Genomic DNA, 55,621 nt, shown 5'->3' with positions numbered 1-55,621 from the left:
TCGGCACACTCGTCGCCAATCTCGGCTACGACAAGGTGACGATGCCGAAGCCGGTCTTCATCGGCGATACGCTGCGGGTGGAAACCGAGGTGACGGAGCTGCGCCGTTCGAATTCCCGCCCCGATGCCGGCATCGTCACCTTCCGGCACGTCACGCTGAACCAGCGTGACGAGATCGTCTGCCAGTGCCTGCGCACGGCAATGCTGAAGGTCAAACCGTCATGAGGCTGCGCTCGCTGCTCTTCGTGCCCGGCGATCGGCCGGAGCGTTTCGACAAGGCGCTCGCCTCCGGCGCCGATGCCGTCATCCTTGATCTGGAAGATTCGGTCGCGCCCACAAACAAGCCTCGCGCCCGGGAGAGCGTCCACGAATTCGTCCTCCGCCATACCGGCGAAACCCATCTGCTGATCCGCATCAACCCCCTCGCCTCGACCGAATCCGAAGACGACCTTGCCGCTCTGAACGGCCTTCATCCTTTCGCGATCATGCTGCCGAAAGCCGAGGGGGCAGCTTCCGTGTGGAAACTCTCGGGCTCTCTTGCATCTGAAATTCCAATCCTGCCGATCGCGACCGAAACGCCATCCGCGATCTTCGAGATCGGCAGCTACCGGGAGGTCGCCGCGAGCCTCTGCGGCCTGACATGGGGTGCCGAGGATCTGCCCGCCGCGATTGGTGCCACGACTTCGCGCAGGACGGATGGTCGTTACACGCCGCCTTACGAGCTTGCCCGCTCGCTCACGCTGTTCGGGGCACACGCCGCCGCCGTTCCTGCCATCGACACCGTCTATCCGGATTTCCGCGATCTCAACGGTCTCAATGCCTATGTCGGCCGCGCCCGGCGCGACGGCTTTTCCGGCATGATGGCCATCCATCCGAGCCAAGTCGAAACGATCAACCATGCCTTCACGCCGGACGCTTCCGAGATCGCCTGGGCGGAGAAAGTCGCCGCCGCCTTCGCCGCCAGGCCGGACGCCGGCGTCATCCAGCTTGACGGGCGCATGCTGGATTTGCCGCATCTGAAGCTTGCGCTGCGCATCCTGGAGATATCGGGACGATAGCGCAAACCGCCCCGAAGGGACCTGTTTTAGCGGCCGTGCCTGGCGCGCCAGGCCGCGAATTCCTCGAGGCTGTGCGGCTGCGTCGCCGGATAGAGGCCGATGATCGATTGGCCGGCCAGCACCCGTTCGGTGACGAAATCCTCGTAGGCCGTCATCTCCACGGCCTCGTCGGCAATTTCGTCGGCGAGTTCGGCCGGAATGACAATCACAGCCTCGTCGTCGCCCACCATGATATCGCCGGGCCATACCGCCACATCGCCGCAACCGATCGGCAGGTTGATGTCGAGCGCCTGGTGCAGCGTCAGATTGGTCGGCGCCGAGGGGCGGTTGTGATAGGCGGGGATCGCCAGCCCGGCAATTTCCGGGCTGTCGCGAAATCCACCATCGGTGACGACACCCGCCACACCGCGCACCATCAGGCGCGTCACCAGGATCGAGCCGGCGGAGGCGGCGCGCGGATTCTTGCGGCTGTCCATGACAAGCACGGCGCCAGCCGGGCAGCTTTCGACGCAGGCGCGCTGAGGGTGCTCCGGATTGCGGAAAACCTCGAGCTTGTTCAGATCTTCGCGCGCCGGAATGTAGCGCAGCGTATAGGCCGGGCCGACCATGTTGCGGCCCTTGCGAGCGACCGGCTGCACATCCTGGATTGTCTGGTTGCGCAAGCCACGCTTGAACAGCGCCGTGCTGATCGTGGCAACGCTGACCCGCATGAGTTTATCGCGCGTGCTCTCCGAAAGTATGGTCATGCCTGCATGTCCTCCTAGAAAATATCCGGTTCCCCTGCCGCCGGGCCGAATTCCGGCAGCAGGTAGTCGAAATCGCAGCCCTTGTCGGCCTGGCTGACATGGGCGGCGTACATCCAGCCGTAGCCGCGGCCGAAACGATCAGCGGGCTTCACCCAGGCGGCGCGGCGCCGGGCGAGTTCCGCCTCGTCGACCAGCATGTCGAGACGGCGGTTGGGAATATCGATCCTGACGATATCCCCGTTGCGCAGCAAGCCGAGCGGGCCGCCGACATGGGCTTCGGGCGCGACATGAAGCACGCAGGCGCCGTAGCTGGTGCCGCTCATGCGCGCATCCGAAAGCCGCAACATGTCGCGATAGCCTTGCTTCAACAGTGCCTTCGGCATTGGCAGCATGCCCCATTCCGGCATGCCGGGGCCGCCGAGCGGCCCGGCATTGCGCAGCACCATCACATGATCGGGCGTCACCTCAAGCGTCTCGTCGTCGATTGCCGCCTTCATTTGCGGGTAGCTGTCGAAAACCAGAGCGGGGCCCTGGTGGACATGGAAGCGCGGGTCGCAGGCCGCAGGCTTGATCACCGCACCATCCGGCGCCAGATTGCCCTTGAGCACGGCCAGCGATCCCTCCGGATAGATCGGGTTGGAAAGCGGCCGGATCACATCGTCATTGTAGACTTTCGCCTCCGTCAGCGCCGCTCCCAGGGTTTCGCCCGAAACCGTCATGGCGCTGAGATCCAGCCGTTCGCGAATCTGCGACATCAGCCCCAGCAGACCGCCGGCATAGTAGAAGTCCTCCATCAGATAGGTATTGCCGGAAGGGCGGATATTGGCGACGACAGGCGTGGTGCGGCCAAGCGCGTCGAGATCGTCGAGCGTCAGCGCGACCCCTGCCCTGCGCGCCATCGCCAGAAGATGGATAACTGCGTTGGTCGAACAGCCGGTCGCCATGGCGACCGTCGCCGCATTGCGGACGGAGGCAGGCGTGACGATCCGATCCGGCGTCAGATCTTCCCAGACCATGTCCACGATCCGCCGCCCCGAATGGGCCGACATGCGGATGTGGTTGGCATCGGGGGCGGGAATGGACGAGACCCCGGTCAGCGTCAGACCCATCGCATCGGCGATCGCGGTCATCGTGGAGGCGGTGCCCATCGTCATGCAATGGCCGTAGGAGCGCGCGATGCCGGCCTCGATGCCGGCCCACTGCTTGTCCGATATCGCTCCGGCGCGCCGCTCGTCCCAATATTTCCAGGCATCCGATCCCGATCCGAGCTGCTGGCCGGCATAATTGCCGCGCAGCATCGGGCCTGCCGGCAGGAAGATCATCGGCACTCCGGCGCTGAGCGCCCCCATGATGAGGCCCGGCGTGGTCTTGTCGCATCCGCCCATCAGCACCACGCCATCGACCGGGTGGGCGCGGATCTGTTCCTCCGTCTCCATCGCCAGGAGGTTGCGATAGAGCATGGTGGTCGGCTTCATGAAGTTTTCCGACAGTGCCAGCGCCGGCATTTCCACCGGAAAGCCGCCGGCCTGCAGCACGCCGCGCTTCACGTCCTCGACGCGATGCTTGAAATGGGCGTGGCAGGGGTTGAGATCCGACCAGGTGGAGAGGATGCCGATCAACGGCCTGCCGGCCCAATCGCCGGCGTCATAGCCCATCTGCATCAGGCGCGAGCGATGGCCGAAGCCGCGCAGATCTTCTGATGCGAACCAGCGCGCCGACCGCAGCTCGCTTGGTGTCTTGACTGATTTCACAGACATGCCGACATGCCTCCATTCCCGTACTGCGAAGCGTCCGAAGCCGGAAAGATAAAGACGCCCGTCAATTCCTCAAGTCTGCCCCGGCGGCCGCAGAAACCGAAGTGTCCGATGCGCTTTTTTCGCTTTGCCGCTCTCGCCCCATGCCGACCGCGGTTGGACATCATGACAGCGGCTCCATCGCTTCGAAATCGGGCAAGGCGCCGCTCGCATAGCCGACGGCCCCGAGCGAGCCGATGGCGATCCGGCCGTCGCGGATCGACAGGCGCGGGCCGTCCGGGCCCCGCTCGTAGAGCCCAGGATGGGCCTCGGCAAAGCGCGTCTTTTCCGCCTCCGGCGCGCCCTGCATGCCTGCCACATAGTGGTGACCGTTGCGCTCGACATGGGAAAGGCCGAGCAAGGACACCAGCGCCAGATCCTGCTGCACGGCAAGCCCGGCCTGGCAGGTCAGGTCCTCGCCGGAGAGGAACGGTCCCGGCACGGTTGCCGTCCTGATGCGGATCGCCTTCAACAGCGAGCGGTAGATGCCCTTGCAGGTTTTCGAGGAGACGCCGGTGTAGCCGAGCCCTCGGGCGCGGGCGAAGGCGCCGTCGCCATCGTCGCTCTCATCGATCAGGAAGGGCAGTTGAGCGGCGAGACCGCCGAGTGGCGTTTCCATGGTGATTGCGCGCGAGAACGGCTGTTCGATGAAGGCGATGGCGGCGCGCAGCCTGGCGAGGCGCGGCATGGCCTCGATCTGCGCTAACAAGGCGCCAAGTTGTTCAGCGGCGGCGAACTGTTCATTGCCGTCGACCGTCACTTGGTAATCCGGCAGACGGTCCAGCACGGTGGCAATCCGCGTCAGGCGGTCGAGATCGGCATCGATCGCGCCCGAGAGCTTGATCTTGAACCAGCGATTGCCATAGCGCGCTATTACCGCCTCGAGGTTTTCCGGCAGGCCGTCGTCGACGGGCCGGACAATATCGCCCTCGGTGATCGGGTCGAGAAGCCCGATCGTATGCCGGGCCGAGATCGAGCTTTCAGGGCGAAGGCTGGCAAGGACAGCCGACGCGGCATTCGCATCGATGTCGCCGGGCAGCATATGGCCGCCGATGCCAATGAGATTGCGGCAAACCGCGTCGAAGAAGGAAATGCCCGCCAGACGGCAAAAGGCATCGAGCGCCGCGCGGGCGATGAGCGAAGGGCCAAAACCGGCCGCCAATGGATTACCAGGCAGGCGGCGCACCGTTTCCATCTCGTTGACGCGGGCGGCGGCAAACAAAGTCGTCGGGCGAGATGCTTCGAGCGACGCGGCCGCCGCGGTCCGGATCGAGGCGCGCAACTGATCGACATTCTGCGCCGGCGTCAGCGCCGTATCCTTGTCGAACCATTTCGGCACCATCATTTCTGCAGCACCACCAATGGCGGTTTTCCCCTGCTCATCCTCGACGCGAACTCTGAGGAAGGCTTGCGGCGCCTTTTCGAGGGTGGCCGCGCCGAAGCGGAACGGCAGGCGCAGGGTGATATCGCGCTCGAAGGCGTCGATCGCGATGATTTTGATACTTGGCGCCGCCACGGAACCTCCGATGACTTTATCCATGCTCATGCCATCCGCTCGAGCATGGCGCGGGTCACTTCGTGATGGAGCGGCTCCCGGCGAAGCAGCCGACCGATTTCGTCGACCATAGCCTGGCCCTGAGCGAAATGTGCCTCTTCGGTGTGACCGGCGGCATGCGGTGAAATGGTCACATTGGCGAGCGCAGGGTCGCGGAACGGGCTATCGGGAGGCAACGGCTCGTCTTCGAAGACGTCGAGTGCGGCCTCGATACGGCCGGAGCCGATCTCGGCGAGCAATGCGACCTCATCAACCAGCTGCGGGCGTGCCGTATTGATGAACAGCGCGCCGGGACGCAGTAGCGCCAGTTCGCGGACGCCGATCATGTGACGCGTTTCGGGCAGGACAGGCGCATGCAGGGAAACCACGTCGGCCTGCACCAGCATATCGTCTAGTCCGGTCTTGCAGACGCCGAGTGCTGCGGCCTCGCTTTCGTCGAGGAAGGGATCAACGACGAGAACGCGGCAGCCGAAGGGAACGAGCAGGCGCATGACCGCCCGGCCGACATAGCCGGCGCCGACGATGCCGACAGTTCTCGCGCCAAGCAATCTCTGCGGTACGGCTGCGCGGACATCGAGCCATTCACCGCCGTTTCGCAATTGATGATGCAGCCGATGGATGCCGCGCATCGCAAGCAGCGCTTCGGCGACGACGAATTCGGCAACCGAGGCGGCAATTTTCGAGGCGGCATGGCTGACGCGAAGCCCCTCGTCGAAGAGGCGGGCGGGAACGAGCGTGCGGACGCTGCCGGCGGAATGAGCGACGAGGGCGAGTTGCGGATGGCGCTGACGTGCGGCGGGATCGAAGGGAGGCGTGCCCCATCCGGTGAGGCAGGCGGTGGCGCCTTGCAGCAGCTGATCGACTTCGGCCGCGTCGATCGTAGAAGCAGCCGGCCAGCGCACGTCGCCAAGAGCGTTCAACTGCGTGATCGCCGCATCGTCCAGCATCATGCGGCGGGTCTTTTCGGTCAGAAGGACGGCGATGACGGACGCCTGTTCGTTCATGGTTCTACTCTTTCGCTGCGGCGACCAGGCGCCTGAGATAGGCAAGATCGGCGCGGACCTTGTCGAGCGCCTGTTCCCGGGGGACCCGGTATTGGGAATGCACCGAGAGCACACCGGCAAATCTGGTGGCGACCAGATGCGGAATGATTTCGTTCCAGGGCACCATGCCCTCGTCGAGCCCGTACCAATCCGAATGCCATACCCGCTGGCCGCCGGCGCGTTCAGCGCCGGGAAACCAGCCGCCGTTCTTGACGCCCATGCAGCAGAACCACGGGTCGAGCAGGTCGAGGGTTACGCGCCAATCCTCGCCTCCCTCGCGAACGATCTGATTGGCCGGATCGGGATAGGCGCCGATCCTCCCCGGATCGCGGCCGGTGAGCAATTGCCTCGCGAGCGCGCCGGAGCTGTGCAGGGTGCCGCCATGCAGCTGGATGGTCAGCTTGATGCCGAACCGTTCGGCGAGCGCTTCGAAACCGTCGAGATCACGCCACGCTTCATCGACCTGCACCGTCCAGCGCCGCGACGGATCATAACGCCAGAAGCCGAGCCTGATCTGCCCGATACCGGCCTCGCCGCAGCAGCCGATAAGCCGTGACGTCGAGTCGTCAGGCCGCGTGGAATCGATCGTCGCCATCGGAGTGCGCACCCCCGCCGCGGCAAAGAGCTTTGCGGCCTCGACGATTTCCTCGGGCCTGTCAGGGGAGACGGCGTGACCCTCGCGGACGAGAAGATCGGCGCAGTCGAAGCCCAAAGCGGCGGTGATCTCTGCCGCTCTTTCGAGCGGCAACCCCTCCAGCGTCTTGGTAAAATAGGCGATATCCATGGCTCAGATCCGGAAGCGGCTGCTCATGCGGGCGAGACGCAAAGCTCGCTGCGGCGGCCGAATGCGTCGCGGGCGCGGACCGCATAACGCTCCCCTGGTGGTGGCGACATGTGCAGGAATGCCGTCGAGAGCAGTGGGACGGGACTGACCTTTTCAAAAGTTCCACCGTCGGTGCTGGTCAGAACATCGTAGAAGATGGCAGGACTGGCATCACCGGCAGCCCAGAACAGCATACGCTCTTCCCGGCCGCCGAGACCGAGGTAGCGTTCGACGACGAGGCCGGTCGGTGCAGCCGGAGCCGTGCCGATATCGGGAACGACAAGCACCTGCGTCAGCGACGGCAACGGTATATCCATATCGACGCTGATCCGTCCCTCGTCGCATTCGACAGTGCTGATCGGATGCAACAAGGCGGGTTCCTGCGCGCGGCGCAGCTCGGCAAACTGCGCTTCATTAGGTTCGGGCGGCGCGCCGACTGGCTCAAAAGGCCCTCTCGGATTGCGTTCGTCACGCTGGGCCTCCCAGACCTCCATTGGATTGGTGAATTCCTCGTCGATGCGCAGCAGGCAAAGCGCGTGGCGGCCAGGAACCAAGCCGCTCACTTCGAGACGAACGGCGGTCCGGCCCGAACGGTTGATGGCATCGACGCTGTGGATGAGACTGATGGAAACGCCGCCACCCGGCAGCCGCGTTGGCAGGATCGCCAGACCGTCCTGGTCGGGCGTAAGCGGCGGTTCGGCCGTCACCTTGCAGACGGTATCGCCGAGCGTTGCCAGCATTTCCATCGATGTGAGGCCGGGCTTCTTGACGATGTCGAAGGGCGGCGCCCGATCGACATCCGTGACCAACGTCTCGAGATCGGTTTTGTGCTCCCACTGCGCCTTGGTGAAATTGCGCGGGCCGAAATAGGCAAAGATCGTGCGCTGGCTCCAGCCACCGATAAAGGCGTTGTCATTGCTGAGGAAGGCGAAATCCGCCGCCTTCGGGGCGATGATGCGCCGGTCGTGCTGTTCGATGATGCGGGCGATGATGCCGGCGTAATAGGCCTTGCCGTGCCAGCTGTGATGATCGCTCCAGCCGAGCTGCGGATCACATTCGTCGTTGACGATGGGCAGGCCCGCAAGGCGCGGATGGTGTTCCTTGAGATAGTCGACGACGAGAAGCGTGCGGTCGACGATGGCGTTGGTTTTCGGCGTCAGGTCGTCCTTGCTGCCGTTGACGCCCTTTTCGTGGATCGAAATGTAATCGAGGCGCGGCGGGCCATTCCCGATCAGGCAGCTCGCGCCGTTGTCGCAATGGGCCATGAGGGCACGAAAGATCGGCGAGAGCGTACGGGCGGTGCCCGGCCCGCCCATCGGCAGGCCCGGATCGACGGCATCGAGCCCGGCGACGCAGGCGTCGTAATAGTTGGTGTAGCCCTTGATCCCGTAGGTCCACCAGCCGGAATCGGCCTCGTTGGTCGTTTCGAAATACCATGTGCGCAATTCGTCCATGCCGTAACGCGCGCCGTAACGATCCGCCGTCGCTGTGACGAGATCGCGCCAGCGCTTGACCTGATCCATGTCCTCGTAATCGGTGAACAGGCCCGACGGGTTGCCCATAAGCTCGAAGAACGGCTTCAGCCGGTGTTCGATCATCACGTCGAGCGCACGGTCGAGCAGAGACCAGTCATAGCCGGCTCCGCCGGTCGAGCGCAGCAGATTGTAGAGGTAGTGCACGCGCAAATACCGGATGCCCTCGTTCGGCAGAGCGCCGATATAGGCGAGCATCTGGCGCATCTCGGGTTCGAGCAACAGCTCGGCCGGTGAAAAGCCGGTGCCGCGCCAAAACCGGTTGAAGGGGCGCACTGCTTCGCCGGCATCGACGCTTATTCGCGTACGTTCACGCATGGATCATTTCTCCTTGAACGGAAAGGCGGCAGCAAAGGCCAAGGCCGGATTATTTGAACTTGTCGCGCATCGCATCGATGCCGGGGATGGTCTTTGTCAGATGCTGATGGGCGGGATCGAAACGCTGGATCAGCCCGCGGCGGTGCTTGCCGACGAGGATGGTGAAGATATAGCCGCGATGCCCCGGGGAGGTGACCGTCGGGTGGTAGCCCCGGTCGAGCAGGAAGGTGTCGCCGTGGCGGGTCATCAGGATCTTGACCGGGCCGTCCTCGTCATAGGTAATCTGGCTGCCGAAGCCGGTCTCGGGCTGGAAGCGGTAGTGATAGAGTTCCTCATGCAAGGTCTCGGCATCGCCGTCTTCGGTGTCGTGCTTATGGGGAGGATAGCCCGACCAGCAGCCCTCGCCGGCGTAGAGTTCGCTGACCAGGAGATTGCCGCAGCGTCCATTCTGCCGTTGGCCGAGCAGGTGGACGATCCGTCGCTGGCTGTGCGTGTCGGACGATCCGACATTGACCGCATCGACCTCATCGGGTGTCACCCGAAAGGGGGCGTAGCGCATGTCGCAGAGGCCGCCGGCGATGGCGACCTCGGCCGGTCCGCCGTGAGCCGATATCCGGACATTGGCGCCGACCGGCGCGTAAACCGAGTCCGCATCGCCTCCCCAGATATCGGCTCGCCGGCCCACCGCTTCGAACATGATGTCATCCACTTCGATATCCACCCGACCCGACAGCACGACGCAGAGGCTTTCGTGCGCAGGCAGCCGCCGGGTGTCCTGCTCGTTGGAGGCGAGCGTGACGAGATCGAAGTAGATGAGATCGAGCGTCTTGGAGGAGGTATCCACAATAGGACGCTGCTCGGAGCGTGGAATGAAATCGGGCATCAGTTGAACTCCGGAACGGTACGGTCGGCAAAGGGATTGAGGTTCAAGGCTTCGGCGTGATGGCAGGCGACGGCGTGCCCATCATCAGTGACGGTGCGCAGAGCCGGCGCCTCCTGCCTGCAAAGCGCAGTGGCGTAGCGGCAGCGCGGATGAAATGCGCAACCGGGCGGCGGATGGGCGGGATCGGCAACCTCGCCCGCCAGCCGGATGCGCTGGCCATGACGGCGCAGCCGCGGATCGGCGATCGGCACAGCCGAGAGCAGCGCTTCGGTGTAGGGGTGGAGCGGGCGCGAAAAGATCTGCTCGGTCGGCGCCTTTTCGACGACATGGCCGACATACATGACGGCAATATTGTCCGAGATGTGCCTGACGACCGAGAGGTCGTGGGCGACGAAAAGATAGGTCAGGCCGAACTGTTCCTGCAGATCCTGCAGCAGGTTGATGGTTTGCGCCTGCACACTGACATCGAGCGCCGAGACGGCTTCGTCGGCAATCACCAGGCGCGGATTGGACGCCAGCGCCCGGGCGATGCCGATGCGCTGGCGTTCGCCACCCGAGAAAGCATGGGGATAGCGGCGCATATATTCGGGGCGCAAACCGACGCTCCGCATCAGATCGGCGACGCGGTGCTCGAGTTCCCGGCCCTTGACGATGCCGTTGACGCTCAATACCTCGCCGATGATGTCGATCACGGGAAGGCGCGGGTTGAGCGAGGATTGCGGGTCCTGGAACACCATGCGCAGGTCGCGGTGGATGTCCTTGAGGGCGGGGCCCGACAGCGCCGCGAGGTCCACGGTGCCGCCACGGCGGTCGCGATAGCGGATTTCTCCGCCTGTCGGCCGATAGATGCGCAGGACGGTGCGCGCAAGCGTCGACTTGCCGCAGCCGGATTCGCCGACGATTCCGAGCGTCTCGCCGTCTTCGACGCGAAGCGAAACGCCGTCGACCGCCTTGACATGCCCGACCACCTGCCGGAACGCGCCCTTGCGGATGGGGAAATGCATCTTGAGATCGTCGAGTTCGAGCAGCGGGCTGCGTGGCGTCGCCGAACCGGTCATCACAGTCCTCCCTCGTAAAGCAGACAGCTGGCGACATGCCCCTCGCCGATGACGACGGATTGGGGATCGCTTCGGTCGCAGAGGCCGCCCCTCGCCTGCTTGCATCGCGGATGAAAGCTGCAGCCCTCTGGCCGGGCAAAACGCGAGGGCACCATGCCTTCGATGACCGCGAGCCGTTCGCTCGGCTGGCCGTGCATAGGCGGCACGGATTGCAGCAGCGCCTTGGTGTAGGGATGAGCTGGTGCGTGGAAGATGGTATCAACGTCGCCCGCCTCCACGACCCGGCCGACATACATGACGACGACCTCGTCGGCGATCTCGGCCACGACGCCGAGATCATGGGTGACGAACAGCACGGAGAGCCCGAATTCGGCCTGCAGCGAGGCGAGCAGATCGAGGATATTGGCCTGGGTGGTGACATCAAGGGCGGTGGTCGGCTCGTCGGCGATCAGGAGCTTGGGACGGCAGGCGAGCGCCAGCGCGATGCAGACGCGCTGACGCATGCCGCCGGAAAACTGGAATGCGTAACTTTCCATGCGTTCGGCCGGACGGGGAATCCCCACCAGCGCCAAGGTCTCGATCGCATGTTCGCGCGCCTCCTTCTTTCCCATCTTCAAATGCAGGCGGATCACCTCCACCATCTGGTTGCCGATCGTATGGACGGGGGAAAGCGCTGCCATCGGCTCCTGACTGATCAGGCCGATCTGGGCGCCACGGATCGCCCGCATGTCGCGGCCGCGCGGGTCGAGCCTCGCCAGATCGATGGCCGGCGCCGCCGGATCGGGCCGGTAGCGGATCGCACCCGAGACGATCCGCCCGCCGCGCGGAACCTGATTGAGGATCGAGCGGCCGGTAATGCTCTTGCCCGAGCCGGATTCACCGACGACGCAGACGGTCTTGCCGCGCGGGATCGAAAAGGAGACGCCGTCGACCGCCCGGATCGTGCCCGCACCGCCGAAGAAATGGGTCCTGAGATCATCGACTTCGATTAGCGGATCGCGATCGGCGCGGCGCTCGCCAGCTGCAGCGAAGTTGGAGTCAGTATTCATAGGGATCTGCAGCATCGCGTAATCCATCACCAAGGAAATTGAGGGCGAGCACCGTGACGATCACCGCGATGCCCGGAAGAAACAGCCAGGGCGCGCTCGATACCGCGAGGATGTTCTGCGCTTCCTGGAGCAGCACGCCCCAGCTGACGACAGGTGGGCGCAGGCCGATGCCCAGGAAGGAGAGCGCGGTTTCAGCGAGGATCATCGTCGGGATGGCGAGCGTCACCGAAGCGATGATGTGGCTCATGAAGGAGGGAACCATGTGCCGCCAGATGATGCGCATTCGCGAACAGCCGTCGAGGCCGGCGGCGATCACGAAATCCTCGGTCTTCAGCGACAGGAAACGGCCGCGCACCACTCGCGCGAGGTCGGTCCAGCCGATCAGCGACAGGATGACCGTGATCCAGAGATAGACCAGGATCGGATCGGCGCTGATTGGAACGGCAGCCGCAAGGCCCATCCACAGCGGAATGGTCGGGATCGAGTTGATGAGTTCGATAGAGCGCTGGATCACATCGTCCACCCAGCCGCCATAGAGGCCGGAGATCCCGCCCAGGACGATACCGAGAACAAGACTGATCGCCACCCCGATCAGGCCTACCGACATCGAAACACGGGTGCCGTGCACCGTCCGGCTGAAGACGTCGCGGCCGAGACGGTCGGCGCCGAACAGATAGAATGGCTTGCCGGTCTCGGTCGGGCCGATAAGGTGGCGGTCCAGATCGATGAGCCCCCAGAGTCGATAGGGTTCGCCCTTCACGAAGAAGCCGACGGGAATGACGACGGCCGGATCGGGCACGTAGGTGCGGCTGAGCGCGATCGGATCGACTTTCATCGAATAACCGTTGACATAGAGCGGATGAAATCCGCCCGCCGCATCATAGCCGGCGAACCTCAGCTGCTGGGGTGGCGCGTAGGTGTAGCGGGAATCGTAGGTCTGCGACGAAACGGGAGCGAGAACCTCGGCAAACAGGGCGACGAGGTAGATCAGGAAGATGACGACGCCTGCCGCGAGCGCGAGCCGATGACGGCAGAAGCGCCACCAGATGAGCTTCCACTGCCCGGCCATGGCGTCGGCGTGGCGTACGGGTTCGGGTGACAGCGCGAGGGCTTGATCGGTCATTTTTCTGTCCTTCAGCCGTTGCGGATGCGGGGATCGAGCCAGGCGAGCAGCAGGTCCGAGATCAGCGTGCCGATCAGGGTCAGCATGCTCATCAACAAGATGAAGGTGCCGGCCAGATACATGTCCTGGGCAAACAGCGCATTGAGCAGCAGCGGCCCCGTGATCGGCAGGCTGAGGACGATCGAGACCACCACCGAGCCCGAGACGAGGTGCGGCAGCACCCAGCCGACTGTGGAAACGAAAGGGTTGAGCGCCACCCGCACCGGATATTTGAGCAGCAGCCGGATTTCGCTGAGGCCCCGGGCACGCGCCATGTCGACATAGGGCTTGTTGAGTTCGTCGAGCAGGTTGGCGCGCATGATGCGGATCAACGCCGCCGTGGCGCCGGTGCCGAGCACGACGACCGGAATCCACATGTGAGAGATGAGATCGCCGAGTTTGGCCCAGCTCCAGGCGGCATTGATATAGTTGGGTGAAAACAGCCCGCCGACGCTTTGGCCGAAATATTGCGCCGAGACGAACATCAGCACGAGCGCCAGCAGGAAGTTCGGAATGGCGAGGCCGAGAAAACCGAAGAAGGTGGCGACGTAGTCTCCCACCGAATATTGCCGCACCGCCGAATAGATGCCGATCGGAAAAGCCACGGCCCAAACGAAGAGCAGCGTGGTGACCGAGACCACCATCGTCAGGCCCATGCGCGCCCAGATCAGCTCGCTGACCGGCTTGTTCCAATCGAGTGACTGGCCGAAATCGCCGCGCAGCAGGATGCCGCTGATCCATTTCCAATATTGAACCGCCCATGGCTGATCGAGGCCGTAGCGCTCGCGCAGGCCGGCGATAACGCTTGGATCGATCGTTTCGTTCTGCGAGGCCAGACGCGCGGTCATCGCGGTCAGGAAGTCGCCCGGCGGCAGCTGGATGATGATGAAGGTGACGACCGAGATCGCGAACATCATCGGGATCATGTAAAGCAGACGTCTGATGATGAAGCCGGCCATGTTCAAGCTCCTTCGACCGGCGGTCGCCGATCGGATTGGTGATTGGGCGGGGCTGGTAGCGGAATGGCGCCGGCGGGCGCCATTCCGGCGATCACGTGTCTTATTGCTGGTAGTAGAAGGTTTCAGGCTTTGCCGGTCCCGGCGTCATGTAAAACGACGTGCTGGGGATGACCTTCGGCACATTGTGCATATTGGTCTTGACGATGCCGACACGGTCCGGCTCCAGGTTCGTGCCGATGACGTAGAACTCGTCGCGGGTGATCGCCAGCAGCTCCTTCATGGCGGCGAGCTGCTTTTCCAGCGTCGGGGCTTCCTGCACCTGCCGGTAGAGATCCATCTGCTTCTTGGCGGCCGGGCTCGGTTCCTCAGCATTCGGATCCTTGGGGTTCTGGTAATAGAGACCCCATGCCGTCGCGAAGCTCGATTCATATTCGTGCGGGAAGTACCATTTGGGATCGAGCAGACCGAGGAAGTCGTAGCCGCCGCCGCCGACCCACCCCAGACCGTCATTCTCGTTGTTCTGCAGCCGGGAGAAGATCAGCGACCGTTCGGCCGGGCGCGGCTGCATGTCGATGCCGACGGCCCGCCAGTAGCGCTGGATCATCTCAAGCGCGTCAACCTGGATCGGGCTTCCGGTTAGCGCATCGATCGCAAAGGTGATCCGCTTGCCGTCCTGGCCGAGGCGAAAGCCTTCCGCGTCACGTTTGCTAGTGCCGGCCTTGTCGAGATACCGATTGGCGAGGTCGACGTTATATTCCAGATACTGCGTCGCCATCTTCTCGTCGTAGAGCGCGGTGCCTTCGCGGGGTGCCGCCTGATAGGGCTTGGCCTGCCCGGCATAGATCAGCTGGTTGAGCTCCTCTCGGTTGATGGCGTAGCTGAGGCCAATGCGGAAATCCTTGTTGGAGAAGACGGCCCGCAGCGCCGGATTCTTGTGGGTCTGGTTGAGCGTGATCAGCAGCGCATTCGACCATGCCGGCCGCGCGATGAAGAGGCCGTAGCCGCCCTTCTGCTGGTTCTGCACAATCACGGTGCGGGCATCGGTCGTCTCGATGAAGCGGTTCTGCATGTCGATTTCACCGCTGATCGCCTTCAGGATGATTGCCTGGGTATCCTGCATCACGTCGATGGTGACGCGATCGAAATAGGGCAGCTGGTTTCCTGCGGTATCCACCTTGGCGTAGTACGGATTGCGCTCGGCCACGACCTGGGTCGTGCCGTTGTAGGGCGCGGTCAGCACCCAGGCGTCGAGCGTCGGGCGGCCGAGATCGCGCCAGCGGCCGGGAAAGCCGATCTTGTTGTTGAAGAGCTGGACCCAGTCGGTCGCGCCTGCTGCCTTCACCAGGGCGTCGATGCCGTCGGGATTGAAATCCTTGTGGAACTGCTTGAGGTAATGCGCCGGCGCGGCTGCCAGAATGTCTGAGCCGCGCACGGTCGCCATGTTCATCAGGAACAGGCCGTTCGGCGCTGCAAACTTGAAGACGACCTTGTCGTCGGCGAGCTTTTCGACCTTGACGGTCTGCCCGCCGGCGGTCAGCCAATCCGGTGCGGCAGGCGTGATCTTGGTGTTGCGCAGCACGTTCTCGTTCCACCACACCAGATCGTCGGCGGTAAAGGGTTCACCGTCCGACCAGCGTGTGCCTTCACGCAGGGTGAAGGTATATTCGGTCGCATTGTCATTGACCTCGACGCTCTTGGCGATGTCGGGGATCACCTCGGTCCATTCCGGATTCCAGCGGACCAGGCGGGTATAGCCGATCGAACGCTCGATCTCGCTGTCGCCGCCGCCGAAGGTCGCCGTGCGCCAGGTGCCGCCATAGATGCCGACCGATTCCAGCGGCGTAAGCACCAGAGGGTCCTTGGGCAGGCGCTTTTCGACCGGCGGCAGCTTGCCGGCATCGACCAGCGCCTTCAGTTCCGGCGACTCTTCAAAGCCGAAGGCGGCGCCGGCCCAACCGGCACCGACGAGGATCGCCGCCGCAACGGTCGAAGCGACCTGCCGCCGTAGAATTCTGACGTGCTGCATTCCTTCCTCCCAATATTCCGCCTAGGTTATCGTTAACGTATTCTCCTCTTCTGGGAACGTTATCGTTACCGTCAAATCTTGTCAAAGAGATTCTGATCACTGTATCAGGCCCATGCCTATCTTGGCTTTCCCGGAAATTATGTTAGTTATCGTTATCGTAAGTTCCCCGCTATTTAAGAGACAGTCCCGTTGAGCCGCGCCAAAGAGCCAGAATCCAAAATAACCATCGCCGATGTCGCGCGCGCCGCAGGGGTATCCCCGATGACGGTGTCGCGCGTGCTCAACGACCAGGGCGGCGCCAGTGCGGAAACAACCCAGCGCATTCTCTCGGCGGCGAACGAACTCAATTACCGGCCCAATCCCTTTGCGCGCGGATTGCGGTCCGACCGGTCGAAGACCATCGGCCTTCTCGTTCCAGACATCACCAACCCGTTCTTTCCCGAAGTCATCAGGGGAGCCGAGGATGCGGCAAGTGCTGCCGGCTACAACCTGCTTCTGTCCAATGTCGTCGAGAACAGCAAGCGCGAGGGAGAACTCATCGAAGCGCTGTTGCGCCATCGGGTCGACGGGATCATCGTCTGCAGCGCGCGGCTGCCGGATGCCGCTCTTCACAAGGCGCTCGCGCCTCACCGCGCCGTGGTGCTGATCAACCGCGAAGCTCCAACGGAGATCGCGGGAACAATCGTCACGGACTACGAGACAGGAGCATCGCGCGCCATCGATCATCTGGTCGAGCGCGGACGGCGCAAGATCGCGATCATAGCGGGGCCGCGCAGCTCCTTCGGCGGCAAGAGCCGCCTTGTCGGTTTCCGCAAAACGCTGGCAGCCCATGGGCTGAAGGCGCAGGGCATCGTCTATTGCGATCCGACGGCGGCAGGCGGACAGACGGCTGCAGCGCAATTGCTGGCGGAAGCGCCCGGGATCGACGCCCTCGTCTGCTATAACGACCTCAATGCGATCGGCGCCATGAAGGCCTGCCGGGCCGCCGGCATTTCGATCCCCGGTGAGATCGCGCTCATCGGTTTCGATGATATTCCGACAGCCGAACTGCTGTCGCCGGCGCTGACCACGTTGCGGGTGCAGAAACGGGAAATGGGAGAGGAAGCCGTGCGCCTGCTGCTCAGCCGCATCGCCACCAAGAACCGTCAGCACGGCATCGTCATCGTCCCCGAACTCATTGTCCGCGAAACGACCTGACTCCAATCCCAATAGGAGGAATTCCCCATGGATGCCGACAATCTGCAGTCACTGGCCTTGCCCGAGGAGAAGAAGGCCTGGTTCGTTCACGATCGGTTCGGCATGTTCGTGCATTGGGGACTTTACGCCCTGCCGGCGCGCCATGAATGGGTGAAGAGCCGCGAAGAACTTGATGACGCCGACTACCAGAAATATTTCGATCATTTCGACCCCGACCTCTACGACCCCAGAGAATGGGCGAGACGGGCGAAGGCGGCGGGCATGAAATATGTGGTGCTGACGACCAAGCACCATGAGGGATTCTGCCTCTGGGACACCAAGGCGACCGACTTCAAGGTGACCAACACGCCTTACGGAAAGGATCTGCTGCGGCCTTTCGTCGACGCCTTCCGCGCCGAAGGATTGAGGATCGGCTTCTACTATTCGCTGATCGACTGGCATCATCCCGACTTCACGGTCGATCCGCGCCACCCGCAGCGCAACCATCCCGACGCGATGAGGATCAACGAAGGCCGCGATATCAGCCGCTATGCCGCTTTCATGCGCGAGCAGGTGCGTGAGTTGCTGACCGAGTTCGGGCAGATCGACATCATGTGGTTTGATTTCAGCTATCCCCAGTGGAAGCTCGGAGAACTGGTCGGCAAGGGCCATCGGGACTGGGAAAGCGAGAAACTCGTGCGCCTGGTGCGCGAGCTTGCCCCCGATATCATCATCAACAACCGGCTCGACCTTGCCGGCCTGCAGCCCGACATCGTCACGCCGGAGCAATATATGCCGCGCGCCTGGCCGAAACGCGACGGCCGGCGTGTCGTCTGGGAGGCCTGCCAGACGCTGAGCGGCTCCTGGGGCTATCACCGCGACGAGGACACCTGGAAAAGCACCGAGCAGCTGGTGCAGATGCTGGTCGGCACCGTTGCCATAGGCGGCAATCTTTTGATGAATGTCGGGCCGACGGCGCGCGGTACTCTCGACCATCGCGCACTCGCCGCCCTTGCCGCTTATGAAGAGTGGATGGCGCTGCACGAGCGCAGCATCGTCGGCTGCACCCAGTCCGATTTTACCGCGCCCCCCGATTGCCGGCTGACGCAGAATGGCGACCGCCTCTACATCCACATCTTCAACTGGCCCTACAAGCATCTGCATTTCGATGCGCTGGCGGGCAAGATCGAATATGCGCAGTTCCTGCATGACGGCAGCGAGGTCACCTGGCTGCAGCCGTCCGCCAATACGCTATGGGCGAACACGCAGTTCCCCGTCGCCGAGGACGAACTGACATTCGTCCTGCCGGTGCGCCGACCCAAGGTCGTGGTTCCCGTCATCGAGGTCAAGCTCAAGACCGCGAGCGCTGCCGGCATTCAAGACTGAGATGCAGCGCCCATCCCGACACAAAAGCGATGAATCACCAAGGCTTTTGAGGGCCTGATCAGAGCCACCGAGACGAAAGCTTCATGCGGCGGCCCCGAGATCAAGGCCGTCGTTCAGGTCCGGATATCATCGCGGGAAGACGGATGCGCTACCGGCCCGGTGGGTAAAATGTGCTTGATGACCTCGAATGTGCAGCAATGCCTTCCCGCTTGAGCTCGGCGAAAGCCCGATGGAATTTCGCGCCAGGATTGGCTAGCAATGACTACCCGAATAAATTGCAGCGGAACCCACAGGCATATAGGAGCGACAATAATGGTGAGCACGCCACCGACCATCGCTGAGGGAAAGCATACCGACCCAGAGATTGCCGCCTCGGGCGAGACAGGATTCAAGTCCGATCCGGTAAAACGTTTTGACGATTTGGAGAAAGGCGGAAGACTTGCGGGCCTTCATGGGGTCGTCGCCCTTCGCGGCGGCCGTATCGTCTTCGAGCGGTATAACGACGGCAACGATATGAAATGGGGGCAGTCGCTCGGGAATGTCCGATTCGGGCCGGACACACTCCACGATATCCGATCCGTCACGAAAAGCATCGTCGGCCTGCTCTATGGCATTGCACTTGAAGAGGGTCGCGTGCCGGGGCTTGACGAGCCGATCGTCGCGCAGTTTCCGGAATATGCCGATCTTGCCGGTGATCCACAGCGCAGGCGCCTGACCATCCGGCATGCCTTGACGATGACCCTTGCTATGGAGTGGAACGAAAACCTGCCCTACACCGATGCGGCCAACAGCGAGATCGCCATGGAACAGGCGCAGGATCGCTATCGCTTCATCCTCGATCGGCCGATCCTTGCGGAGCCGGGACGGGGTTGGATCTACAGCGGCGGGGCTGTTGCATTGCTTGGCACGATCATTGAGCGAGGCACCGGTCAATCCTTGCCGGCATTTGCAAGCGAAAAGCTGTTCTCTCCTCTCGGAATCGACACCACTGAATGGATCCGGGGCCAGGACGGCAAAGCGTCAGCCGCGTCGGGCCTGCGGATGGCGCCGCGCTCGCTCGCCCGAATCGGGCAGATGATGTTGGACGGCGGCAGAACGGACGGTCGTGCTGTCGTTCCCGAATCCTGGCTTGAACAGAGTTTCCAGCCGGCCGCCATGGTCGATATCGGTTGGCCGGGAATGCATTACGGCTATCTGTGGTATCTGGGCGAGGAGGCCATCACGGATAGAACAGGAACCTATGGCGAGCGCTTCATCGCCGCACTTGGGAATGGCGGGCAGCGGCTCTTTGTTTTCCCGGGCCTCGACTTCGTCCTTGCGATTGCCGCCGGCAATTACGATTCTCCCGACCAGTGGAGAGCACCTGCCGCACTGTTGTACGAGGTATTTCTGCCCAGCCTGACGGCCACCTGAAAAGCCGCGCCGCCTGAGCGGGCGGAGATGGCTCCCGCTCAGGAGAACGGCTCGCTCGGTCCCGTCGCCGGATGGGTGAACCAGCGCGGACCTTCGGCGGTCATATAGATATGGTCTTCCAGCCGGATCCCGAATTTTTCGGGAAAGACGATCATCGGCTCGTCGGAAAAACACATGCCGGCGGCAAGCGGTGTATCGTTGCCACGCACGATATAAGGCTCCTCGTGAATCTCCAACCCAAGGCCATGGCCGGCGCGATGCGGCAGTCCCGGCAGGCGATAGTCAGGCCCGAGAGAGTGTTTGGCGAGCACCTTGCGGGCGGCATCGTCGAGGCTCGAGCAGGGAGCGCCGATCCGGGCTGCGTCGAAGACGGCCTGCTGCGCCTCGCGTTCGATCCGCCAGGCGCGTTCGAAGGCGCTGTTGCCGCCATCCAGCACGTAAGTCCGGGTGATATCGGAATGATAACCGTCGATGCGGCAGCCTGTATCGACGAGAATGACCTCGCCCTCGGCAAGGATCTGGTCGCCGTCAGCGCCGTGCGGAAGCGAGGTTGCCGCGCCGAAGGAGACGATTGCGAACGTCGAACCGTCGTCAGCGCCGGCGAGGCGATGCTGCCGATCGATGAAATCGACCACCTCGGATGATCTGAGGCCTGGCTTCAACAGCGCATGCACCTGTTTATGGACGTCGAGCGTCAGGTTCATCGCATATTGGATGAGAGCGATCTCCGCATCCGATTTGATGCGACGCAGATCGCGGATCAGCCGCCCGCCGTCAGAAAGCCTTTCGGCGCCTGCCACCGCTGCCAATGCGTGATAGAAGAAAAGCGGCAGACCGTCGTCGAGGGCAAGCGCGCCGCCCTGACCGACAAGCCGCAAAATGAGGGCAGCACTGCTCTCTTCCTCTTCCCAGACCAGGATTTCCCCGGGCAGATGCGGCAGGGTTTCGACACGGCTGCGCTCGAAGCCCGGAACGATGTAGACGATGGCCGTGGGCGTCACGAGCGCACCGAGGAACCTTTCGCTCGGATGCCAGACAAGCCCGGTGAAATAGCGCAGGCTCTCGGTCGGCCCAAGAAGTATCCCGGCCAATCCTTCAGCTTCGATCCTCTCCCGAAGCCTCGACAGACGGAGCTGCTTTTCGTCGTCGGTGATGCGGGGTACGGGATGCTGCCACGACATATCGTTTTCCTGTTCTTCCTGCGCTCGGCTCAGCCGCTTCAGGATAAGTTGATCGCTACCGGCCGGTCGAGGTCGCGAGCGATATAATCCTGAATCTGACGGACGATCTGCGCGGCGTGAGCGATCGCCAGCTGGTCGGCGCGCTCAGCGTCGCCGGCCTCGATCGCGGCGATTATTTCCTCATGTTCGTCGACATACTGGCGCGGCAGGCGGTCGTCGAATGTCGAATAATAGAGGCGAAGGATGCGCCGGCCTTCATCGAGCAGCCTCGCAAAGAAGGTGGTGTAGTAGGAATTGCCGGCAAGCTCGGCGATTGCGACGTGAAATTCGCGGTTCGCCTCGATCATCGCATAGGCGTCGCGTGCGGCAACAGCGTCGGCGAAGTCCTTCTGGTGCCGGCGGACGGTCTTCATGATGTCACCATTTCGCCGCGCTGCCGCCCCGCGTGTCGTAACCCGGTACATCAGCGTCAGCGCTTCGAAATAGGTGGGCAGGCTTGCGAAATCGATCGGCGCAACGATCGTATTCCGGTTCGGCAGCGTCGTGACCAGCCCGTCGGCGACAAGCCGCAACAGCGCCTCGCGAATGGGCGTCCGCGACATCCCGAAGCGCTCGGAGAGCCGGACCTCGTCAAGCGGACTGCCGGGCTCCAGCGCCATCGACAGGATTTCCCGACGCAGCGTCACATAGACGCTCTGCGTGCCCGAGCCGCGCACCCGCACATTTTCCGCGTCCTTCTCCATCTGCCCATCCTCTTTTATTGGAGCCTTGTATTGCGTTTCGGCCGGCCTCCGCAACAAGATCGTTGTATCTTGTCGACAGTTTGTATATAACGCAACCAATTTCAACGGAGTTCGATCGATGACGACAGGATGGAAGGGCGTATTTCCCGCCGTAACGACACAATTTAACGAAGATCTTTCCGTGGATCTCACCGCGACGCAGCGCGTCCAGGACGCGCTCGTCAATGACGGCGTCAACGGGCTGATCGTCATGGGCACGTGCGGCGAGAACAACTCGCTCGACCCCGATGAGAAGCGCACGATTCTGAAAGCCGCCGTCGAGGTGGTCAACGGCCGTGTTCCCGTCGTGACAGGCGTGTCCGAATTCGACACGCGCCGCGCCGTCGCCTATGCCCGCGATGCCGAAAAACTTGGCGCCGACGGCCTGATGCTGCTGCCGGCCATGGTCTATGTACCGAAGCCGGAGGAACTGATCGCGCATTTCCGCACCGTCGCGGAAGCGACCTCGCTGCCGATCATGCTCTACAACAACCCGCCGGCCTACCGCGTCAACATCGGCGCCGACGTGCTGAAGGTGCTTGCCGACGTGCCGAACATCAAGGCGGTCAAGGAAAGCGCGCCGGATCCGCGCCGCTTCACCGATCTCATCAACGCCTTCGGCGATCGCTTCGATATCTTCGCCGGCCTCGACGACGTCGCGTTGGAAGGCCTGATGCTTGGCGCCAAGGGCTGGGTCTCCGGCCTCACCAGCGCCTTCCCGCAGGAATCCGTGCAGCTCGTCGCGGCCGCCGAACGTGGCGATTGGGAAGAAGCCCGCAAGATCTATCGCTGGTTCATGCCGCTTCTGCATCTCGATGCCGAACATGACCTCGTCCAGTCGATCAAGCTCGCCGAGCAGATCATGGGCCGCGGCTCCGAACGCGTCCGCCTGCCGCGTCTGCCGCTTTCGGGCGCCCGTCGCGCCGAAGTCACCGCGATGGTCGAAAAGGCCGCCGCGACGCGCCCGTCGAAAATCGGCAAGGCGGCTTGAGACAACGAAGCCGGCAGCGTGCGCTGCTGCCGGTCCTTCCCACCCGCTAAGCGCCTTTGGCGCTGCCGGAACGGGTCAGGCTGCTGCGGCTGACCAGCGACGGTATCTGGAAAATATGCTCCGCGCTGGTGCGGCCCTCTATCCTGGAAATCAACGTCCGGGTGGCGACCTGGCCGAGTTCCCTGCCCGACTGATCGATGCTTGCGAGATTGACGAGACCGAGCGCTGCGGTCGACGAATTGTCGTAGCCGATGACGGCGAGGTCTTCGGGCACGCGCACCCCCATCTCCATCGCCAGGCTCAAAAGGGTAATCGCGTCGAGATCGCTCCAGCAGAATACTGCACGCGGCCTGTTCTTTCGCGACAGGAATTTTCGCATCGTTTCCTCCCGCTTTGGCTGGGCGATGGGAATTTTGCTGATTGGCGCAGACGACCCGAGCCCGGCGCGCTGCATCGCCCGGCGGAAGCCGATCTCACGCTGACGAACGACGGAGACCTGATGGCCCTCGCGCTCGCCGAGACTGAGCATTTCGATATCGCGGTAGCCGCAGGCAAGCAGCGCCTCCACCGCGATCTCTGCCCCGCACTGGTCGTCGGCATTGACGGTATCGAAGGCGGTGGCGCCGGCATCGTGAAAACCGACGGCGACGATCGGTATCTCTGACGCGAACTTGGCGATAATCTCGGAGGGCAAGCGCGGCGCGACGAGGATCAGACCGTCCATCTTGTAGTCGATCATCGACTCGATCAACGAGGTCTCCAGCTGCACCCGCGCATCGCTGACGCCGATCATCGCCTGATAATGCGAAAGCGCCAGCACGCCGTTCACGCCGGCAATCACCTCCGGCAGGAAGGGATTGCGGATGTCGATCAGCAGTACCCCGATGGTGAAACTGCGGCCGCGCAGGCCCCGTGCCGCCCGCGAAGGGCGATAGCCGAGCTCTTCGATGGCACCGGTCACCTTCGCGCGCAGCCCTTCGCTGACGCCGTAGGCATTTCGCATTACCTTGGAAACCGCGGCGACCGAAACGCCTGCGTGCTTTGCCACTGTCCGGATCGTCACGCGATCATTTCGTTGCAGTCTTTGTTTGTCTTCGATCGACATGAAATCTCTGGGCTGCCCTGCGGGCCGTCACAATCGCCCGCAAAAACACCATGGCAGAGTGGCGGCGAAATTTCTATTGCGCTCCCGAAAAAAATGTAGAACGTTATATGGAGAACGTTCTACATTATCTGGGAGGACCTGATGAACTTTCAGCCGGCAGCCATCAACGGCGATCTCGTTTCGCGCGCCTGGTCGGGGGATATGATCGCACCACTGTCGGACGGCGGTCAGGGAACACAGGCAAGCTTCGTCTCCAAAACCTTCGATCACGATGGCGGCGGACGTCCGGCCGAACTCTTCATCTCGGCGCTCGGCCTCTACCGGTGCTTCATCAATGGCGTCCGCGTCGGCACCGATCTTTTGACGCCGGGCTGGACGAACTATGACGATCGCATTGCCTATCAGCGATACGACGTGTCGAGCCTGCTCAAATCAGGCCTCAACCGGATCGAGATCTGGCTCGCCGACGGATGGTACCGGTCGCCCATCATGTGGGGTGTCAAGGCGATTCCGAACTGCTGGGGCGATAGGATCGGCGCCATTGCGGATCTGGTGGGGACGGCTGGCACCATCCTGTCCACCGATACGAGCTGGCGGAGCGGCCTTCTGCCCATTCTGAAGTCGGGGATCTATTTCGGCGAGATCTATGACGCGCGCCGGGAAAGCCTCGCGGAAACCCATGGGACCGAGAGATTGCCGTTCGACAAGGGGCTGCTCGTCGCCCATGAGACCACGGCGGTGCGGGAGTTGCAGCCGCTCGCCCCGGTCAGCAGCTGGACCGACGAGGAAGGCAGGACGATCTATGACTTCGGCCAGAATGTCGGCGGCTATGTCAGATATATCGTCCGCGGCACGGGCGGCGCCGAAGTGCGGGTGGAGCATTCGGAAGTCCTCGGTCCCGATCGCCATTTCGACAATCGCAACTATCGTGCGGCCGCAGCGCACACGCTCTACACGCTGCGGGGAGACGGCGACGAGACCTATGCGCCGCATTTCACCTTCCATGGCTTCCGCTATGCCAGAGTGACCATCACTGGGAACGCCAAGATCGTTGAAATCGCATCGATCCCGATCTCGTCGGTGCCCGAGCCCGCCGGCGGCTTCACTTCAGGGAACCCGCTCGTCAATCGCCTCGTCGAGAATACCATCTGGTCGCAGCGCGCCAATTTCGTCGAAGTGCCCACAGATTGCCCGCAGCGCGACGAGCGCCTGGGCTGGACCGGCGACGCCCAGGTGTTTGCCGCAACCGCATGCTGGCTGAGCGACAGCCAGTCCTTTCTCAGGAAATACCTGCGCGACGTGATCGCCGACCAGCGCGAGGACGGGGCCGTCTCGCATTTCTCGCCGGACCCCACTCGTCTGCATCCCGCCGATTTCCCGGGCTATGCCGGCTCGACCGGCTGGGGCGACGCGATAGTCGTCATCCCCTGGGTGCTCTACACCCATTACGGCGATCGGGCCGTTCTTTCGGAATGCCTGGATTCCATGGTGCGCTGGGTCGATTTCGTCTGGTCCATCTCGGATGGCCCGATCGTGCGTCCGCCGTCGCACTGGGGCGCCCGCGGCTTCACCTTCGGCGACTGGCTGCAGCCGGTCGGCGACAACAGGAAACCGCGCCCGACGATTGCCGACGATTGTGCGGCTACCCTCTACCACTTCATCTCGACAGACCTTCTGGCAAAAATTGCAGCCGTTCTCGGCGAAGACGCGCTTGAAGAGCAGATGAAACGGCGCGCCGACGAAATCAGACAGGCTTTTGCCAACGAGTTCATCACCCCGGCGGGACGGCTCGCCCATAACGACCAGACATCGTATGCCCTGGCTTTCCTCCAGGACCTGATACCGGCAGAGCATGACGAAGCCGCCCGGCGGCATTTCCGGCAGGTGATCATCGATGCCGACTACAAGATCGGCACCGGCTTCATCGGCACCCCTGCCCTCTTGCCGGCCCTGACGAAGCTCGGCATGGACGATCTCGCCGAAAAGGTCTTCCTGCAGGAGGATGTGCCGGGCTGGCTCTATCAGGTCTCGAAGGGAGCGACGACGATCTGGGAGCGCTGGGATTCCATGGCGCCCGACGGCACCATCTACGAACCCGACATGAACAGCTACAATCACTATGCCTATGGCGCGGTCTGCCAATGGCTGTTCGAATGTGTCGCCGGCATTTCGCCGAGCCCGGATGCGCCGGGGTTTGCCGAGGTCATCGTTGATCCCGCGCCGATCCCCTCGCTTTCGCCTGTTTCGGCCTATCACGACATCAGCCAGGGACGCATCGAGGCCGGCTGGCGCTACGCCGACAACGAGGTCACGTATGTGCTGACGCTTCCAGAGGGCTGCGTCGGCCGTTTCCGGCCCGGACGGCGGCATCGGAACCCGTCGCTTGACGGAAAGCCTGTCACCGGGGAGGCCGTTCTCTCGCCGGGCACGCACCAGCTGGTTTTTTCTCTACCCGATCATTGAAGAGCATCTAGGTCACACCGTTCAGAGGAGGAACGTCATGACACATCGGATAAAGCGCATTCTTGCGGGCGCGTCGGCGCTTCTGGCATTGGCTGCGGCCAGCCCGTCGCAGGCGGAAACCACGCTGTCTTTCCTGATAGACAACAACCCCGACACGGTCGCGGCGGCCGAGGCCCTGGTCGCCGCCTACCAGGCCAAGGCACCCGACGTGACGATCGAGATCGAGCAGCGGCCAGGTGGCGGCGAGGGCGACAACATCATCAAGACGCGCCTGGCGACCGGGGAAATGTCCGATGTGTTCCTCTACAATTCCGGCTCGCTCTTGCAGGCGCTGAAGCCCACGCAGACGCTTGTCGATCTGAGCGGCCTGCCGTCGCAAGCGAAGGTGGACGAAAGCTTCAAGGCTGTCGTCAGCGCCGACGGCAAGCTCTACGGCGTTCCGTTCGGCACGGCGATGGCGGGCGGGATTCTCTATAACAGGAAGATCTACCAGGACCTCGGCCTGTCCGTTCCGAAGACATGGGCGGACTTCATGGCCAACAACGCCAAGGTCAAGGCATCGGGAAAGGTCGCCGTGGCGCAAACCTATCGCGACACATGGACCTCGCAGCTCTTCGTTCTGGCCGACTACTATAATCTGCACGCCGCCGTGCCGAACTTCGCCGCCGACTACACCGCCAACAAGGCAAAATATGCCGAAACACCAGCGGCCATGAAGGGCTTCGAACGGCTGAAGGACGTTCACGACGCAGGCCTGATGAACGAAGACTTCGGCGCAGCAAGCTATGACGACGGCCTGCGAATGGTGGCGACCGGAGAGGCGGCGCATTATCCGATGCTGAGCTTCGCCGTCGGCGCGCTCAAACAGAATTATCCCGAGAATCTGGGCGATGTCGGCTTCTTCGCCCAGCCGAGCGACGATGCAGCGACGAACGGGCTGACGGTCTGGATGCCGCCGGGCCTTTATATCCCGGCTACCAGCCAGCATGCCGAGGAAGCGAAAAAATTCGTCGATTTCGCCGGAAGCGTCGAGGGCTGCAAGGTGATGGTGGAAACCAACGCCATCCAAGGGCCTTCCCTGGTCGACGGCTGCGACCTGCCGGCGGACGTGCCGCCTGCAATCAAGGAGATGCTTCCTTACTTCGAGGCAAAGGACAAAACGACGCCGGCGCTGGAATTCGTCTCTCCGGTCAAGGGACCGGCGCTCGAGCAGATCACCGTGGAGGTCGGCTCCGGCATCCGCCAGCCCGCCGACGCGGCGAAGCTTTATGACGACGATGTGCGCAAGCAGGCCAAGCAGCTCGGGCTGCCGAACTGGTAGAGCGGTCTTTCGGGCCAGTCAGCCTCGCCCGCAAAGGGCGAGGCTCCACCCGATCGAAGAGGGAGCTATGATCGAGACACGCCGCCCCGCGCGCAAATCGCCCTATCCGCTGTGGTTTTTCATTCCCGCCGCCGTCATATATGGCGTGCTGTTTCTCGTTCCCACGATATCGTCCCTTTGGTTCAGCCTGACACGATGGGACCTGTCGACGGCCGAATTCATCGGTCTCGAAAATTTCAGTCAGTTCTTTTCCGAACCCTTCCTGATCCAGGGGCTCGTCAACACGCTGGTCTATGCCGTGACGACCTCGGGTCTGAAGACGGTCTGCGGGCTGCTGCTGGCGGTGCTCCTGACCGGCAATATCTTCGCCCGCGGCTTCCTGCGCACGCTGGTCTTCTTCCCCGTCCTTGTCTCGACGATCGGCATCGGCATGACTTTCACGGTGATGATGCATCCGACCAAGGGCATCATCAATGTCACGCTTGAGGCGCTCGGCATACCAGGGCCGGGATGGCTGACCGACCCGGCGCTTGCCCTTTTTTCGGTGGCTCTGGTCGATCTATGGAAGGGTGTCGGCCTCGCCACCCTGATCTTCATTGCCGGTCTCGCCGCGATCAGTCCCGATTATTACGAGGCGGCGAGAATCGACGGAGCGACACGCCTTCAGCAATTTTTCCGGGTCACCCTGCCGCTCATGCGCCCAGCCACCATCACGGTCGTGACATTGTCGCTGATCGGCGGCCTTCGCTCGTTCGACCTGATTTGGGCAATGACCCGCGGCGGGCCCGGTTTCTCTTCCGACGTGATCGCCTCGGTCATCTACAAACAGTACCAGGCAGGCTTCTACGGCCTGTCGACGGCCGGCAACGTCATCCTGTTCGCGCTGATTGCCGCAATCATCCTGCCACTTACCCTATGGTTCAATCGGCGCGGGGTCGAAGAATGAGAAGCATACGCCCCTATGTGACCGGCGCGATATCGCTTGCCGTCGCCGCCGTTATCTTCGTGATGCCTTTCGTCTTCGTCGCTCTCCAGGCGGTCAAATCGAAATCCGAAGCCTCCCGCCTTGATTTCGAATTGCCCGGACAATGGCTGTTCTGGGACAATCTCGTGGCTGTCTTCAAGGCGCGCGATTATCAGCTCGTGCTCGCCTACTTCAATTCGACGCTGATCACCGTTGCCTCCGTCACCATCCTCATCCTGCTGTCGGCGATGGTGGGCTATGTGATGCAGCGCCGCAGGACCGCCTGGAACAGGGTCGCATCCGTTGCGCTCTTCATGGGCCTGATGATGCCGCCCGCCGTGGTTCCGACGATCGGCCTGCTGCAGGAGATCGGCCTCTTCAAGACCATGACCGGGATGATCCTGATCCAGGTCGCCTACAATCTGTCCTTCTCGACATTGCTCTACCGGTCCTTCATCTCGACCATCCCGCGCGATCTCGACGAAGCGGCGCTGATCGACGGCGCAAAACCCCGACAGATCTTCTTCCGGGTAATCCTGCCGCTCCTGAAACCGGTGACCGTCACCAATATCGTCGTGCAGTCGATCGCAATCTTCAACGATTTTACCAACCCGCTCTATTACCTTCCCGGCAAGGAGAATGTGACGGTGCAGCTGACGCTCTATAATTTCCAGAGCATGTATACGAGCCAGTACAACCTCCTCTTCATGAACATCCTCCTCGTGACGATCCCGCCGCTGATCGTCTTCATCTTCTTCAATCGGCAGATCGTCGCGGGCATGACATCAGGCGCAGTCAAAGGGTAGCAGAATGGCCGAACTCACACTCAAACAGGTTCGCAAGAGCTTCGGCGCCCTCGAGGTCATCAAGGGGATCGATCTGGAGGTGGCCTCCGGCGAATTCGTGGTGTTCGTCGGCCCCTCGGGATGCGGAAAATCGACGCTGCTGCGCATCATCGCCGGACTGGAAGAGACAACGTCAGGCATGCTGACCATCGGCGGCAAGGACGTGACCCACGCCGAACCTTCCGAACGCGGCATCGCCATGGTTTTCCAAAGCTATGCGCTCTATCCGCACATGACGGTTGCGGAAAACATCGGCTTCGGCCTTTCCCTCGCCCGCCGTCCGAAGGCGGAGATTGCCGCCAAGGTGGCTGCCGCCGCCGAAACGCTGCAGCTCACCCACCTCCTGCAGAGAAAGCCGAAAGCGCTCTCCGGCGGCCAGAGGCAGCGCGTCGCCATCGGCAGGGCAATCGTTCGCGATCCCAGGGTCTTCCTGTTCGACGAGCCGCTCTCCAATCTGGACGCATCGCTCCGGGCCCAGATGCGCCTGGAGATTTCCGATCTCCACACCCGTCTGAAATCGACGATGATCTATGTGACCCACGATCAGGTCGAAGCGATGACGATGGCGGACAAGATCGTCGTGCTGAACGGCGGAGCGGTCGAGCAGATCGGCAGCCCGATGGAACTCTACCGCAACCCCGCCACACCCTTCGTCGCCGGCTTCATCGGCAGCCCGAAGATGAACCTCTATGGCGGCGAGACGGCACGACGTTTGAACTGCACGACCTACGGCATCCGTCCGGAACATATCCGCCTTTCCGCAGACGCGGGACAGTGGCACGGCACCATCCGGCATGTGGAGCGCCTCGGCGCCGACGCGATCCTCTATCTCGACGTCGCAGATCTCGGCGAAATGGTCGTGCGCACCGAAGGCGAGACGCCGTTTGTGCCCGGGATGACGGTCTGGGCAAATCCGATCGAGGGTGCGGAACATCGGTTTTGAACGGCGCAGCGCCGGTGACCTGGCCTTGAAAATCTGCAATCAATGATTAATATGCAATCATTGCTGAATGGAGAACGAAATGGCCAGCATGACCATCCGCAATCTGGACGAGGGGTTGAAGCAGCGGCTGCGCATGCGCGCCGCAACCCATGGCCGCTCCATGGAGGATGAAGCACGGGATATTTTGCGCATCGCGCTTGCGGCCAGCGAACCGATGGCCCGCAATCTCGCAGATGCCATTCGCACGCGCCTGCTCTCGGTCGGCGGCGTCGAACTCGACATTCCGCCCCGAGAGCCAATTCGTGAGCCTCCGGACTTCGCCGCGTGATCGTTCTCGATACCAATGTCATTTCAGAGCTGCTGACGGCCACTCCGAATGCGGCCGTTATCGACTGGGTCGCAATGCAGCATCCTTCTTCCGTCTTCACGACGGCGGTAACGGAGGCGGAGATCTTTATGGCCTTCGTCTGCTTCCCGAGGGGCGGCGCCGACGCGATCTGGAGGCGGCAATTTTGCCGATATTCACCGAGGATTTTGGCGGGCGGGTCCTGCCGTTCGATCGCGAGGCTTCGAACGTCTATGCCACGATCGCTACCGATCGTCGCAAAGCGGGTCGGCCGATCAGTCAATTCGATGCCCAGATTGCTGCCATCGCCATTTCGCGCGGGGCTTCCCTCGCAACGCGCAATGTCTCTGATTTCACCGGGATCGATCTTCAGATCGTCAATCCGTGGAAAGATAGATAGAAGCGGGTCACTGCGTAGCAACGTCCGGCCGGAACTGCGCCAAACGTCCGTGCTCCGCCCAATGAAACATCACACGATGGAATCGCCGCCACCCCATCGATTCAGCATATTCATTGGACGTGTCGGTGCCGGCGTAGGATTCTTGCGGCATGACGCAAGCGAACCTTCCGACATTGCTTTTCCGTATAGACCCTGCACAAAACATGGCGCGTTTCTATCTGCTGGCGATCGAACCGACTTTGTTCGGCGGCAGTTCGCTCATGCGCTGCTGGGGACGGATCGGAACGAAGGGACAATCGAAGATCGATCTGTTCGACACGGGCACCGAAGCCACCGAGGCGTTCGGGAAGCTGGTGCGCAGCAAACTCAAACGCGGCTACTGGCGGAATGCTCCGGGACAATGCGAGCTGCAGGCTCGCTCAGAACCGGTCGGACGCAGCGGCGCCAGATCGATACGGATTTTGTCCCGCGACAAGCTGGGAAACCAGATAGCTTAGGAAACTCAAGCCCTCAATTGCGGCAATGCGTCACCCGCCAATGACAAGAGGGGCTCATAATCGGCTTCGGAAAGCACTGAGAAACCGATGAGGCCGAGCGTGGCGCGCGCGGCCGCGAGCGACGGCTCCTCGATGGCGGCGGCGAGTGCGCGGCGCAGAAGGCGGATTCTTTCGTCCGGCGCGTAACCGGAAGTGATGAATGGCAGGCCGGGGCCTTTGGGCGTTTCGGCGATGATGCGGAGCCCTTCGACATCTTCGGGACCGAAGCGACGGATATTGGCATAGGTGATGCAATCGATGGCCGCGCTGTTCGCCCTGCCCTCGATGACGGCGGCGATGCTGCCACCATGGCTGCCGGTCTCGATGATCCGGCTGAAGAAGCGGCCGTTGCGAGCAAGCGGCGCGACGGCCGCGCGAAAGAGATTGCTGCCGGAATTGCTGTCGGGGCTGTTGATCGCAGCGGTGGTGCCGCGCAAATCCTCCAGCGAATTGAGAGGCGAATCCTTGCGGACGAGGATAAAACTGCGCATCAGCGGGCCGTCGCAGCCGGGATGGCCGTAGACCGGCGTCGCCACCAGGCGAACCTTGCCGCGCAGGCGGCTGGCAAAGGGATAGCCGCATGTCTGCGAGAACAGAAGATCCGGCCTCAGCCAGGCTTCGTCATAGGGAATGCTCTGATCGAGCGTCTCGGGTAAATCCTCGAGGCCGGCTTGCGAGAGGGTGCGCCGGAGGAACGACCAGAGTTCTGCCGTCGCATCCGCGAGCGGCTGGGATGTGGCATACATGGCGATGCTGACGAGGTGCATTCCGGTCTTTCGTACCGAGAGTACGACGGTCTCTTTCGAACTCCTGTTCTTTTTGCCGCACGGCGCGCGTATCGGTCAAGATCAGGCGATGCCGCCGAGGCATACATATTTGAGTTCGGTATATTCGTCCAACCCGTGCCTCGATCCTTCGCGGCCGAGACCCGACATCTTCACGCCGCCGAACGGAGCTTCCGCCGTGGAGACGAGACCGGTGTTGACGCCGACCATCCCGTATTCGAGCGCTTCCGCCACACGAAAGACCCGCGAGAGATCACGCGCGTAAAAATAGGAGGCGAGCCCGAATTCGGTGTCGTTTGCCTGCTCGATCACATCCTGCTCGTCACGGAAACGAAAGAGCGGCGCGAGAGGCCCGAAGGTTTCCTCGCGGCCGACCTGCATTCCGGCAGAAACATCGCGCAGAATGGTCGGTTCGAAGAACAGGCCGCCGAGTGCGTGACGTTTGCCTCCCGAAACGATGCTCGCGCCCTTTGTAACGGCATCGCCGATATGGGCTTCGATCTTGGCGACGGCGTTTTCGTCGATGAGCGGGCCAAGCACAACATCACGCTCCAGGCCGTTGCCGACCTTCAGCGCCGAAACGGCCTCGGCGAGCTTGGCGGCAAAGGCCTCGTAGACACTGTCCTGGACATAAAGCCGATTGGCGCAGACGCAGGTCTGGCCGTTGTTGCGGAACTTGGCGATCAAAGCGCCTTCGACGGCAGCGTCGAGATCGGCGTCGTCGAACACGATGAAAGGTGCGTTGCCGCCAAGTTCAAGGCCGAGCTTTTTGATCGTCGGCGCGCATTGCCGGTAAAGCAGTTCGCCCGTCCGGGTGGAGCCGGTGAATGTCAGGACCCTGATGTCGCGGCTTGCGGTCAGGACGCCACCAATTGCCGCCGCGTCACCGGTGACGATGTTGAGCACGCCAGCCGGCAGGCCGGCTCGCTCGGCGAGAACGGCAAGCGCGATAGCCGAAAACGGCGTCTGCGGCGCCGGTTTGAGAACCACGGCACAGCCGGCGGCAAGTGCCGGACCGACCTTGCGCGTGATCATCGCATTCGGAAAGTTCCAGGGCGTGATGGCAGCCACCACGCCTGCGGGCTGACGCAGGACGAGGATGCGCTTGTCCGGCTGATGTCCCGGTATGGTCTCGCCGTTGATGCGTCTTGCCTCTTCGGCAAACCATTCGATGAAGCTTGCGCCATAAGTGATTTCTCCCTTGGCTTCAGCGAGCGGTTTTCCCTGTTCCAGCGTCAGGATCATCGCCAGATCGTCGCGGTTTTCGATCATCAGGCGATGCCACGCCTTGAGAATGGACGCCCGTTCCCCGGCTGTCTTCCTCGCCCAGAGCTTCTGGGCAACAACGGCAGCCTTGACGGCATCCTCCGTCTCTGCGGCGCCGAGATCAGGGACCGCGCCCAGCGCCTCGCCCGTCGCCGGGTTGCGGATCACCGTCACTTGCCGGCCTTCCGCTTCGATCCAGCGATCGGCAACCGGGCATGCCTGACGGAACAGTGAGGGATCAACGAGCTTCATAAGGCAACTCTCAGCAGAACACGTGAGCGGCACCGGGATCGAACTCGAGATGCACCCTGTCGCCACGGCTGAGGCCGGTGATCGCCTCATGACCGAACGGCAGGCGAACCGCCAGCGCCTCGCCATTCGCCGTTTCAGTCGAGACATGGATGTTGTTGCCGAGGAAGGTGATGTCGCTGACCGTGGCGGCAAGGCCCGCTCCCGCCGCCTGGGCGCGCGACAGCCGAATGCGCTCCGGCCTCAGCATCAGGGCTACCCGCTTGCCCGATATTCCTTTTCCATGGACCGGAATATGGTTGAAGACAGTGCCGCCACCAAACGAAATGGTGGCCTGCCCATCGGCAGAAGACAGCAGGTCGCAGGAAATGAAGTCGCTGTCGCCGATGAATTCGGCGACGAAGCGGGTCTTGGGATTGGCGTAGAGTTCCGGGCCGGTCCCGATCTGGTCGATGACACCCTTGGAAAAGACGGCGATGCGGTCGGAGAGCCGCAGGGCCTCTTCCTGATCATGCGTGACGTAGAGGATCGTCACCTCGGTCTGCTGGTGGATGCGGCGGATCTCATGCTGGATTTCCTCGCGCAGCTTCTTGTCGAGCGCCGACAGCGGCTCGTCCATCAGAAGCACTGGCGGATCATAGGCAAGGGCTCTGGCGAGTGCGACACGCTGCTGCTGGCCGCCGGACATCTGCGCCGGCTTGCGATCCTCGAAGCCTTCGAGCCGGACGAGGCGCAGCATCTCCTTCACCTTGTCGTCGATCTCAGCCTTGGACTTGCGCCTCACCTTCAGCGGAAAGGCGATGTTTTCACCCACCGTCAGATGCGGAAACAGGGTGTAGCGCTGGAACACCATGCCGATGTTGCGCTTGTGCGACGGTGTGGCGAGCAGGGTCTTGCCCTCCAGCGTAATGTCGCCTTTCGTCGGATTGTCAAACCCGGCCAGGATGTAGAGCGTCGTGCTCTTGCCGGATCCCGATGGTCCGAGAAAGGTCAGGAACTCCCCGCGCCGAACGTCGAGCGTGACATCGTGCACGGCGACGACGGGGCCGTATTCCTTGCGTATGCCGCGGATCTGAAGGAATGGTTCGTTCATTGTTTCAGTACCTTACGCACGACGGCAACCAGGGCCATCAGGATGATCGTCAAAAGGATGAGAAGGGTCGACGCCGCAGCGACGACGGGCGTCAGGTCTTGCCGGAGCGTCGCCCATACTTTCACCGGCAGCGTCTGCAGGGTCGGGCTGGACATGAAGATCGCCACCACCACCTCGTCCCAGGATGTCAGGAAAGAGAAGATGGCGGCCGAAAACAGCCCATGGCTGATCGCGGGAAGCGTGACCCTGATCTTTGCTTCCAGGGGTGAGGCGCCGCAGAGCACCGCCGCATCCTCGATCGACTTGTCGAAGCCCTCCAGCGCGCTCGATATGGACAGGATCGAGAAGGGCAACGCCAGCACCAGGTGCGAAATGACAAAGCCCGTCAGCGTTCCGCCAAGGCCGATCCTGAGGAAGAAGGCATAGAGGGCGACCGCAAGAACCACGACGGGAAGGATCATCGGGGTGAGGAACAGCGCTTTCAGCGCATCGCGGAACATGAACGAACCGCGCACCAGCCCGAATGACGTCACGAGCCCGAGCAGCACCGACAGAACCGTCACGATCACCGCGATCTTGAAGCTCGTCAAAGCCGATTCCAGCCAGCGCGGATCGGCGAAGAGCTCGCCATACCATTGAAACGTCCAGCCCGGCGGCGGAAAGATCAGCCATTGCGATGAGCCGAAGGACAGCGCCGCGATAAAGAGGATCGGCAGCAGCAGGAAGGCTGCGGTCAGAAGCGTGATCGCCAGAAGGATGTATTTCCACCAGCCGAGACGGTCGAAATTGAGCAACATGTCAACGTCCTCCCGGGTTCTGGTTGCCGAAGAAGCGCAGCTGCACGGCATAAAGCGAGAGGGTCACCACCAGGAGAACCAGCGCCGCAGCACCTCCCATTCCCCAATTGACCAGCGACTGCACGAACTGCGCGATCAGCTCTGCGAGCATCATGTTGGCCGTACCGCCGAGAAGCGACGGCGTGACGAAATAGCCGAGCGACATGACGAAGACCATCAGCGCGCCGGCCGCCATGCCGGGTGTTGCCAGCGGCAGGAGAACACGCGTCAGACACTGCCACCGGTTGGCGCCGCAAAGGGCTGCCGCCTGCAGGATCGAGGGATCGATCTTCTTGATCACGCCGTAGAGCGGCAGGATGATGAAAGGCAGCATGATATAGGTCATGCCGATCGTCACCCCGGTCAGGTTGTTGACGAGCGCGAGCGGTTTGTCGATCAGGCCCATTCCGATCAGCATCTTGTTGATGAGCCCCGTCCGTTGCAGCAGCACCATCCAGGCATAGGTGCGAGCCAGCAGGTTGGTCCACATCGACAGGAGCAGGATCGCAAAGATCACCGAGGTCAGCCGTCCGGGCATGATCGCGAGCGCCCAGGCAACGGGAAAACCGATCAGCAGGGAAATCACCGTGACGAGGCCCGAGACGATGAAGGTGTTGGCGAAAATCTTCAGATAGGTCGAAGACCCGATCAGCTGCGCATAATTGCCGAGGCCCGGCACGGGTTCCAGCACGCTTCGCAACAGGAGTATCGCCACCGGCACGATGAAGAAGATGCCGACGAAGGCGAAAGCCGGAACGACCGCGCCAAAACCTGTTTTCCTGCGCGCCTTTGGCAAAGGCGCAATTATGCCGGAGGCATCGCTATACGTCGACATGACAGTCCTTCCCACCCGTCAATTTCCGCAGGCGCCGAGGTGTAACCGAATGGCACTGGCGCTGCGGGGGCACGGCGATTTTCGCCGTGCCCGTTCATCTCAAGTTTCAGCTTATTTCGCCTGCCAAGCGTACCACTTCTCGCCGATGGCATCGCGGTTCTGTGCCCAATAGTTCATGTCGGCATTCACCTGGCTTGCCGTCTGCTGGTCCGGCAGGGTCTTGGCCGTCTCCGGGTCCATCAGCTTGGCCGAGTCGATATTGATCGGCGCATAGCCGGTGGCTTTTGCAAGGGCAGCCTGCGGCTCGGCCGAAGTCGCCAACGCAATGAACTTCATCGCGGCTTCGACATTCGGCGAGCCCTTCGGCACGACGAGCGCATCGGCAGCAGTGATGTTCTGTTCCCAGGAGGTTTCAACCTTGATGCCGGTCGCGGCAAGCGCCGTCATGCGACCGTTCCAGACACTGCCGAAGGGCGCTTCGGCCGATGCCAGCAGCTGCTGCGACTGGGCACCGCCCGACCACCAGATGATGTCGGATTTGATCGTATCGAGCTTCTTGAAGGCGCGATCGAGATCGAGCGGATAGAGCTTGTCGGCCGGCACGCCGTCGGCAAGCAGCGCCGCTTCGATCACGCCGGGAGCCGACCACTTGTAGAATGTGCGCTTGCCCGGGAATTTCGTCGTGTCGAACAGGTCGGCCCATGTCTTCGGGCAGGCTTTGACGGCATCGGCATTGCAGCCGATGACAAAGGAATAATAGAAGCTGCCGACCGAATAGTCGGTGACGAAACGCGGATCGAGCTTGGATTTGTCGATGACGGAGAAGTCGAGCTTTTCGAGCTGGCCGCTCTTGCCGGCCTGGGCGGCATAGTCGCCTTCGACGTCTACGACATCCCAGGCGACCTGGCCGGCCTCGACCATGGCCTTGAGCTTGCCGTAATCCGTCGGCCCGTCCTGCACCACGGTGATGCCGGTCTTTTCGGTGAACGGGCTTGCCCAAGCAGCCTTCTGTGCATCCTGGGTGGTCCCGCCCCAGCTTGAGAAGACCATATTTTCGGCCTTGGCCGGCGCGGAGACTGCCACGACTGCGACAACCGCCGCGAATGCAAATGTTGTTTTCATGTTCCCTTGTCCTTGTTCTGATTTGTCCTGCGGGTATGCCTTATGCCGTCAGTGCGCCTCGCTCCCGGGAGAAAAGCTTGCTGGCTTCATAATCTTGTTTTCCGCCACCTCGATCAGGTCGCGGATCCTGGGCAGGAAGGCCTGCCACCGGGGGTCGGCCAGAAGCCTCCGGCGTCTCGCCTCCCGGTCGTCCAGGCTCGCAAAGGCCCAGATGTGGACGATTTCGTTGATCGTCCCGATCTCCGAGAAGAAGTAGCCGACAAGCGTGCCGAGATGGCTCTTCTGGATCTCGATCCCTTCTTCCTCGACGACCTTGAGATATTGCGGGATCGTGCCGTTCTTCAGCCGATAGGTGCGGATTTCGTAGAACATGGCGCTACCTCATCACGAAAGGATCGGGGATCGGATCGTCCGACGTCCGGAGCCAGATCGTCTTGGTGCGGGTGTAATCGAGCGCCGCGGCCATGCCGCCTTCCCTGCCGTGACCGGACAGGCCGAACCCGCCAAACGGCGCGATCGGCGAGACGGCGCGGTAGGTATTGACCCAGACGATGCCGGCGCGGATGCCCTTCATTAGCCGGTGCGCCCGGGTCAGGTTCTGGGTGAAGAGGCCGGAGGCGAGGCCATAACGGGTATCGTTGGCAAGTCGCAGCGCCTCGGCCTCGGTCTCGAACGAGACGACCGACAGGACCGGCCCGAAGAATTCCTCGACCAGCGAGGGCGAGGCGACATCGTCGCAGTCGAGGATTGTCGGCGGGAAGTAAAAGCCTTCGCCGTCGATCTTGCTGCCGCCGGTGACGAGGCGGGCGCCGCTTTCGATCGACCTTTCGACGAGGGCGCCGATATTGTCCTGCTGGCGCTTGGTGGCCAGCGGGCCGACTTCGGTCGCCATGTCGAGCGGTGCGCCGATCCGGATCGCCTCAGCCTTCTCCCGCAGCAGAGCGACGAACCTGTCCTTGACGCTGCGTTCGACGATCAGGCGCGATCCGGCAACGCAGCTCTGTCCCGTTGCGGCGAAGATGCCGGCGACCTGGGCATTGGCGGCGCTTTCGAGATCGGCATCGGCAAAGACGATGAAGGGCGACTTGCCGCCAAGTTCGAGCGAGGTGGAGGCGAGGTTTTCGGCCGAGTTGCGAACGATATGCCGCGCGGTCTCGGGACCGCCGGTGAAGGCGACGTGGGCCACCTTCGGATGACGGCCGAGCGCGGCGCCGCAGGAGGCGCCGAAACCAGTGATGATATTGACGACGCCGGCGGGAAAGCCTGCCTCATGCACGAGACGCGCAAATTCGAGAAGCGGCGCCGGCCCGTCTTCCGAAGCCTTGACCACCATGGTGCAGCCGGCGGCCAGCGCCGGGCCGATCTTCACCGCAGACAAAAAGAGCTGGCTGTTCCACGGCACGACCATGGCGACGACGCCGATCGGCTCGCGGCGAAGCCAGACATCCATGTCAGGCTTGTCGATCGGCAGGTAGGAGCCTTCGATCTTGTCTGATATTCCGGCATAATAGCGATAATATTCAGCGACATAGGCGATCTGCGCGGATGTTTCGCGGATGATCTTGCCGGTGTCGCGCGTCTCCAACTCGGCGAGGACCTGCGCATTGGCGGCAACGAGATCGGCGAGCTTATAGAGCAGCTTGCCGCGTTGCGTGGCCGTCATCTTCGCCCAGGGACCGTCGTAAAGCGCCTTTTCGGCGGCGTTCACCGCCCGGTCGACATCGCCCTCGCGCGCTTCCGGCATATCAGCCCAGACCGCGCCGGTAGCCGGATCGATACTGGGATAACGGGCCTCGCCATCGGAGAATTCGCCGTCGATGTAATGCTGGAAACGCCGCATGGTCTCACTCCTGAAAAGCCGGCATGACCTCGGCGATGAAGCGTTCGAGCGACGCCTTCTTGCGCTCGAAACTCATGCCGGTGTCGATCCAGAAGGAATATTCGTCATAGCCGAGCGCTTCATAGGCCTTCAGCCTCGCGATAACGGTCTCGGCGTCGCCAACGACATTGTTGGTGCGCATGACCTGATCCGACAGCATGGCGTTCGCTCTAATCTGTTCGTCCGGAATCCGCTCGATCAGGCCCTGGTTGACCGGCTTCTCATTCTTGAACCAGGCGAAGAAGTAGTTGTAGTAAACGCTGAGCTCATGGGCGGCCCGGGCGACGTCCTCTTCCGACGAGCCGACATAGGTGTGGCGCAGCAGCATGATCTTCGGCCGCGCGATATCGGGATTCTTGGCGCAGGCATCCTTGAAGCGGTCCATCAGCGACTGAACCTCGTCATCACCCTGCCAGAGCGGCGTGACCTGGACGTTGCAGCCGTTGGCGACGGCGAATTCGTGCGAGTTCGGATCGCGCGCCGCAACCCAGATCGGCGGGTTCGGCTGCTGCAACGGCTTCGGCGCCGAGGTCGTCGCGGGGAACTTGAAGAACTCGCCGTCATGGGCGTAGTCGCCCTTCCATATGCCCTTGACCGCCGGGATGAGCTCGCGCATGCGCTGGCCGGCGCCCCAGGCATCAAGTCCCGGGAGCAGGCGTTCATATTCGAAGGAATAGGCGCCGCGTGCGATCCCGATGTCGAGCCTTCCGTCGCAGATGATGTCGGTCATAGCCGCTTCGCCGGCAAGCTTGATCGGATGCCAGAAGGGAGCAATCACCGTTCCCGTGCCGAGCCTCGCCCGCGATGTGCGGCGCGCCAGATCGGCGATGGTGACGAACGGGTTGGGTGCGATGGTGAAATCCATACCATGGTGCTCACCCGTCCAGATCGCATGCATGCCGCCCTTGTCGGCGATCTCGCAGAGCGCGACGAATTCCTCGTAGAGGCTCTTATGGCTCTGGCTGGCGTCGAGCCGTTCCATATGGACGAAGAGGGAGAACTTCATGCTTTTGCGCCCTTGGCTGGAATGGGATGAACTTTGCCGCCGGTCTCGTCACCGAAATAGACGCCGAAATTACCGATCGAGCTTTCCATCGCGAAACGGTTGACGATGTCTGCGGTCGAACTGGTCTTGAATTGCGCGCCCGATAAGGCGTCGGGCTTCAGGAACCGGCCGCTGGCGGGCTCCCCATCGCCGGCGACGGCGTGGTAGACGATGTGCTGCTTGCCGTCGCTCTTGCCTTCGTAAACCGAGTAGAGAAAGCCAATGCTGACCTTCAGCCCGGTGAGCGTCTCCAGGTATTTTTCCAGCGTCTCGGTCGGGTTGCCGTCATGGGCGTCAATGCATGGGAGAGAAAGCACGTCCTCGCCGAGGAGCAGAACTTCTCCGCGGCGTTCGACGACGGCCGCAAGTTCGATATTGCCTTCGGCTGCGGCGGAAACCGCCTTGCTTGCCAGCGTCGGCGTGAAGTAGCCGCCACGGGCATAACCGAGACCGTTGCGGCCGCTATTGTCGAAGGATTCGATGCGTCCCATCAGGATGACGTGGTCACCGGCCTCGATGACCTGCTCCATGGCGCATTCGAACCATGCCGCAACGCTCGAGAAGACTGGGCAGCCCGATGATCCCTTGGCCCATTCGACTGCCGCAAACCGGTCTTCGACAGGACGCGCGAAGGTGTTCGAGACGTCCTTCTGCGTTTCCGACAGCACGTTGATCGCGAAATGCCGCGCTCCGGTCATGGTCGCGAAATTGCGCGAGGTCTTGGCGAGACAAACGAGGAGCAGCGGCGGGTTGAGGGAGACGGAAGTGAAGGAATTCGCCGTGAACCCGATCGGGTTCCCCTCCCCGTCGCAAGCGGTGACGACGGTTACGCCTGTGGGAAAAGCGCCGAATGCGTCGCGCAATGCCCTTGGATCGACAGTCTGGATTGTCATCGCTCATCCTCCCCGGACGACAGCCACTCAGCGAGCAGCGAATTGACGATTTCAGGCGCGGTCAGGTTCACCATATGACGATGACCCTGCACGATGCGGACCCAGCCCTTCGGCGCAAGCGCTGCCATTTGCTCCGCCATCAAGGGCGTCGAATTCGGATCGTCGGACCCCGTCAAGAACAGCGCCGGACCACGGACGTCTTTCCAGCCATCGGCATAGGTCTCGTCTCCGCCGGCGAAGGCCGCGTAGGCGACAGCATAGCCCTGGGGGTCGACGAGGTTGAGCCATTTCCGCGTCAGCTCACGAGCAGCATTGCTCTCCGGATCATCGCCGAACCAGCGCGCCAGCGGACCTTCCTTATCCACGCCCGTCACCGGAATGGCCGCGGCGCGCGCGAGTACGGCGGCCTTTGCTTCCGGGTCACGGCGATAGACCCCATTGAGGTAAGCGACACGCTTGATGCGTCGACCGAACGTCGCGGCCGCCCCTCCGGATACCAGCGCACCCATGGAATGCCCGGCGACATTCACTGAATTGATCTCCATCTCGTCGAGAAAGCCTCCGAACCAGGCGACGAACTCCTCGAGGCGACTGCCGACCGGCAGCTTTGCGCTCTCGCCGTGCCCCGGCATGTCGACGGCGATAACGCGATATCCGCCGGACAGCGATGCGATCTGCGGAGCCCACGCTTCGAGCCGCATGCCGACGCCATGGATCAGGACCAGCGGCTCGCCGCTCCCGGCCTCGTGATAGGCCGTCCCGCCTGCCGTCCTCTCACGAGACAGGGCACCGGCGTCCTTCGCTGCAGCGGCGCCTGAGATCGATCCGGCTGCCTGCATGTCAGAGCCCACCCCTTCAAACGCCCGCCGGATTGGCAACATCCTGCCCCAGATCTTTGAGATCCTGATAGCGGTCGCCGATGCGATGATGAGGACGCCCACCCACCGAAGCACCGAGAGCCACGACGATCTCATCGGCAGCCGGCGCGTCGGGGATCGACGTCTGGATGGTCAGGTAGTGCGAGCGGCGGCCTTCGTCGTTCTTGTCCATCAGCGGGATCATGATGGGCGCGTTGGCGGGCCCGCGCGTATTGCAGAAGGCGAGATAGGACTTTGCGCCGACGGCCTGGCGATAAAAATTGCCGAAGCGCAGCGTGTGGATCAGCGCGGATGCGTGTTCGATCTCGCCGTTCAGACCGACGACGGCGGCCTTTCCGTAGCCTTCGACAGCCTCGCCGGAGCCGACCGCGTCGATGATCATCTTGGTCAGCAATTCGCCGAGCACGGGGGCTGCCTCATGGATTTCCGGCTTGAGGTCTTCGACGAAGCCCCGCCCCGCCCAGGGGTTGTTCACGACGGCGAAGGCCGAAAACAGTTTCAGCGGCACGGCCGCAGCTTTGCCGCCCTCGATCAGCGTCGTTTCGATCTGCAGTCCCGTCTTGCGAATTTGAATGGCCATCTGAATACCTCAATCCCGTTATTAGGTATTATGGTATACCATAGTATCGTAGTGTCAAGTTGGTTCTAGGATCCGCGAGCCATCCTTAAAATACCCTGCCAAAACAACACATTACCAGTTCTGCTGGCACGCCGCATTGACCGCAGCCCCGTCACTCCATGCCCAAGGATTTCCAAGCTGGCCAACGAAACACGCTTAGGCCCGGCAACAGTCTCTCCATTTCTGCCCATCGTTGTCAGCTGACAAAGACCTTGCGAAGGCCGGCCCGCAGGCGCGCAAGAAGCAGGCTGCTCAAGATTCCGGTAATGCCGCCTTATATGTTATTTATTATGGCATACCATCACATCGCGCAAACTTGCGTGTCAAGCCGGGAGTACCGACTCTCCGGATTCGTGATTGGCATGATGATAAGTGATCGATGGCACGAATGCTTCGCCCGGCCTCCAATGGAAGCTGCGGCGGCTGTCTGGCCTTACTCGGCGGATTTCTTGGCCGACAACACCGCTTCGGCGATTGCGCAGGCGGCGGCGACATGGTCCATCGCCGCCCGGTAGGCGCCCTCGCCGTCGCCGCGACGGATGGCATCGACGATCTTCGACATCTGCGCCGGCCCTTCGATGCCGCGCCGCTCCGTCTTGATCGTCATCGAGCGCAAGTGGTTTATGCGCACGGTGAGAAGGTTGACGACACCCCAGGCGACGTGCCTGTCGACCATCGTGAACAGGGTCTGATAGAAGGAAGACGTATTCGCGAGCACAGCCGCCATATCATTGTCGCGGTAGCTGTTACGGATTCCGGTGAGGGATTCTTCCAGCGCATCGACAATCTCGGGGCTGCCGCGTTCCGCGCACAGCCGGGCGGCCATGCCTTCAAGCGCGCCGCGGATCTCATAAATCTGTTTGGCTTCCTCGATATCGAGCTGGGCGACGATCGGCCCTTTGTTCGGCAGATTGGCAACGAGGCCTTCCGATTCCAGGTGCCTTAGAACTTCGCGCACGACGGTCCGGCTGACGCCGAGCTGGGCGCAGAGATCGCGTTCGACAAGGCGGTCGCCGGGACGGAAATATCCATTCACAATGGCTTCGCGGACTTTGTCGAGCGCCAATTCCCGCAATGTCTTCGCAGGACGCTCGACCCTGATTGTTGCCTCCTTCAGAGCACCGCTCATTCTGCACCTCATTGTTGGACCAGCTTAATGCGTACGAACATCGCCGCGGCAGTCGAATTCGGAAATCGTATTATGGCGTACCAGATACTGTAGCTGCCGGCGGCAGGCAATTCAACAGCACCGCGTCAATCCGGGATCGTCAGCCTATGCCTGGGCAATCCGCGGCGGCCGCAGCGCGAAAAAGCACGTCGAGCCTGCCATTACGGACGGGGGCGCGGAGAGCCCAAACCTGATCGATCATCGTCGGGCCGGAGCCGAATATGCAAACGGCATCCGACGATGCGACGCGCCACTGAAACTTCGAAGACCTTCGCTCACTCGTCCTTGGGATCGCGCAAGCGACGGAATCACGAAAACAAATGTCTTCTTAGTCTATAAATATAGTTTGTTATTTCTCCCGCTAGGCCGTTCTCAACCATTACCCTTTTGCGGGTGAGATCAAGGGCCGGATGTGGCCCTGAACAAAGGGGCTCAAGATGAATTTCAAAAAATTAGTTGCCGCGATCGCAATCGGCGTCGGCACTTTTGCGGCGGCTGTTGTCGCCGAAGCGGCGGACAAGAAGGTTGTCGTCGGCTATCAGACCGACGCCCTGCCGTCTTCGGTGGCAATCGCGAATGGTGAATTCGCCAAGTCGACGGGATACGACATCGACTTTCGCAGGTTCAATTCCGGCGCCGAGATCTTTGCGGCCATTGCCTCGGGCGATGTCCAGGTCGGCTATGTCGGCTCCAGCCCGTTTGCGGCTGCGGTGTCGCGCGGGCTGGAGGTCAAGGCCTTCTACCTCGCCTCCATCTCGGGAATCGACGAGGCTCTCGTCGTCCGCAACGGTTCCGGCATCGAAAGCCTGAATGACCTCAAAGGCAAGAAGCTTGCCGCCGCGCCTGTTTCCACCGACCACTATCAGCTCCTGGCGCTGATCAAATCGCTCGGCCTGACCGAGAAGGACGTCCAGGTCTTCGCAATTCCGCAGCCCGAGATCGTCGCCAGCTATAATCGCGGCGATATCGACGGCGGCTTCGTCTGGGATCCGGCGCTGACCGAACTGAAGAAGAACGGCAAGGTGCTCGTGACCTCGAAGGATGTGGCGGACAAGGGTGCGCCGACCTTCTCGGCCTGGGTCGCGACCTCGAAGTTCGCCGCCGATAACCCGGAATTCCTCAAGGGCTTCGCCTCGGTCATCACCAAATATTACGCATCCTTCGCTTCGGACAAAGCCGCCTGGGGTCCCGACAGCGACAACGCCAAGTCGCTCGCCAAGCTTCTCGGCGGAACGCCCGAGCAGCAGGCCTCGGCACTGAAGAACCTGACGCTGCTTTCCCCCGAAGTCCAGGCGTCGGATGCCTGGCTCGGCGGCGGCGAAAAGGCGGGCGCCGGCAAGATCCTCAAGGACACAGCATCCTTCCTGAAGGAGCAGGGCAAGGTATCCGGCGTGCTGGACAATTACGGAAACTTCGTCACCGCGGATGCGCTCGCCGGCGTCAGCAACTGATCCTCCCCGACGCCGGCGCGGCTTGCCGCGCCGGCGCCTAACGTGCGAGTTCCCATATGCTTAAAGTCGACCACGCCAGCGTTTTCTTCGCAGCCCGCGACGGGCGGACCGTGCACGCGCTTGATCGCGTGTCTTTCGATATTCCCGAACGCGGTTTCGTCGTCGCACTCGGGGCCTCGGGCTGCGGCAAATCAACCCTTCTCAACGCGATTGCGGGTTTTCTTCCGCTTTCGGATGGCCGGATCACGCTCGATGGCCGCGCGGTCGAACGGCCGGGCGCCGATCGCGGTGTCGTCTTTCAGAAGGACTCGCTCCTGCCCTGGAAATCCGTCGTCGACAATGTCGCGCTCGGTTTGAAATTCGCCGGCGTAGCCCGGAAAGAGCGCCAAACTCGCGCTCTGGAGCTTCTCGGGCTCGTCGGCCTTGCCGAATTCGCCGGTGCCTTCCCCTACGAGCTATCAGGCGGCATGCGCCAGCGCGTCGGCATCGCACGGGCTCTGGCAACAAATCCCGACATCCTGCTGATGGACGAGCCGTTCGGCGCGCTCGACAGCCTGACGCGCGAGCAGATGCAGGAACTGCTGGTGTCCGTCTGGAACAAGACGGCAAAGAAGGTTTTCTTCATCACGCATTCGATCGAAGAGGCTCTGTTCCTGGGCACGCAGGTGCTCGTCATGTCGCCGCGGCCCGGGCGCGTCGTTGCGCGTTTCGATCTCGATTTCATCCGTCGTTTTGCCGAAACAGGCGATGCCCGATCGATTAAGGCGTCACCGCAATTTGCCGAACTGCGCGAGGAGATCCGAGCCATTCTCCACAGCAGCGAAGATTTCAGGAGCGCCGCATGAGCGATATAGTCCAGGCCAGGCCGATTACAGGCGATCCCGCGGACCGCCAAGTCAAGCTGGTGAAAATGGCAGGCTTCGGCGCCGGCGAAAAATCCACGGTGGCGATCAGCATTGCCACGGCCCTCGCCATCCTGCTCCTGTGGTGGGTCGTATCCGCGCTCGGCGTCGTTCCGCACCTCTTCCTGCCGCGCCCTGACGAAGTGCTGACGCAGTTCGGCGTCATCTATCACGACGGTTATGCCGGGGCGTCGCTGTCCGAACATGTCTTTGCGAGCCTGTTCCGCATCGTGGTCGCAGCCCTTATCGCCATCTCCGCCGGCATTCCGCTCGGCTTGCTCATGGGCCTCAACCGCTGGGCAAAAGGCGTGCTCGACGCGCCGATCGAGTTCTACTGGCCGCTTCCGCCGCTCTCCTACCTGCCACTGATGATCATCTGGCTCGGCATCGGCGAGACATCGAAGATCACGCTGCTGGTGCTTGCGATGTTCGCGCCGATCTGCCTCTCGGCCCAGGCCGGTGTTCGCTCGCTCCCGATCGAACGCGTCAATGCCGCACGTTCGCTGGGCGCGAGCCGCCTGCAGCTCTTCCTCGACATCGTCCTGCCATCCGCCCTGCCCGAAATCCTGACCGGAATCCGCATTGCGCTCGGCGTCGGCTGGGGCACTCTGGTTGCCGCCGAATTGATCGCCTCGACGCGCGGAATCGGCTTCATGATCATGTCGGCCTCGCAGTTCCTGGCAACCGACGTCGTCTTCGTCGGCATCGCCATCATCGCGATCTGCGCCTTCACCTTCTCGGCCGTCATTCGTTTTCTGGAGGCGTTCCTGGTGCCGTGGAAGGGCAAACTCTGAGCGGGGCGCCTTCGCCCCGCAGGATCGCCGCCTGCTCATGCTCCGGGAGGTCGCGCGTCAATGCACGGTAAACCTGGCTGCATCGGCTCGGCGGCGTTCCAAGCTGCGTATCAGCATCGCCGCCTCCCTGACGATTGCCTGGAATGTCGCATCGTCTGCCTCGGCGATCCTTCCGGTCATGTCGCGGATGATCGTGGTCAAATGGATGATCGAATGGCGGTTCTGCACGTCGTCCGGACCGAATCCGCTATCGACCATGGCAAGCAGCGCCTGCACCAGTCGCTCCATCGTCTGCCGCCGTCTGCTTCTCGGATCGGCATCGGGATCTTCGCTGAGGTGCAAGAGGTCGGCGACAATGTCGGACATTCCAGCTCCATCTCACACTGCAAAAACCGACGGCAGGGGAGCGAGACGCTTTCGCGTGCGCGAACGCGCCTTCAATGCGTCCAATAACCGGTAGCCGGTGCGCCAGCGGCCGAAGCCGCTGGCGACATTGATGTGCCCGGCAAGGCCGATATTCCTGGTCTCGGCATTCCACAGGCGGCCGAACAGCGTCAGACGGTCGACCGTCATGTAAGCGTCATTCATACTGCCGATGACGATGCTCGGGAAAGGCAGAGCAGCAGCCGGCATATCGCCGAACGAGATTTGCCCGGGATGCAGAATTTCCGTGGGCGGCAGATCACATGGAGCAACGAGCAATGCCCCCTTCACGCGACGTGCCGCACTTCGTCCGGCTAGCCGGGCCGCCAGCAGGCACCCGAGACTATGGGCCACCAGATAGGCCTCGCCGGCTTCTTCAAGCGCGTCCTCCAGCCTCGGCAGCCAGCTGTCGAGGTTCGGATGATCCCAATCGTCCTGGGTAACGCAACGGCTGTCCGGCTGATCCTGCAGCCAGTACTGTTGCCAATGCCCTTCGCCCGAGCCGAAAAGGCCGGGGAGGATAAGGACACCGCTCATCGGATCATCCCGATCACCAGGGCGAACAGGAACGTGAAAGAACCGGCGATCGTGCAGATTCCGACCGCATTCCTGAATTGCGACATGAAGCTGCCCGTTGCTCTTCTCGCTCCACGCCGGCCGCGTCCGGTCTCAACGACAATTGCCATCACGCCATCTCCTCAATACCAAAGCCCGGGCAAGGCGCCCCAATAATGGAGTTCGTATTCGCGTGCGGAGCGGTCACGTTCCTCGTCCCGCGCCAATGATGCGTTCACGGACTCCCGCGCCTTCACCTCGAAGAGGCGACCGGTCACGAGTTTCAGCCAGATATGAAAATCAAGCTTCATGCGAACCTCCTGTCGGGACCGATATTTTTCGCTAGGAAATCAGCGAATGCCGCCTTGCATTGGCGAGAAGATCACGAAGCGATGCCTCCGGTCCGTAGAGCATCAGCAGGCGGTTTTCCTCGCGTTTAGCGAGACGATATCGTCGGGCGAATTCGAATACGCTCCACAATTGCTCGCCCGCTCCCGGCCTGTCGGCATCCGTAATCGTCGCTTCCTGAGATCGGGCCATGGCGACGATCCTTTAGCGAAGGCTCGTGCGTTCGCAGACGTGCTGCACAAGTGCAAGTGTCTTCGAAGGACGATTAAAGCTGCCAGCTATGCCGACGAGTTTGAAAGCTGCCATGGTTCTTTCTCTTTCTAAGTATCCTCAATATTGTCTATAAAATTGATGGATTAAAGGAATGTGCGTCTCTCCTTATTCGCGCCGTTGAAAAAAATGTTCGCCACGGCTTGAGCGCGCAAAAGCTGTGCTCGTCTTGCAATTTTTGGGAAACATCGGTCGCCGGGCCGAGCAGCTTCGGAAGCTGCCAGGCCCATTCTGTCTTCGACCTATGGGCGGTCGTCAATCGCTTCGACCGCAACGCGAAACGACTCTACCGCACGAGACCTTTTCAATGGGCGGAGAGCGCCCCTGCTGCCCGCGTGCGCGTATCCTTCGGACACTCGCCGAACGCACTGCGGTAGGCAATCGAGAACCTGCCGGGATGAAAAAAGCCCCAAATTGCGCAAATCTCGCGAACCGATTTTTGATTCAAGGGATCGGCCAGTTGGTCATGGGCAGCTTGGAGCCGAATGGCGCGCAGATAACCGCCGGGCGATGTCCCTCTGAAGGTCTTAAAACCGTTCTGGAGCGCACGAAGCGAGACGCCGACGGCGTCGGCAACCATTGCGATCGTGAATGGTTCTCCGATGTTTGCGTGCATGTAGTCGATGGCACGCCGAACATGCCAAGGGGCGATCGCCGATATCTTCTGTTCCAAACACGGCGTAAAACGATGCTGTGTGAACCGGATGATAAGATCCGCAATTGCTTCGCTCAGCATCGAAAGACCAAGGGGTGATGACAGGAGCGGACCGTTGTTACGCATGCCTTGCATGATCGTGCCCACGAGATTGCCGATAATTAGACCCGATGGGCTTGTGAGGTCGAGAACCGGTTCAAGATCAAGCGACTCCAGGACCGGTTTCTCCAGAAGCGCCGTAACCGTGCGTATCACGACGCTCCAATCGAGACAAAGAAGGTCAGAAGCGTTTTGATGGCCATGCATGAAACGATCGCCGAGCTCATGGTTGTTCGCCATGAGTAATTGACCGACCCTTCCTTCAATCGCTCGTGTCCCGATAGACGTTCGAAAAGATCCGGAGCGCGGCATATATATCGTCAAATGTTGTGGAGTTTCATCCAATGTTCGAATGCGCCACGGGTTCTTGTAGTAGGCATGGATGAATGTCAGCGCGCCTTTTCGCTGAACGTCGGCGGCCCATGAAAACGTCCGATCATTCGTCAATGGCTGCGCTCCGATGCGCCCATAACTCATCGAATAGGAATGAACCATCGACTCGAAGTCATTTCCTTGATGGCTCGGAGTAAAGGCGTACGATCCATTCGCAGGCGCGTGCTCCAAAAGGCTTGAACCCTGCGCTACCATGCAATTTCACTCACGGCTTTCTTCCGATTTTCGAACCTGCCTTCGTGCCGGCCCGCATCGACCCGGCTGGCTACCCAGAACGGACAAAGTCTTGATTGTGGAATGAATGCGCAACGATCCATCAATTGATGTATATCTTCAGCCGATTCAAATTTAAACTGCTCAACGTCGACCATATAAAGCTTGATTTTAATTAGATTTACTTTAGATTCCGAAAATCATCAGCACGTATAGGCAGAACCGTCGCACGGTCGAATTGATTCGACTCTGCCGACCGCATTGCAAGACAACACAACGCCATAACTACAGTGCAATCAATACCATGGATAGCGCATCAACTATCCCAATTCCGCAGGCACTATCCCGTTGACGCCGGATAGTCGCCAGCGTGACCGATCGCCCAATTTGAACGGTTCTGAGATAGGGCAATCGTAGATAATTTACTGATCGCAAGGGCCCACCAAGCAAAGCATCGTGCGTGGTGGTTCCAAAGTTTATTATAAGAAATGACATTCCCTTTCGAAGCCCTTGAGGGAAAAGGCAGGCGGGCATGAATGCCCCGAATCGCATGTCGGGAACGGCCGGCCGCTCTTCCAATCGACCATTTAATGATCTATATTCTGGTCGAAATGGAGTACTCCCATGAAGCTGTCAGAACAGGTCAAGCCGATCAGCTATCTCAAGGCGCATGCGCCCGAAATCATCCGGACGCTGAAAGACAACCCGCAGCCCGTCGTCATTACCCTTCATGGCGAAGCGAAAGCGATCCTTCAGGATGTCGGCCAATATGAAGAAACACAGGAGACGCTGGCGCTCCTGAAGGTGCTGGCGCTCACCAATCGGCAGGTCGAGGAAGGCAAAACGCGCCCTGCTGCGGAATCCTTCTCGCGCATTCGCAAGCGTCTGGCCGACAGCCAGTCCTGATGCCTTATCGTGTTCTTTTCGCAGAAGACGCGGAGCGCGACGTCGAGGATCTCTATCGCTTCATCGCCGGTCGTGACGGAACGGAGACGGCGGAACGCATTTTGACGGAAATCGAAAACGCCTGTACCGACCTCGAAGAGTTCCCCGGCCGCGGAAACATTCCAAAGGAACTGGCCGGCATCGGCATCTCCGAATATCGGGAACTGCATCACAAACCCTGGCGTATGATCTATCGTATCATGGGCACCGACGTTATCGTCTATTGTGTGGTGGACGGGCGCCGCGACATGCAGGCTTTCCTGGAGCGAAGGCTCATCCGCTGAAATTCCGCACATCGCCCCTCCCCGTTTCGAAAGAATTTGCCGGCAGCAGCCGAAAACCTATCCCACCTTTTGGCCGGCCGGCGCATTTGCCCGCAGGAGCGCCATCAGCATCGGTCCGATTGCAAATTCTCCCTTTTCGCTTCGCCGCGTCAGGTCGCGAAGATAACCGCCGGCCGAACTGATGTGGCCGCCGCGCTCAAGGATGCAAGCCATCACGGTCGCAGCATTTTCCGCACCCATCACATTTGCGGCCTCCTCATAGGCTGACGGACTGACGCCCAGCATCGATCGAACCGTGACGGCTGCAGTCATCAGCTCGCGCCAGTTGCGGATCGTGCCAGCCGGCCCGTAGGCCAGAATTTCCGGGCAGGCCTGCAGAACCAAACCAAGCGGGAAGGATTTCAGCCCGCCAGCATCATCACGACCGCCCGGCCGTCCATGTTGCCGTTCTTCCGGCCTGGTCGTACTCGCAGCTTCGTGCTTCTTCCCTTCCATCGCCACGGCCCCTCGCCCGTTATCTTGCTCCGCCGCTGCGCCCTGCTTCGTTTCGAAGCTTGGTTCAAGTTCAGAAGTGGATTCGGGGTTTGAATTCTGTATGTGACGCTCGGAATGATAGGCATTGCCGCGCTGTTTTGTTGATTTAATCCGAATTTCCAATCGGTTGAGGATATCTGCCCTGAGGGCCGTCAACTCGTCCAGCAGCTGTTCGAGCTGTGTCGTCGTCGGCGACCGCGGCAAGCCGTCGATCAGATCCCGAAATTCCTGATATAGGCCCTGCCAATCCCCTTGAACCTCTTCATCGACGGCAGCCTCGATCAGCTTTGCGATATCGCGGCGGCAAAGGGTGATGCGTTCGCGCAGACGCTGGACGTGCAGTCGCTCGGCCATGACCTCGGCAGCGAGCCGTTCGATCTCCTCGGCACGGGCTAGTAGCGGCGCCAGCGAGAAGCCAAAGGCCTCGTCGACCTCCCCTGCCCTGTCCCTGCGGACATAACGTTTGCCGTTGGGACTATCCTTGCGCAGCAGCAGGCCCGTCTCGACGAGTGCCGCGAGATGCCGCCGGACAGTCTGTTCGGCCATGCCATGCGTTCTCAATGAAAGCTGGATATTCGACGGGAATACGATCAAGCCGTTTTGCTCGGCCAGCTCGTTCTTCGGATAAAAGCTCAAGAGTGCATTGAGCACGGCAAGCGCACGATCGGTGATGCCGAGCAGCGGCTTTGCTTCGCACAAAGCGCGAAACAATTTCCATTTGTCGACCGACTGATCGGGGCTGATCTCACCTGCCGCGACCTGGCTTGCAAGCATGCCAAGCGTCATCGACCGCCGCCCGAACGGCGTCGTTATACTTCCGGTTTCCATATCTTCCACCTCAACGAGGCAAAAGAAATCCGCTCGCCAAAACGGCGCCAAAAACTCTTGACAGCGATTCTCGGAAGTGCGATTCTCGGAGGTGTTCAAGACTACGAGGAAAGCTTCCGTGACGGTGACGTTCGGGGGCTTTTTTCTTTTGCGCGTTATCTCCTATCCCAATTGTCAGCTGACAATCGGTCTAACTGCCTCATTTTCCCTCATTTTCCTCTTCGAACTCGACGGCGAGGCCTGCCAACCGCCGAGCCAGGAATTCCGAAAACGCCGCCGATTTGACGGTGATGCGAAAGGTTTTGCCGGAGCGGGATACCGAAGCAAGCTCCGCGCCGCCCTGGGTCCGAAGCGTTTGCTCGGTCCGCTCCGAAACGTTCTTCTCCTCCAGCGTCTTCCAGATAACGTCGAAGCGGCCGTTGGTCTCCAGCGCTTCGAATCCACCGGCACGGATTGCAGCCTGCGCCTTTTTCTGTCCACCGGGCTCCCTGAATTTCTCGGCAAAGGCCAACCAGCGCGGACGCCCGACCTTGGGAGCCGGCCCGATGGCAAGAATAATCTCCGGATCGATCGTCAGTGCCACCTGCAGGAGCCTTGACGTTTCGGGCTTGTCTGTTGCAAGCGCCTTGGCAATCATGTCGCGGCTGAAGCCGTGTTCATCCATGCGCCGTGCAAACAGCGCCCGTTCGATAAAGCTGAGATCGACGCGGGGACCATTTTCCTGACCCTGCGCTAGGATCAGCTCCTCATCCGTCAGCTTGCGGACGACGGCCTTGACGGGAACCCCGATCTCCGCGGCTGCGCGCAGGCGCCTGTGGCCATAGGCGGCCTGGTACTGCCCGGCCTTCACGGGATCCGGCCGCACCAGGATCGGAACCTGCTGCCCGCTTTCCTGGATCGACTGTTTCAATCTCTCGAATTCAGCATCGTGGTCGACCGGAATGCGGTCGCGGATAAAGGACATTTCGACAGCGGCCGGATCGATCTCCAGCACTTTATCGCCGGAGGCGAGGGATTCGCGCAACGCCTTGGCGGCGGCGGCCTCCTCACCCAGCCGTCCAAGCGACAGATTCATCGCCTTGACCGCTCCCGACGGCCGATGCGCCGGCGGCGCGCTGGGCGCCTCCGGTCGTGCCGGTTCCACCGAGCCGACCATGCTCTTCAGGATATCGCGACCTTTTGGGCTCATGTCCTGCTCCATGCACTGCGGATGAGTTGCTCGACCTCGGCATTGACGCTGTCGACGGATTTGACGCCGCGGTCATAGGTCTGGCGATGCATCGTCTCGCGCCCTGCCTCGTAGATCGTCTGCTTTGACAGACCGGCATCCGAGACCGCAGTCGACTTGACCATCATCGAGGTCAACACGCGCTCGCCAAACAGACTGCGCAGAAAAGCGACGATCTGCGCCTGCGGACCGTCATTGGCCTCGTAGCGAGTGATCAGATAGCGCATCCAGTCATAGTCGAGATTGCCGCCCGCCTGCTTGACCACGGCCAGAAGGTCGGAGGTCATCGTCAGGAACTGGTTCATCGACGCCACGTCGAGCATCTGCGGATGGACGGTGATGAGGACGGCGGTCGCGGCGCAGAGCGCGGACAGCGTCAGGAAGCCGAGGGTAGGGGGGCAATCGATGATAACGACATCATAACTCTGTTCCAGCGAGTGCAGCGCATTGCCGACCCGCATGAAGAACATGTCCTTGTCGTCTCGGTTGGTGTCGGCCAGCGCCTTCGGGGTATCATGTTCGAACTCGTGCAGTTCGAGATTGCCAGGGATGAGATCGAGGCCGGGGAAATAGGTCTGGCGGACGATGTCGGCAACATCCCGGCGCGTCTCGTCATATTTGATAGCGCCATAGAGCGTCTCGTTTTCACCGACGTCGAATTCGGGCTGATATCCGAGCATGGCCGACATCGATGCCTGCGGATCGAGGTCGACGGCGAGCACCCGGTAGCCACGCAGCGCCAGAAACTGCGCCAGGTGGATTGATGTCGTCGTCTTGCCGGAGCCGCCCTTGAAATTGGTGACGGCGATCACCTGCAGATGATCGCCCGGCCGGCGCATCGGCAGATAGGACGGTTTGGTGCGTCCGAGGTACTGGCGCATCGCATGGATTTCTTCGAGCGAGAACACCCGGCGACCGGTGGCCGTCTTCTCAGGATTAATGGTTTCCACCTGGGCGGCGAGGTGGCGAACATAGCTGTCGGTGACGCCGAGCAGCTTGGCAGCCTCGGTGCTGCTGAACCGCCGCAGCGACTTGCGGGCGTCAGGTGAAAACAGCCGCTCGAACAGCACTTGCAACTGGCTGCTGAGCATTGTCGAGTCCTGCGCAATCGTCTCGTCGATCGAGACCTGACCCGCCCTCTTGGTTTTCTCAACAATCGCGGCCTTGGTCGGCAT

The 55,621-nt window shown here is 61.7% G+C and carries 55 protein-coding genes and 2 pseudogenes (1 of these 57 cut by a window edge); 19 read left to right on the top strand and 38 right to left on the bottom strand.

The window, feature by feature from the left end; all coding sequences use genetic code 11:
• Positions 1–224: the 3' end of a MaoC family dehydratase gene (locus NE852_RS26010; protein WP_008530232.1), read on the top strand. Its footprint begins 229 nt before the window's first position; the window shows 224 of its 453 coding nt (coding positions 230–453); its start codon lies off the left edge, out of view; the stop codon is at positions 222–224.
• Entirely contained in the window at positions 221–1,057 is an 837-nt protein-coding gene (locus NE852_RS26005; RefSeq protein ID WP_008530231.1) for a CoA ester lyase, read from the top strand. Before NE852_RS26010 ends, NE852_RS26005 begins: the two co-directional genes overlap by 4 nt.
• A gap of 26 nt (positions 1,058–1,083) precedes the next feature.
• Here NE852_RS26005 and NE852_RS26000 read toward each other — a convergent pair whose 3' ends face one another.
• The 12 genes from NE852_RS26000 to NE852_RS25945 all read right to left on the bottom strand — a co-directional run bounded on the left by NE852_RS26000 (position 1,084) and on the right by NE852_RS25945 (position 16,004).
• Entirely contained in the window at positions 1,084–1,803 is a 720-nt protein-coding gene (locus tag NE852_RS26000; protein ID WP_008530229.1) for a ribonuclease activity regulator RraA, read from the bottom strand.
• 14 nt (positions 1,804–1,817) lie between these two features.
• A complete protein-coding gene (araD, locus tag NE852_RS25995) occupies positions 1,818–3,560 on the bottom strand; it encodes an L-arabinonate dehydratase (RefSeq protein WP_374992012.1) in 1,743 nt (580 codons plus the stop codon).
• Between the two features lie 160 nt (positions 3,561–3,720).
• Entirely contained in the window at positions 3,721–5,142 is a 1,422-nt protein-coding gene (locus NE852_RS25990; RefSeq protein WP_258156917.1) for a mandelate racemase, read from the bottom strand.
• A complete protein-coding gene (locus NE852_RS25985; RefSeq protein ID WP_008530206.1) occupies positions 5,139–6,155 on the bottom strand; it encodes a hydroxyacid dehydrogenase in 1,017 nt (338 codons plus the stop codon). Before NE852_RS25985 ends, NE852_RS25990 begins: the two co-directional genes overlap by 4 nt.
• 4 nt (positions 6,156–6,159) lie before the next feature.
• Positions 6,160–6,978, bottom strand: a complete 819-nt coding sequence (locus NE852_RS25980; RefSeq protein WP_008530205.1) for a sugar phosphate isomerase/epimerase — start codon at positions 6,976–6,978, stop codon at positions 6,160–6,162.
• Between the two features lie 23 nt (positions 6,979–7,001).
• Positions 7,002–8,867 (bottom strand): glycosyl hydrolase, encoded by a 1,866-nt coding sequence (locus NE852_RS25975; RefSeq protein WP_258156916.1) that lies wholly within the window; start codon positions 8,865–8,867, stop codon positions 7,002–7,004.
• 49 nt (positions 8,868–8,916) lie between these two features.
• The gene (locus NE852_RS25970) at positions 8,917–9,750 is read right to left on the bottom strand and encodes a 5-deoxy-glucuronate isomerase (protein WP_008530200.1); all 834 of its coding nucleotides are present in this window, start codon (positions 9,748–9,750) and stop codon (positions 8,917–8,919) included.
• Positions 9,750–10,808, bottom strand: a complete 1,059-nt coding sequence (locus NE852_RS25965; protein ID WP_258156915.1) for an ABC transporter ATP-binding protein — start codon at positions 10,806–10,808, stop codon at positions 9,750–9,752. The genes NE852_RS25970 and NE852_RS25965 overlap by 1 nt, the downstream gene beginning before the upstream one ends.
• A complete protein-coding gene (locus NE852_RS25960; RefSeq protein ID WP_008530195.1) occupies positions 10,808–11,857 on the bottom strand; it encodes an ABC transporter ATP-binding protein in 1,050 nt (349 codons plus the stop codon). Before NE852_RS25960 ends, NE852_RS25965 begins: the two co-directional genes overlap by 1 nt.
• A complete protein-coding gene (locus NE852_RS25955) occupies positions 11,847–12,980 on the bottom strand; it encodes an ABC transporter permease (RefSeq protein ID WP_258156914.1) in 1,134 nt (377 codons plus the stop codon). Before NE852_RS25955 ends, NE852_RS25960 begins: the two co-directional genes overlap by 11 nt.
• Before the next feature lie 11 nt (positions 12,981–12,991).
• The gene (locus NE852_RS25950; RefSeq protein ID WP_258156913.1) at positions 12,992–13,978 is read right to left on the bottom strand and encodes an ABC transporter permease; all 987 of its coding nucleotides are present in this window, start codon (positions 13,976–13,978) and stop codon (positions 12,992–12,994) included.
• 100 nt (positions 13,979–14,078) lie between these two features.
• Positions 14,079–16,004 carry an ABC transporter substrate-binding protein gene (locus NE852_RS25945; protein WP_008530189.1) on the bottom strand — a complete coding sequence of 642 codons (1,926 nt, stop codon included), beginning with the start codon at positions 16,002–16,004 and terminating at the stop codon, positions 14,079–14,081.
• 189 nt (positions 16,005–16,193) lie between these two features.
• Here NE852_RS25945 and NE852_RS25940 point away from each other — a divergent pair, with 189 nt between their 5' ends.
• The 3 genes from NE852_RS25940 to NE852_RS25930 all read left to right on the top strand — a co-directional run bounded on the left by NE852_RS25940 (position 16,194) and on the right by NE852_RS25930 (position 19,979).
• Positions 16,194–17,201, top strand: coding sequence for a LacI family DNA-binding transcriptional regulator (locus NE852_RS25940; RefSeq protein ID WP_008530186.1), 1,008 nt, complete (start codon positions 16,194–16,196; stop codon positions 17,199–17,201).
• Between the two features lie 27 nt (positions 17,202–17,228).
• Entirely contained in the window at positions 17,229–18,566 is a 1,338-nt protein-coding gene (locus NE852_RS25935) for an alpha-L-fucosidase (RefSeq protein WP_008530185.1), read from the top strand.
• 258 nt (positions 18,567–18,824) lie between these two features.
• Positions 18,825–19,979 (top strand): serine hydrolase, encoded by a 1,155-nt coding sequence (locus NE852_RS25930; RefSeq protein ID WP_308821746.1) that lies wholly within the window; start codon positions 18,825–18,827, stop codon positions 19,977–19,979.
• A gap of 38 nt (positions 19,980–20,017) precedes the next feature.
• Here the strand turns inward: NE852_RS25930 and NE852_RS25925 are convergent, their stop codons facing one another.
• Together NE852_RS25925 and NE852_RS25920 are read right to left on the bottom strand one after the other, a co-directional pair.
• Complete coding sequence (locus NE852_RS25925; RefSeq protein ID WP_258156912.1) at positions 20,018–21,160, bottom strand: Xaa-Pro peptidase family protein; 1,143 nt, start codon at positions 21,158–21,160, stop codon at positions 20,018–20,020.
• Positions 21,161–21,198: 38 nt separating this feature from the next.
• Positions 21,199–21,903 carry a GntR family transcriptional regulator gene (locus NE852_RS25920; RefSeq protein ID WP_008536975.1) on the bottom strand — a complete coding sequence of 235 codons (705 nt, stop codon included), beginning with the start codon at positions 21,901–21,903 and terminating at the stop codon, positions 21,199–21,201.
• Between the two features lie 118 nt (positions 21,904–22,021).
• Here NE852_RS25920 and NE852_RS25915 point away from each other — a divergent pair, with 118 nt between their 5' ends.
• A complete protein-coding gene (locus tag NE852_RS25915; RefSeq protein WP_258156911.1) occupies positions 22,022–22,933 on the top strand; it encodes a dihydrodipicolinate synthase family protein in 912 nt (303 codons plus the stop codon).
• Positions 22,934–22,979: 46 nt separating this feature from the next.
• Here the strand turns inward: NE852_RS25915 and NE852_RS25910 are convergent, their stop codons facing one another.
• On the bottom strand, positions 22,980–24,038 hold the full coding sequence (locus NE852_RS25910) for a LacI family DNA-binding transcriptional regulator (protein WP_008530178.1): 1,059 nt from the start codon (positions 24,036–24,038) through the stop codon (positions 22,980–22,982).
• Positions 24,039–24,179: 141 nt separating this feature from the next.
• Here NE852_RS25910 and NE852_RS25905 point away from each other — a divergent pair, with 141 nt between their 5' ends.
• The 8 genes and pseudogenes from NE852_RS25905 (at position 24,180) to NE852_RS25870 (ending at position 31,817) form a co-directional block, all read left to right on the top strand.
• Positions 24,180–26,501, top strand: coding sequence for an alpha-L-rhamnosidase (locus tag NE852_RS25905; protein ID WP_258156910.1), 2,322 nt, complete (start codon positions 24,180–24,182; stop codon positions 26,499–26,501).
• A gap of 37 nt (positions 26,502–26,538) precedes the next feature.
• Entirely contained in the window at positions 26,539–27,822 is a 1,284-nt protein-coding gene (locus NE852_RS25900) for an ABC transporter substrate-binding protein (RefSeq protein WP_258156909.1), read from the top strand.
• Positions 27,823–27,889: 67 nt separating this feature from the next.
• Positions 27,890–28,768 carry a carbohydrate ABC transporter permease gene (locus NE852_RS25895; RefSeq protein ID WP_008530172.1) on the top strand — a complete coding sequence of 293 codons (879 nt, stop codon included), beginning with the start codon at positions 27,890–27,892 and terminating at the stop codon, positions 28,766–28,768.
• Positions 28,765–29,592 (top strand): carbohydrate ABC transporter permease, encoded by an 828-nt coding sequence (locus NE852_RS25890; protein WP_037172649.1) that lies wholly within the window; start codon positions 28,765–28,767, stop codon positions 29,590–29,592. The genes NE852_RS25895 and NE852_RS25890 overlap by 4 nt, the downstream gene beginning before the upstream one ends.
• Positions 29,593–29,596: 4 nt before the next feature.
• Positions 29,597–30,574 (top strand): ABC transporter ATP-binding protein, encoded by a 978-nt coding sequence (locus tag NE852_RS25885; RefSeq protein WP_008530169.1) that lies wholly within the window; start codon positions 29,597–29,599, stop codon positions 30,572–30,574.
• A 79-nt stretch (positions 30,575–30,653) separates the two neighbouring features.
• Positions 30,654–30,902, top strand: coding sequence for a plasmid stabilization protein (locus NE852_RS25880; protein WP_008530167.1), 249 nt, complete (start codon positions 30,654–30,656; stop codon positions 30,900–30,902).
• Positions 30,899–31,320: pseudogene (locus NE852_RS25875) on the top strand (type II toxin-antitoxin system VapC family toxin). Before NE852_RS25880 ends, NE852_RS25875 begins: the two are co-directional and overlap by 4 nt.
• A 149-nt stretch (positions 31,321–31,469) precedes the next feature.
• A complete protein-coding gene (locus tag NE852_RS25870) occupies positions 31,470–31,817 on the top strand; it encodes a WGR domain-containing protein (RefSeq protein ID WP_128623576.1) in 348 nt (115 codons plus the stop codon).
• Positions 31,818–31,822: 5 nt separating this feature from the next.
• Here the strand turns inward: NE852_RS25870 and NE852_RS25865 are convergent, their stop codons facing one another.
• The 13 genes from NE852_RS25865 to NE852_RS25805 form a co-directional block, all read right to left on the bottom strand.
• Positions 31,823–32,623, bottom strand: a complete 801-nt coding sequence (locus tag NE852_RS25865) for a phosphate/phosphite/phosphonate ABC transporter substrate-binding protein (RefSeq protein ID WP_008530162.1) — start codon at positions 32,621–32,623, stop codon at positions 31,823–31,825.
• 81 nt (positions 32,624–32,704) lie between these two features.
• Positions 32,705–34,159 carry an NAD-dependent succinate-semialdehyde dehydrogenase gene (locus NE852_RS25860; protein ID WP_008530161.1) on the bottom strand — a complete coding sequence of 485 codons (1,455 nt, stop codon included), beginning with the start codon at positions 34,157–34,159 and terminating at the stop codon, positions 32,705–32,707.
• A 10-nt stretch (positions 34,160–34,169) separates the two neighbouring features.
• Positions 34,170–35,249 carry an ABC transporter ATP-binding protein gene (locus NE852_RS25855; RefSeq protein ID WP_008530160.1) on the bottom strand — a complete coding sequence of 360 codons (1,080 nt, stop codon included), beginning with the start codon at positions 35,247–35,249 and terminating at the stop codon, positions 34,170–34,172.
• Positions 35,246–36,046, bottom strand: coding sequence for an ABC transporter permease (locus tag NE852_RS25850; protein WP_258156908.1), 801 nt, complete (start codon positions 36,044–36,046; stop codon positions 35,246–35,248). The genes NE852_RS25855 and NE852_RS25850 overlap by 4 nt, the downstream gene beginning before the upstream one ends.
• 1 nt (position 36,047) lies before the next feature.
• The gene (locus NE852_RS25845; RefSeq protein ID WP_008530157.1) at positions 36,048–36,920 is read right to left on the bottom strand and encodes an ABC transporter permease; all 873 of its coding nucleotides are present in this window, start codon (positions 36,918–36,920) and stop codon (positions 36,048–36,050) included.
• A 111-nt stretch (positions 36,921–37,031) separates the two neighbouring features.
• A complete protein-coding gene (locus NE852_RS25840; protein WP_008530156.1) occupies positions 37,032–38,042 on the bottom strand; it encodes an ABC transporter substrate-binding protein in 1,011 nt (336 codons plus the stop codon).
• Positions 38,043–38,090: 48 nt separating this feature from the next.
• Positions 38,091–38,414 (bottom strand): NIPSNAP family protein, encoded by a 324-nt coding sequence (locus NE852_RS25835; RefSeq protein WP_008530155.1) that lies wholly within the window; start codon positions 38,412–38,414, stop codon positions 38,091–38,093.
• A 4-nt stretch (positions 38,415–38,418) separates the two neighbouring features.
• Complete coding sequence (locus NE852_RS25830; RefSeq protein ID WP_008530154.1) at positions 38,419–39,882, bottom strand: aldehyde dehydrogenase; 1,464 nt, start codon at positions 39,880–39,882, stop codon at positions 38,419–38,421.
• 4 nt (positions 39,883–39,886) lie between these two features.
• Positions 39,887–40,927, bottom strand: a complete 1,041-nt coding sequence (locus NE852_RS25825; RefSeq protein ID WP_008530153.1) for an LLM class flavin-dependent oxidoreductase — start codon at positions 40,925–40,927, stop codon at positions 39,887–39,889.
• The gene (locus NE852_RS25820) at positions 40,924–41,859 is read right to left on the bottom strand and encodes a flavin reductase family protein (protein ID WP_008530152.1); all 936 of its coding nucleotides are present in this window, start codon (positions 41,857–41,859) and stop codon (positions 40,924–40,926) included. Before NE852_RS25820 ends, NE852_RS25825 begins: the two co-directional genes overlap by 4 nt.
• Positions 41,856–42,698 carry an alpha/beta fold hydrolase gene (locus tag NE852_RS25815; RefSeq protein ID WP_008530151.1) on the bottom strand — a complete coding sequence of 281 codons (843 nt, stop codon included), beginning with the start codon at positions 42,696–42,698 and terminating at the stop codon, positions 41,856–41,858. Before NE852_RS25815 ends, NE852_RS25820 begins: the two co-directional genes overlap by 4 nt.
• Positions 42,699–42,714: 16 nt before the next feature.
• Positions 42,715–43,317, bottom strand: coding sequence for an amino acid synthesis family protein (locus NE852_RS25810; RefSeq protein ID WP_258156907.1), 603 nt, complete (start codon positions 43,315–43,317; stop codon positions 42,715–42,717).
• Between the two features lie 472 nt (positions 43,318–43,789).
• The gene (locus tag NE852_RS25805; RefSeq protein ID WP_008530147.1) at positions 43,790–44,485 is read right to left on the bottom strand and encodes a GntR family transcriptional regulator; all 696 of its coding nucleotides are present in this window, start codon (positions 44,483–44,485) and stop codon (positions 43,790–43,792) included.
• A gap of 476 nt (positions 44,486–44,961) precedes the next feature.
• On the opposite strand from NE852_RS25805, the gene tauA reads away from it, so the two are divergent.
• From tauA to NE852_RS25790, 3 genes are read left to right on the top strand one after another with little or no spacing between them, the layout of a single operon-like run.
• Positions 44,962–45,975, top strand: coding sequence for a taurine ABC transporter substrate-binding protein (gene tauA, locus NE852_RS25800; RefSeq protein ID WP_008530146.1), 1,014 nt, complete (start codon positions 44,962–44,964; stop codon positions 45,973–45,975).
• A gap of 56 nt (positions 45,976–46,031) precedes the next feature.
• Positions 46,032–46,820 carry a taurine ABC transporter ATP-binding protein gene (locus NE852_RS25795; protein ID WP_008530145.1) on the top strand — a complete coding sequence of 263 codons (789 nt, stop codon included), beginning with the start codon at positions 46,032–46,034 and terminating at the stop codon, positions 46,818–46,820.
• Positions 46,817–47,671 (top strand): ABC transporter permease subunit, encoded by an 855-nt coding sequence (locus tag NE852_RS25790; RefSeq protein ID WP_008530144.1) that lies wholly within the window; start codon positions 46,817–46,819, stop codon positions 47,669–47,671. The genes NE852_RS25795 and NE852_RS25790 overlap by 4 nt, the downstream gene beginning before the upstream one ends.
• 57 nt (positions 47,672–47,728) lie before the next feature.
• Here the strand turns inward: NE852_RS25790 and NE852_RS25785 are convergent, their stop codons facing one another.
• The 7 genes and pseudogenes from NE852_RS25785 to NE852_RS25755 form a co-directional block, all read right to left on the bottom strand.
• Complete coding sequence (locus NE852_RS25785) at positions 47,729–48,037, bottom strand: hypothetical protein (protein WP_008530143.1); 309 nt, start codon at positions 48,035–48,037, stop codon at positions 47,729–47,731.
• A 12-nt stretch (positions 48,038–48,049) separates the two neighbouring features.
• On the bottom strand, positions 48,050–48,631 hold the full coding sequence (locus NE852_RS25780; protein WP_008530142.1) for an alpha/beta hydrolase: 582 nt from the start codon (positions 48,629–48,631) through the stop codon (positions 48,050–48,052).
• Positions 48,628–48,783, bottom strand: coding sequence for a hypothetical protein (locus tag NE852_RS25775; RefSeq protein WP_164841432.1), 156 nt, complete (start codon positions 48,781–48,783; stop codon positions 48,628–48,630). Before NE852_RS25775 ends, NE852_RS25780 begins: the two co-directional genes overlap by 4 nt.
• 9 nt (positions 48,784–48,792) lie before the next feature.
• Complete coding sequence (locus NE852_RS25770) at positions 48,793–48,960, bottom strand: hypothetical protein (RefSeq protein WP_008530140.1); 168 nt, start codon at positions 48,958–48,960, stop codon at positions 48,793–48,795.
• Positions 48,961–48,991: 31 nt separating this feature from the next.
• Positions 48,992–49,189, bottom strand: a complete 198-nt coding sequence (locus tag NE852_RS25765) for a hypothetical protein (RefSeq protein ID WP_008530139.1) — start codon at positions 49,187–49,189, stop codon at positions 48,992–48,994.
• A 15-nt stretch (positions 49,190–49,204) separates the two neighbouring features.
• Positions 49,205–49,303: pseudogene (locus NE852_RS25760) on the bottom strand (FMN reductase); the annotation flags it as partial.
• Positions 49,304–49,571: 268 nt separating this feature from the next.
• Positions 49,572–50,609: an AraC family transcriptional regulator gene (locus NE852_RS25755; protein ID WP_037172642.1), complete on the bottom strand. Its 1,038-nt coding sequence runs from the start codon at positions 50,607–50,609 to the stop codon at positions 49,572–49,574.
• 642 nt (positions 50,610–51,251) lie between these two features.
• Between NE852_RS25755 and NE852_RS25750 the strand changes: the two genes are divergently transcribed.
• Both NE852_RS25750 and NE852_RS25745 read left to right on the top strand, forming a co-directional pair.
• Positions 51,252–51,533, top strand: coding sequence for a type II toxin-antitoxin system Phd/YefM family antitoxin (locus NE852_RS25750; RefSeq protein WP_008530137.1), 282 nt, complete (start codon positions 51,252–51,254; stop codon positions 51,531–51,533).
• Complete coding sequence (locus tag NE852_RS25745; protein ID WP_008530136.1) at positions 51,533–51,856, top strand: type II toxin-antitoxin system RelE/ParE family toxin; 324 nt, start codon at positions 51,533–51,535, stop codon at positions 51,854–51,856. Before NE852_RS25750 ends, NE852_RS25745 begins: the two co-directional genes overlap by 1 nt.
• A gap of 57 nt (positions 51,857–51,913) precedes the next feature.
• Here NE852_RS25745 and repC read toward each other — a convergent pair whose 3' ends face one another.
• The 3 genes from repC to repA form a co-directional block, all read right to left on the bottom strand.
• Entirely contained in the window at positions 51,914–53,218 is a 1,305-nt protein-coding gene (gene repC, locus NE852_RS25740; RefSeq protein WP_008530135.1) for a plasmid replication protein RepC, read from the bottom strand.
• Positions 53,219–53,417: 199 nt separating this feature from the next.
• The gene (gene repB, locus NE852_RS25735) at positions 53,418–54,407 is read right to left on the bottom strand and encodes a plasmid partitioning protein RepB (protein ID WP_008530134.1); all 990 of its coding nucleotides are present in this window, start codon (positions 54,405–54,407) and stop codon (positions 53,418–53,420) included.
• Positions 54,404–55,621, bottom strand: coding sequence for a plasmid partitioning protein RepA (repA, locus tag NE852_RS25730; RefSeq protein ID WP_258156906.1), 1,218 nt, complete (start codon positions 55,619–55,621; stop codon positions 54,404–54,406). Before repA ends, repB begins: the two co-directional genes overlap by 4 nt.

This window comes from Rhizobium sp. Pop5 (genome assembly GCF_024721175.1).
Lineage (GTDB): Bacteria > Pseudomonadota > Alphaproteobacteria > Rhizobiales > Rhizobiaceae > Rhizobium.
Note: the sequence above shows the minus strand (reverse complement) of the source record. Positions and strands in the feature narration are given on the sequence as shown.

What these genes read in the sequence shown, in the direction of transcription:
- NE852_RS26005 (WP_008530231.1), top strand. Translation starts at nt 221, where the DNA reads ATGAGGCTGCGCTCGCTGCTCTTCGTGCCCGGCGATCGGCCGGAGCGT.
- NE852_RS26000 (WP_008530229.1), bottom strand. Translation starts at nt 1,803, where the DNA reads ATGACCATACTTTCGGAGAGCACGCGCGATAAACTCATGCGGGTCAGC.
- araD (WP_374992012.1), bottom strand. Translation starts at nt 3,560, where the DNA reads ATGTCTGTGAAATCAGTCAAGACACCAAGCGAGCTGCGGTCGGCGCGC.
- NE852_RS25990 (WP_258156917.1), bottom strand. Translation starts at nt 5,142, where the DNA reads ATGAGCATGGATAAAGTCATCGGAGGTTCCGTGGCGGCGCCAAGTATC.
- NE852_RS25985 (WP_008530206.1), bottom strand. Translation starts at nt 6,155, where the DNA reads ATGAACGAACAGGCGTCCGTCATCGCCGTCCTTCTGACCGAAAAGACC.
- NE852_RS25980 (WP_008530205.1), bottom strand. Translation starts at nt 6,978, where the DNA reads ATGGATATCGCCTATTTTACCAAGACGCTGGAGGGGTTGCCGCTCGAA.
- NE852_RS25975 (WP_258156916.1), bottom strand. Translation starts at nt 8,867, where the DNA reads ATGCGTGAACGTACGCGAATAAGCGTCGATGCCGGCGAAGCAGTGCGC.
- NE852_RS25970 (WP_008530200.1), bottom strand. Translation starts at nt 9,750, where the DNA reads ATGCCCGATTTCATTCCACGCTCCGAGCAGCGTCCTATTGTGGATACC.
- NE852_RS25965 (WP_258156915.1), bottom strand. Translation starts at nt 10,808, where the DNA reads ATGACCGGTTCGGCGACGCCACGCAGCCCGCTGCTCGAACTCGACGAT.
- NE852_RS25960 (WP_008530195.1), bottom strand. Translation starts at nt 11,857, where the DNA reads ATGAATACTGACTCCAACTTCGCTGCAGCTGGCGAGCGCCGCGCCGAT.
- NE852_RS25955 (WP_258156914.1), bottom strand. Translation starts at nt 12,980, where the DNA reads ATGACCGATCAAGCCCTCGCGCTGTCACCCGAACCCGTACGCCACGCC.
- NE852_RS25950 (WP_258156913.1), bottom strand. Translation starts at nt 13,978, where the DNA reads ATGGCCGGCTTCATCATCAGACGTCTGCTTTACATGATCCCGATGATG.
- NE852_RS25945 (WP_008530189.1), bottom strand. Translation starts at nt 16,004, where the DNA reads ATGCAGCACGTCAGAATTCTACGGCGGCAGGTCGCTTCGACCGTTGCG.
- NE852_RS25935 (WP_008530185.1), top strand. Translation starts at nt 17,229, where the DNA reads ATGGATGCCGACAATCTGCAGTCACTGGCCTTGCCCGAGGAGAAGAAG.
- NE852_RS25930 (WP_308821746.1), top strand. Translation starts at nt 18,825, where the DNA reads ATGACTACCCGAATAAATTGCAGCGGAACCCACAGGCATATAGGAGCG.
- NE852_RS25925 (WP_258156912.1), bottom strand. Translation starts at nt 21,160, where the DNA reads ATGTCGTGGCAGCATCCCGTACCCCGCATCACCGACGACGAAAAGCAG.
- NE852_RS25920 (WP_008536975.1), bottom strand. Translation starts at nt 21,903, where the DNA reads ATGGAGAAGGACGCGGAAAATGTGCGGGTGCGCGGCTCGGGCACGCAG.
- NE852_RS25915 (WP_258156911.1), top strand. Translation starts at nt 22,022, where the DNA reads ATGACGACAGGATGGAAGGGCGTATTTCCCGCCGTAACGACACAATTT.
- NE852_RS25910 (WP_008530178.1), bottom strand. Translation starts at nt 24,038, where the DNA reads ATGTCGATCGAAGACAAACAAAGACTGCAACGAAATGATCGCGTGACG.
- NE852_RS25905 (WP_258156910.1), top strand. Translation starts at nt 24,180, where the DNA reads ATGAACTTTCAGCCGGCAGCCATCAACGGCGATCTCGTTTCGCGCGCC.
- NE852_RS25900 (WP_258156909.1), top strand. Translation starts at nt 26,539, where the DNA reads ATGACACATCGGATAAAGCGCATTCTTGCGGGCGCGTCGGCGCTTCTG.
- NE852_RS25895 (WP_008530172.1), top strand. Translation starts at nt 27,890, where the DNA reads ATGATCGAGACACGCCGCCCCGCGCGCAAATCGCCCTATCCGCTGTGG.
- NE852_RS25890 (WP_037172649.1), top strand. Translation starts at nt 28,765, where the DNA reads ATGAGAAGCATACGCCCCTATGTGACCGGCGCGATATCGCTTGCCGTC.
- NE852_RS25885 (WP_008530169.1), top strand. Translation starts at nt 29,597, where the DNA reads ATGGCCGAACTCACACTCAAACAGGTTCGCAAGAGCTTCGGCGCCCTC.
- NE852_RS25880 (WP_008530167.1), top strand. Translation starts at nt 30,654, where the DNA reads ATGGCCAGCATGACCATCCGCAATCTGGACGAGGGGTTGAAGCAGCGG.
- NE852_RS25870 (WP_128623576.1), top strand. Translation starts at nt 31,470, where the DNA reads ATGACGCAAGCGAACCTTCCGACATTGCTTTTCCGTATAGACCCTGCA.
- NE852_RS25865 (WP_008530162.1), bottom strand. Translation starts at nt 32,623, where the DNA reads ATGCACCTCGTCAGCATCGCCATGTATGCCACATCCCAGCCGCTCGCG.
- NE852_RS25860 (WP_008530161.1), bottom strand. Translation starts at nt 34,159, where the DNA reads ATGAAGCTCGTTGATCCCTCACTGTTCCGTCAGGCATGCCCGGTTGCC.
- NE852_RS25855 (WP_008530160.1), bottom strand. Translation starts at nt 35,249, where the DNA reads ATGAACGAACCATTCCTTCAGATCCGCGGCATACGCAAGGAATACGGC.
- NE852_RS25850 (WP_258156908.1), bottom strand. Translation starts at nt 36,046, where the DNA reads ATGTTGCTCAATTTCGACCGTCTCGGCTGGTGGAAATACATCCTTCTG.
- NE852_RS25845 (WP_008530157.1), bottom strand. Translation starts at nt 36,920, where the DNA reads ATGTCGACGTATAGCGATGCCTCCGGCATAATTGCGCCTTTGCCAAAG.
- NE852_RS25840 (WP_008530156.1), bottom strand. Translation starts at nt 38,042, where the DNA reads ATGAAAACAACATTTGCATTCGCGGCGGTTGTCGCAGTCGTGGCAGTC.
- NE852_RS25835 (WP_008530155.1), bottom strand. Translation starts at nt 38,414, where the DNA reads ATGTTCTACGAAATCCGCACCTATCGGCTGAAGAACGGCACGATCCCG.
- NE852_RS25830 (WP_008530154.1), bottom strand. Translation starts at nt 39,882, where the DNA reads ATGCGGCGTTTCCAGCATTACATCGACGGCGAATTCTCCGATGGCGAG.
- NE852_RS25825 (WP_008530153.1), bottom strand. Translation starts at nt 40,927, where the DNA reads ATGAAGTTCTCCCTCTTCGTCCATATGGAACGGCTCGACGCCAGCCAG.
- NE852_RS25820 (WP_008530152.1), bottom strand. Translation starts at nt 41,859, where the DNA reads ATGACAATCCAGACTGTCGATCCAAGGGCATTGCGCGACGCATTCGGC.
- NE852_RS25815 (WP_008530151.1), bottom strand. Translation starts at nt 42,698, where the DNA reads ATGCAGGCAGCCGGATCGATCTCAGGCGCCGCTGCAGCGAAGGACGCC.
- NE852_RS25810 (WP_258156907.1), bottom strand. Translation starts at nt 43,317, where the DNA reads ATGGCCATTCAAATTCGCAAGACGGGACTGCAGATCGAAACGACGCTG.
- NE852_RS25805 (WP_008530147.1), bottom strand. Translation starts at nt 44,485, where the DNA reads ATGAGCGGTGCTCTGAAGGAGGCAACAATCAGGGTCGAGCGTCCTGCG.
- tauA (WP_008530146.1), top strand. Translation starts at nt 44,962, where the DNA reads ATGAATTTCAAAAAATTAGTTGCCGCGATCGCAATCGGCGTCGGCACT.
- NE852_RS25795 (WP_008530145.1), top strand. Translation starts at nt 46,032, where the DNA reads ATGCTTAAAGTCGACCACGCCAGCGTTTTCTTCGCAGCCCGCGACGGG.
- NE852_RS25790 (WP_008530144.1), top strand. Translation starts at nt 46,817, where the DNA reads ATGAGCGATATAGTCCAGGCCAGGCCGATTACAGGCGATCCCGCGGAC.
- NE852_RS25785 (WP_008530143.1), bottom strand. Translation starts at nt 48,037, where the DNA reads ATGTCCGACATTGTCGCCGACCTCTTGCACCTCAGCGAAGATCCCGAT.
- NE852_RS25780 (WP_008530142.1), bottom strand. Translation starts at nt 48,631, where the DNA reads ATGAGCGGTGTCCTTATCCTCCCCGGCCTTTTCGGCTCGGGCGAAGGG.
- NE852_RS25770 (WP_008530140.1), bottom strand. Translation starts at nt 48,960, where the DNA reads ATGAAGCTTGATTTTCATATCTGGCTGAAACTCGTGACCGGTCGCCTC.
- NE852_RS25765 (WP_008530139.1), bottom strand. Translation starts at nt 49,189, where the DNA reads ATGGCCCGATCTCAGGAAGCGACGATTACGGATGCCGACAGGCCGGGA.
- NE852_RS25755 (WP_037172642.1), bottom strand. Translation starts at nt 50,609, where the DNA reads ATGGTAGCGCAGGGTTCAAGCCTTTTGGAGCACGCGCCTGCGAATGGA.
- NE852_RS25750 (WP_008530137.1), top strand. Translation starts at nt 51,252, where the DNA reads ATGAAGCTGTCAGAACAGGTCAAGCCGATCAGCTATCTCAAGGCGCAT.
- NE852_RS25745 (WP_008530136.1), top strand. Translation starts at nt 51,533, where the DNA reads ATGCCTTATCGTGTTCTTTTCGCAGAAGACGCGGAGCGCGACGTCGAG.
- repC (WP_008530135.1), bottom strand. Translation starts at nt 53,218, where the DNA reads ATGGAAACCGGAAGTATAACGACGCCGTTCGGGCGGCGGTCGATGACG.
- repB (WP_008530134.1), bottom strand. Translation starts at nt 54,407, where the DNA reads ATGAGCCCAAAAGGTCGCGATATCCTGAAGAGCATGGTCGGCTCGGTG.
- repA (WP_258156906.1), bottom strand. Translation starts at nt 55,621, where the DNA reads ATGCCGACCAAGGCCGCGATTGTTGAGAAAACCAAGAGGGCGGGTCAG.